We start from the raw sequence: 54,339 nt of genomic DNA, 5'->3' as shown, positions 1-54,339 counted from the left end.
CACCGTGCTCGAGAACGTCGTGCTCGGGGCCGAGGAAGGCGCGATGCTGCGCCCGTCGCTCGCCAAGGCGCGGCGCCAGCTCAAGCAGCTGGCCGCCGAATACGAGCTCAACATCGATCCCGATGCGCGGATCGAGGATATCGGCGTCGGCATGCAGCAGCGGGTCGAGATCCTCAAGGCGCTGTACCGACAGGCCGACATCCTGATCCTCGACGAGCCCACGGGCGTGCTGACCCCGGCCGAGGCAGACCACCTGTTCCGCATCCTCAAGGGGCTGCGCGACCAGGGCAAGACGATCATCCTGATCACCCACAAGCTGCGCGAGATCATGGAGATCACCGACACGGTGAGCGTGATGCGGCGCGGCGAGATGACCGCCACCGTCCAGACCGCCGAGACCTCGCCGCCGGAGCTGGCCGAGCTGATGGTCGGCCGCAAGGTGCTGCTGCAGGTCGAGAAGGCCCCCGCCACGCCGGGCCGGACGATCCTCGAGGTCGAGAACCTGACGGTAATCGACAGCAAGGGGGTCGAGCGGCTGCGCGGCATCGGGCTCGAGATCCGCGCCGGCGAGATCCTCGGCCTCGCCGGCGTCGCCGGCAACGGCCAGTCCGAGCTGCTCGAGGTGCTGGGCGGCTACCGCAAGGCCGAGGGCCGGATCCGCCTCAACGGCGAGGAGATCGACCTCACCGGCCGCAAGTCGGACGCCCGCACCCGGCGCGCGCGGGGCATCGCCCACGTGCCGGAGGACCGGCATCACGAGGGGCTGATCCTCGACTTCACCGCGTGGGAGAACGTGGCCTTCGGCTATCACGACAAGCCCGAGTTCAACAAAGGCATCTTCATGGACAACGCGGCCATCAAGGCCGACGCCGCCGCGAAGATGGAGCGCTTCGACGTGCGCCCGCCGAACCCGAACCTCGCCGCCAAGAACTTCTCGGGCGGCAACCAGCAGAAGATCGTCGTGGCGCGCGAAATCGAGCGCAACCCCGACCTGCTTCTGATCGGCCAGCCGACCCGCGGCGTCGACATCGGCGCGATCGAGTTCATTCACGAGCAGATCGTGGCGCTGCGCGATATGGGCAAGGCCGTGCTTCTGGTGTCGGTCGAACTCGACGAGATCATGTCCCTGTCGGACCGCATCGCGGTGATGTTCGACGGCCAGATCATGGGCGAGCGCCTGCCGTCGGAGACCGACGAGCGCGAGCTGGGCCTGTTGATGGCGGGCATCACCGATACCGACAAACCGCATAGCGAGGCCGAGATCGAGGCCAACCTTGCCAAGAAGCGCGCCAGCGCCGCGAAGGAGGCCTGAGATGCAGAAGATGCCGCAATGGGCGGATGTCGTGCTGATCCCACTGATCAGCCTGATCCTTGCCGCCCTGCTCTCGGCCCTGGTGATCCTCGCCATCGGCGAGAACCCCTGGGCCGCGCTGAAGCTGATGGTCGAGGGCTCGCTCGGCTCGACCTATGCCTGGGGCTACACGCTCTACTACACCACCAATTTCATCTTCACCGGCCTCGCCGTGGCGATCGCCATCCATGCGCGCCTGTTCAACATCGGCGGCGAGGGACAGGCGATGCTGGGCGGCCTCGGCGTGGCGCTGATCGCGCTCTTCATCCCGTGGCCGCACTGGAGCCTCGCACTCCTGGGCGGCGCGGTCGGCGCGGCGCTGTTCGGCGCGGCCTGGGCGCTGATTCCGGCCTGGCTGCAGGCCAAGCGCGGCAGCCATATCGTGATCACCACGATCATGTTCAACTTCATCGCCGCGGCGCTTCTGAACTACCTGCTGATCGGCGCACTCAAGCCCTCGGGCTCGATGGAGCCCGCCACGGGCCGCTTCCCCGAAGCCACGCATCTGCCGACCTTCCAGGACATGTTCTCGACCGCCGAGACGGCGCTGTTCCGTGGCGCGCCGGTCAACGTGTCGTTCTTCGTGGCGCTTCTGGCCTGCGTCGCGGTCTGGGCGCTGATCTGGCGCACCCGGCTCGGCTACGAGATCCGTGCCTTCGGCCAGTCTGAATCGGCCGCGAAATACGCGGGCATCTCGCCCACCCGGATCATTGTCGTGACCATGCTGATGTCCGGCGGACTGGCGGGCATGATGGCGATCAACAACGTCATGGGCGAGGCCGAGCGTCTGGTGCTCAACGCCGTCGAGGGCGCCGGTTTCATCGGAATCGCAGTGGCCCTGATGGGCCGCAGCCATCCCTTCGGCGTTCTGCTCGCCGCACTCCTGTTCGGATTTCTCTATCAGGGCGGCGCCGAGCTGGCGCTCTGGACCTCGATCCCGCGCGAACTGATCGTGGTGATCCAAGCGCTCGTGATCCTCTTCACCGGCGCGCTCGACAACATGGTGCGGATGCCGCTCGAGGCGATGTTCCTGAGGCTGAGGCCGGCGCCGAAGCCCGCCCGCAAGACCGAACCGGCGGAGTGAGCCCATGGATTTCCTGACCCTTCTGCAGGTGCTCGACACCACCATCCGGCTTGCCACGCCGCTGCTGCTGGCCTGCCTCGCCGGGCTGTTCTCCGAGCGCGCGGGCATCTTCGACATCGGCCTCGAAGGCAAGATGCTGGCCTCGGCCTTCCTCACCGCCGCGGTCGCCGCCGTCACCGGCTCGGTGCTGATCGGCACCGCGGCGGGCATCGGCGCGGCCCTGATGCTCTCGGGCATCCACGGCCTTGCCTCGATCACCTTCCGTGGCAATCAGCTGATCTCCGGCGTCGCGATCAACTTCCTCGCCGCCGGCCTCACCGTGGTGATCGCCCAAAGCTGGTTCGGCCAAGGCGGCCGCACGCCGCAGCTTTCGGGCAGCGCCCGCTTCGAGACGATCGACCTGCCGCTTGCCGGCGAGATGCGCGGCGACATTCCGTTCATCGGCCCGATCTATGCCGAGTTGATCTCCGGACATTCGCTGCTGGTCTATATCGGCCTGCTGGCGGTGCCGGTGACCTGGTGGGTGCTGTTCCGGACCCGCTTCGGACTGCGGCTGCGCGCGGTGGGCGAGAACCCCGCCGCGGTCGATACCGCCGGCATCTCGGTGGTGGGGCTGCGCTTTGCCGCCGTGGCGATCTGCGGCCTGCTCACCGGCCTCGCCGGTGCCTATCTCTCGACCGGCCTGCAGGCTGGCTTCGTCAAGGACATGACGGCCGGGCGCGGCTATATCGCGCTCGCCGCCCTGATCTTCGCCAAGTGGCGGCCGTGGTACGCGCTCGGCGCCTGCCTGCTGTTCGGCTTCCTGCAGGCGCTGGCGCTGCGCCCGGACGTGATCGAGAGCACGCTCGGCTTCGAAGTGGGCGTACAGCTTCTCGACGCCCTTCCCTACATTCTCACGGTGGTGATCCTTGCAGGCTTCGTCGGCCGCGCGATCCCGCCCCGCGCCGGAGGCGAACCCTATGTCAAAGAGCGTTGAACTCGCGGGCCTGATCCGGGCCCAGGCCGGGCAGGAACCGGTCAAATACGGGCTGATCCTCGGCTCTGGCCTCGGCCATATCGCCGGTGCCGTCGACGGCGTCACCATCCCCTATGACAAGCTCGCGGGCTTTCCGCATGCGGGCGTGTCGGGCCACAACCCGGTGCTCGCCGTAGGCGACCTCGAGGGGCAGCGCGTCGCGGTGTTCGGGGGTCGGGCGCATTATTACGAGAACGGCAATCCCAACGAGATGCGGCTGCCGCTCGAGGTGCTCAAGGCGCTTGGCGCCGAGGCGGTGATCCTGACCAACGCCGCCGGAAGCCTGCGCGCCGACATGCCCACCGGCTCGATCATGGCGCTGTCGGATCATGTCAACTTCTCGGGGCTGAACCCGCTGATCGGCGAAAAGACCGATGCCCGTTTCGTGCCGATGGGCGATGCCCACGACCCAGAGCTGCGCGCGAAGCTGCGCGCGGCGGCCGAGGCCGAGGGGGTAGAGCTGCACGAGGGCGTCTATGCCTGGTATTCCGGACCCTCTTTCGAGACTCCGGCCGAGATCCGCGCGATGCGCACGCTGGGCGTCGACGCGACCGGCATGTCGACCGTGCCGGAGGTGATCCTCGCCCGCTTCCTCGGGCTCAAGACGATGGCCGTTTCAGCGATCACCAACATGGCCGCCGGCATGTCCGACGAGGCGATCGGCCACGAGCATACCAAGGCGATGGCGCCGCTGGGCGCCGCCAAGCTCGAGCAGGTTCTCCGACGGATGCTGCGCGACGCGGGCTGAGCGAAGCGCCGCCGCCGCATCGCGGCATTCTTCCCTGCCGGGGCTTGGAAAACCCGGCGGGGGCTGCCTTAATCGACCTACCGCAAGGGGTCGATCATGCAGCTCTACCTCCCCATCGCCGAGGTTTCGGTCAATATCTTCCTGATCCTCGGCCTCGGTGGGCTGGTGGGCGTGCTGTCGGGCATGTTCGGTGTCGGTGGCGGTTTCCTGATCACGCCGCTGCTGTTTTTCGCGGGCATCCCCCCGGCGGTCGCGGTCGCCACCTCCCCCAACCAGATCGTCGCCTCCTCCTTCTCGGCGTTGCTGGGGCATCTGCGACGGCGCACCGTCGACATCACGATGGGCTCGGTGCTGCTCGTGGGCGGACTCGCCGGGTCGGCACTGGGCATGGTAGTGTTCAACTGGCTGCGGGCGCGCGGTCAAGTCGACCTGCTGGTCGAGCTGAGTTACGTGATCTTCCTCGGCACCGTCGGTGCGATGATGTTCGTCGAGAGCGTGAACGCGCTGGTGAAGTCGCGCCGTCCCGGCGCCCGGCCCAAGCGGCGCCGGCACAACTGGGTCCACGCCTTGCCGCTGAAGATGAAGTTCCGCGTCTCGGGGCTCTATATTTCGATGATCCCACCGCTGCTGGTGGGGCTCGCGGTCGGGGTACTGGCGGCGATCATGGGCGTGGGTGGCGGCTTTGTCATGGTGCCGGCGATGATCTACCTGCTCGGCATGCCGACCAAGGTGGTGATCGGCACCTCGCTGTTCCAGATCATCTTCGTCACCGCCTTCACCACCATGCTGCATGCCATCACCAACCAGACGGTGGATATCGCCTTGGCGCTGCTGCTGATCGCGGGCGGCGTGGTCGGCGCGCAGCTCGGTAGCCGCATCGGCGCACGGATGCGCGCCGAACAGCTGCGCATCCTGCTGGCGCTTCTGGTGCTCGCGGTCTGCGGCCAGCTGGCGCTTGGCCTCGTGTTGCGGCCCGCCGAGCTCTACGAGATCGAGCTGGTGGACGCCGCATGATCCGGCTGGTCCTCCTGCTCGTCGCGCTTGCCCTGCCCGCCGCCCAGCCCGCTCGCGCCGAGGAAATCGTGCTCGGGCTGAGCCGCGACGAGGTGGCGATCACCGCCACCTTCGACGGCTCGGAGATCCTGATCTTCGGCGCGGTGCGGCGCGAGGCGCCGCCGCCCCCGAACGCGGCGCCGCTGCAGGTGATCGTGACGGTCTCCGGCCCGCTCGCCCCGGCCATGGTACGGCGCAAGGAACGCCGCGCCGGGATCTGGACCAACACCGAGGCCTTCGAGGTGGATGCCGCACCCTCCTTTTACGCGGTGGCCACCACCGCGCCGCTGGCGCAGGTGCTGACCGCCACCGAGGATCTGCGGCACGCGGTCTCGATCCCGCGCGCGATCCGCGCCGTGGGCAACCGCATCGCCGGTGCCGGGGATTACGTCTCGGCGCTGGTGCGGATCCGCGAGGACGCCGATGTCTACCGGCTGCAGGAGGGCGCCGTCGATCTCGAGGAGGAGACCCTGTTCCGCACCTCGCTGGCGCTCCCCGCGAACCTTGTCGAGGGCAACTACACCACGCGGATCTTCCTGACGCGCGAGGGCGCGGTGGTCGACAGCTACGAAACGGTGATCGGCGTGCAGAAGGTCGGCATCGAACGCTGGCTCTACAATTTCGCCCAGGAGCGGGCGGCGCTTTACGGGCTGATGTCGCTGGCCTTGGCAATCATGGCGGGTTGGGCGGCCTCGGCCGCCTTCGCCGGCTGGCGGCGCTGAGACCCGTTAAAATCCCGGCTATTCGGCGGCTCCCCGGTGACCGCATCCTCATGCTAGCTTGGCATTTGGGGGAATTGCACACAGGCCAAGAGGAGCACCGATGTCTCATCGCTGGATGTTCGAGGTATTGAGCGATCTTGAAACCTATGCCCGCTGCAACGGGCTGCCCCAACTCGCCAATAGGTTGTCACTCGCCGCGGGTCAGGCCGCGCATGAGCTGGCCGCCGCGCAGCGAACGGAGCGCGGCGAGCCGCCCCTGTCGCTGTCGCGGCGCGCCGAATAGGCGCAGCCCCACCTCTGGCCCCCGCCGCGGCGCGGGGATAGGGTCGCGCCATGACACTTCCCGCCGTGACGTTCTCCTCCGACCAGGCCGAAGCCTGGGATGCCGTGACGCAGCTTCTGCGTCTCACCGGCATCGATCTCGACGACGAACTGCTGAGCGCCCCCGCCTCGGAGGCGCGCCGCGCCATCGCCGTCATCGGCAAGGCCGGCTCGGGCAAGACGCTTCTGCTCGCCGAGCTGACCGCCGCGCTCAAGAAGGCGGGCGTCGACATCGTCTCGGGCGATTGGGAGGGCCGCAAGAAGAAGGACCGCCGCACGCTGGCGATCCTCGCGCCGACCAACAAGGCCGCGAGCGTGCTGCGCAATCGCGGCGTGCCCGCGACGACGATCCACCGCATCCTCTACACCCCGGTCTATGATCCGGAATACGAGAAGATCGCCGAATGGCTCGGCGGCGACGGAGAGAAGCCCAACATCGAGGGCCTCACCGAGGAGGCGCTGGCCCGCGCCGCCAGCGCCTTCGCCACGCATGGCTCGGTGCCCGCCGCGCTGGCCGCGGCCGGGCTCAGGGGCTCGGACTTCATCACCGGCTGGAAGCGCCGCGAGGAGCCGCTCGACATCGGCTTCATCGACGAAAGCTCGATGCTCGACGAGAAGCAGGTCGAGGATCTCAAGGAAATCTTCCCGACGCTGGTGCTGTTCGGCGATCCGGCGCAGCTGCCCCCCGTCCAGTCCTCGGGCGGCATGGTGTTCGACGCGATGCCCGACAAGGACAAGCACGTCCTGCACCGGATTCACCGGCAGGACGCCGACAACCCGATCCTCGATCTCGCCCACGCGCTGGCCGATCCGCAGGTCGATTTCTACGCCTTCGAGCGGCTGGTGCAGGAGGCCGCGGCGCGCGACGAGCGGGTGGTGATGGCGCGCCGGGTCGAGGCCGAACTGATGGCGCGCTCGCCGGTGCTCGTGTGGCGCAACGCCACGCGGATCCGGCTGATCCACGCCTTCCGCGCCGCCTATGGCGCGCCCGAGGGCGACCTGCTGCCTGGCGAGCCGCTGATCTGCGACGGCATCGAGCTGCCGCTCAAGCACCGCAAGAAGCGGCTCGATCTGGAGGCGCGCGGCCTGATCAAGGGGGCGCAGGTGGTCTATATGGGTCCCGGTCGCAAGCCGGGCTTCTCGCGACTGCACGTGATGGGCGCGCCAGAGCCGCAGCTCTCGGCCGCCTCGATCGTGCGGATCGAGCAGGAGGGCGATGCGGAGCCCTTCATCCCCTATGCTGCGCGGATGGGCGCCACCTTCCTGCACGGCGCGGCGGTGACGATCCACAAGGCCCAAGGGTCCCAGTGGGACACGGTGCAGGTCTTTGCCCCCGACATCGAGATCGCCTCGCGCATGGGCCGGGTCGAGGCCGGGCAGCCGCTATGGAAGCGGCTGGCCTACGTCGCGATCACCCGCGCCGAGCGCGAGCTGCGCTGGGTGGTGCGCTCGATGCTGGCCAAACCGAGCGACAGCCTGAACACCGACGACCTCGTGGCCCCAGCCGCGCCCTTCGAGCTCAGCGCGCAGGCGGCAGGGGAATAGCGGCCGACACCGGTGCCGCAAGCCGCGCGGGCGCGAAGTGATGTGCCACCGAATCCGCGTAGAAGCGCAGCAGCGGCTCGGCCCCCGGCGCCGGGCGCAGCCCATCGCCCCCCTCGCGCAGCAGCCCCCGCTTTCGCAGGATCTCCAGCGCATCGGCGGTGATCCGCGTGGCGTCGCGGCGCGGCAGGGCCACGCCGCGCGCATGCAGCATGCCGAGCCGCGCCGCGACCCGGATCTCGATCCGTTCGGGGGGCAGCGGCGAGACGTCGAGCAGGATGCCCGCGACCAGCGGCACCGGCAGCACCGGCATCACCTCCTCGATCCGCGTCTTCATCTCGTGCGCGAGCCGCGCCGTGTCCTGCGGCCCGGGCGTCGCGCCGCCCAGGAACTCGGCCAGCGAAAGCGGACGGCCGAAGCCCACCGAGGCGGTGCCGAAGCTCTTGAACTGGCCGGAAATACGTTGCCCCAGATGCGCCAGCACCGCGCTCGCGAGCCGCGAGGGCGGCACGCGGAAGCGCCGGTTTCCGGCCGCCGCCGCGCCGATCAGCACCCGGTCCTCGAGCACCCGGTCGTAGTTGAGCGCCACGGGCACGAAGATCACGTCGCGCCCGTGATTGTCGAAATCCTCGACGATATGCCCCAGAAGACCGGTCTTTGGCGTGGCCATGCGGCCGGTCAGGCTCAGCCCGCCTTCGGGAAAGATCGCCTGCGTGACGCCCCCGGCGGTCGCCATCTGCACGTAGCGCTGCAGCACCCGGCGATAAAGCGCGCCGCGGTCGCGCCGCCGGATGAAATAGGCCCCCATCGCCCGGATCACCGGCGATAGCGGCCAGACCCGCGCCCATTCTCCCACCGCGTAGGAGAGCGCCGAGGTGCGCGCGGCCAGCCAGGTGACGAGGACGTAATCCATGTTGGAGCGGTGGTTCATGACGAAGACCACCGCCGCGCCCGGATCGATCGCGTCGAGCGCATCGCGATCGAAAGCCCCCAGCCGGATCCGGTAGAGTGCACGGCTGAGCCACTTCGCCAGCCGCGTGCCGAAGGTGAAATAGGCGGTGGCGGAAAAGGAGGGCACGATCTCGCGGGCGTAATCGCCGGCCAGCTCGAAGGCTACGTTCTCGGGCACGCCGTGGCTTTGCGCATGTTCGACCACCGCCTGCGCCACGGCGGGATCGTAGATCAGCCGCTGGATCATGTCGTGGCGCCGCGCGAGCTTGAACGGTTCGATCGGGCGCGCGAGCCGCGTGTTGAGCCGCGCCACCGCCCGCTCCATCCGCTTGCGAAAGAACCAGCGCACCGAGGGGAACAGGAAATGCGAGGCAAAGGTGACCGTGGCGAAAAGCACGATCAGCACCAGCAGCCAGAGCGGGATCTCGACGGATCTGAACATGGGGCGACCCTGCCGCAATCCGGCGCGGAACGGTAGCGTCCAGGATCGCGCCTGGGGGGCGGGCACACCTTCGGACGGGGGAGCGATGCGTTTCGATCACGCCTGGGCGCCGCACTCGCCATCGCCCCGCATACCACCGAAACCGTGGCCGGATGGCCCGTTCGGGGCGTTTCCTTTGGGCCGGTCTGGACGCCTCCTTGCGGAAAGCCCATCATGAGGCTCCGCAGAATGCGGGCCAATTTCAGTGGTGGGGTACCGGCGGAAGCGTCGGTTTCCCGGGCATGGCATGTCTGGCCCCACCCCCGCGAACCGGACGATTGCCATGACCGATCACCGCCGCCAGCCGCCCCGGCCATCCGATGCCGCCGTCCTGACGCTGCGGCCCGATTTGCCGAGCCGTGCGGGTTTCGATTCCGATCACCCGCTGGCGAAAGGGATGGCAGCGGTCGATGGCCCCGCCCTCTCGCATCTGGGTGACCTCGCGGCGCTCTTGCCGAATGGCGATGCAGGACCGGTCGAGATCATGTCCGACGCGACCGGGCCGTGGATGCTGGCGATGCTGGTGGCATTGACAGAGATCCGGGGCGTGGCACGCGAGACGCTGCGCGGCGCGCTGTGCAACGACGTTATCGCCGACGCGCAGTCCCCGGCGGCCCCGCGCTGGTCGACCGCCGCTGCCTTGGACCTTGGGGCGGACACCCTGTCATGGACCCGCCGGGTTCTTCCTGATCTGCGGGGCGCGCGGCTGCACGTGTCGTCGCAGGGCGATCCGGTCACCGCGATGGCCATGGCCCTGCGATCGGGTCTGGCGCTGCTCGCAGCATCGTCGCGGCGCGAGAAACCGGAGCATCTGCGTGCCGCCGCCCAAGGCGTCGAGTTCGTGATGCCCGGCGACAGCGCGCAGCATCGGGCCGCCGGCGCGATCCTCGCCGCGCTGTGGCACGATCTGCTGGTCGAGCGGCACGGGCCGGATTTCGCCCGCCGGGATGATCTCGTTCTTTATCGAAGCGATGCCGTGGCCCCCGCTCGGATCGAGAATGCGATTAGCGCGGCCGAGCTGCGTGAGGCACTCGAACGGGTCGAGCGCGAGGCGATCTGCCATTCCCTCGCGGACACCCCTCCCCCTCCCGCGGCGGTGCCGGAGGACCGGACAGAGGCGCTGGCGCGGTGGCGGCGAGAGCGTGACGGCAACGCGGTGCAGAAATCGCTCCTGGCCCTGCGCGAGGCGGCCAAGCGCGGCATCAACATCATGGGTCCCTCGGTGGCCTGCGCCAAGGCGGGGGTGACGACGGGCGAATGGGCCCGCGTGCTCGCCGACGCCCTGCCCGCGGCCGAACCGCTGCTCGTTCACGAGATCCCCGCCGTCACGAACCTTGGCGATCTGGACGATGCCTGCGCGTCGATTGAGCAGGCCGCCCGTGGCCTAGCCCGTCCGGTTACCGTTCTCGTGGTTCGCCCCGGCCTCGATGCGCGGCCACCCGCCGGGCTGCCGCTGCTGCGCGCGGCACAGGATTGCGGCGTCGAATTGCGCGATCCCGGTCCGCGCCGTTTGCCCGCCGATATCGCCGCAGCGGTGTCGCGGGACCGGCCGCATGTGCTGATCTTCGCCATCCATTCGTCGCAATCGGTCGAAATGGCGATCGAAAGCATCGATGCATTGAGACAAGCCGGTTTCGGCATGATCCCGACGCTCTGCCTCTTGGGTTTCGATTGCAAATACGCAACGCAAGGTGAATTTCAGACGGAGGTTCACCTCAGAGCGGCCGGCGAAATATCGGCGCAGACCTTTCTGAATGACCTGGCCGAGCTCGTGACGTTGCGAAATTCCGGTACATACTGATACAAAATATTGCTTCGCCTGAACTTTTAGCCATCTCGCAGCTTTCCAATATTCATTACAATGAGCGGTGATGAAAACATCACTCAAATACGGAAAGAGAGACCATGGCGCATAACCTGCACGAAATGTCCCGCAAAGAACTCGAGAAGCTTCGGAAGGATATCGACGAAGCTTTGTCGACCGTTTCCCAGCGGGAGCGTAAAGCCGCCCTCGAGGCTGCCGAGCGGGCCGCGGCCGAGCATGGGTTTTCGCTGGCCGAGCTGGCCGATGCCGCCGGCAAGGGCCGGAAATCCAAGACGAAGAATCCTGCGAAGTACCGCAACCCCGAAGATCCGACCCAGACCTGGTCGGGCCGTGGCCGCAAGCCGCGCTGGATCAACGAGGCAGAAGCGGCCGGTCGGCCCCTGTCGGATTTCGAGATCTGATTTATCGATACCGGGTCGCGGGACCCGGCCTGACCCATCGTAATGAGCGAGGCGCATATGAGCACGCATATCGGAGCGGAACCGGGGGACATCGCATCGACGGTGTTGATGCCGGGCGATCCGCTGCGCGCCAAATGGGCCGCGGAGCGCTTTCTCGATGCGCCGCGCTGCATCAACGAGGTTCGCGGCATGCTCGGATTCACCGGGAAATGGCGCGGAAACGAGGTCACGATTCAAGGGTCGGGCATGGGAATGCCCTCCCTGTCAATCTATGCGAACGAGTTGATCCGGGAATACGACGCCCGGACGCTCATTCGCATCGGCTCTTGCGGCGCGATGCAGGCGGATATTGCGGTTCGCGACGTAGTGCTCGCGATGACCGCCTCCAGCGTGGGAAATCCGTCGCGCGCTATGTTGCGCGAAATACATTACGCGCCGCATGCCGATTATGCGCTGCTGCGCGCGGCGCATGACGCGGCCGCGCGTCGCGGCACGCCGGTGCATGTGGGCGGGATCTATTCCTCGGACACCTTCTATGACGAGCGCCCCGACCTGCACGAGCAGATGGTGCGGCACGGCATCCTCGCGGTCGAGATGGAGGCGGCGGAGCTTTACACCCTCGCCGCGCGCCACGGGCGTCGCGCGCTCGCCGTGCTGACCGTCTCGGACCATCTCGTCACCGGCGAGGACCTGCCGGCGATCGAGCGCGAACAGAGCTTCGGCGACATGGTCGAGATCGCGTTGGAAGCGGCTTTCGCCTAGGCCCCGTGCCCGCCCGCATAGCCGTTGCGCGGCGGGCTCTCCCATCCCTTCAGCACGCCCGGCTCCAGCTGTAGCACGGTCATGGAGAGCGGGTAGCAGGCTGCGCGGTCGCTCGAATGCCCGACCCCGCAATCGCCGCCCGGGCAAGCGCTCATCACCGCCAACAGATCGATCTCGGCGAAAAGGTCGAGATGATCCCCTGCCCTAACCGGGCTCGCCTTCATGAAATAGCGCCCGGTATCGCGGGTGAAGCCGGTACACATGAAGACGTTCAGCACGTCATGCACATGGCGCTCGGCTTCGGCCAGCGACAGCCCAGCATGCGTCGCCAAGGCGCGGGTCAGGTTGGAATGGCAGCAGCGGTCGTAATCCTCGCCTGAGAGCAGGTGATGCGTATAGGGGTCGCAGCGCGTGCCGATCACGTCATGTACCGAGGCGCCATCGGCGTCGATGCCGTACCAATCGAGGCTGTCGGCGATGATCGTAGCTATCGGGCGCAGATACGGGAAGCACGACCAGAGCCGGTCGCCGGTACTCACATGGGTGCCGTGCAGGGCGCGGGTCTTGCCGGAGAAGAACCGCTCGGAGAGGTCGTCGCGGGCAAAGAGGTTCAGATCCCCCACCTGGGGTCCCTCCGGGCAGCCCAGCCGCAGGATCGAACCCGCCGGAACCTCGATTGCGGCCGCGTCGCGCGGTGGCACGATCACCTCCGACACCGGCTGCGCCGTCGCGGCGGCGCGGGCGTAGAGGCCCATCGGCGGCGGGCTCAGGCTCCCGTCCGGATAGACGAGAACCGGGGGCGCCGCCCGGCGCGCATCGGCGTCGGGCGGCGGCTGCGTCATACGGCGCGCTCGACCATCATGTGCTTGATCGACTGGATCGCCTTGGCCGGGTTCAGCCCCTTGGGGCAGGTCTTGGCGCAGTTCATGATGGTGTGGCAGCGGTAGAGCTTGAACTCGTCCTCGAGATCGTCGAGCCGCTCGCCAGTGGCCTCGTCGCGGCTGTCGACGATCCAGCGATAGGCATGCAGCAGCGCGGCCGGCCCGAGATAGCGATCGCCGTTCCACCAGTAGGAGGGGCATGCCGTCGAGCAGGACGCGCACATGATGCATTCATAGAGGCCGTCGAGCTTCTTGCGGTCCTCGATCGACTGGCGCCACTCCTTGGCTGGGGTGTTGGTCTCGGTCTCCAGCCACGGCTTGATGCTCGCATGCTGGGCGTAGAAATGGGTCAGGTCGGGGATCAGGTCCTTGACCACCGGCATATGCGGCAGCGGATAGATCTTGATGTCCCCCTTCACCTCGTCGAGGCCATAGGTGCAGGCCAGCGTGTTGATGCCGTCGATGTTCATTGCGCAGGAGCCGCAGATCCCCTCGCGGCAGGAGCGGCGGAAGGTCAGGGTCGGGTCGATCTCGCTCTTGATCTTGATCAGAGCGTCGAGAATCATCGGCCCGCAGCTGTCGACATCGACGAAATAGGTATCGACGCGCGGGTTCTTCCCGTCATCGGGGTTCCAGCGATAGATCTGCACCTTGCGCAAGTTGGTCGCGCCCTCGGGCTTGGGCCAGGTCTTGCCATGGGTGATGCGGCTGTTCTTCGGAAGGGTGAGCTGGACCATGGTCAGGTCTCCTTGGGGAAAGCGCCGGGGGTCGTGCCCCCGGTCGTCGTCGCATGGATCTGGATCATCTGAGGCGCGGTGGCCGTACCGGCGCCTGACCGCTGCGGGCCACGACGCAGTCCTCGTAGACCTCGTAGGGGTCACGACCGCGCAGGTAGTCGTCGGTCACCCCGATCGAGATACCCGAGGACAGGCCGCTGCGCGAGCTGGCGCCGACGCTGACGCTGCCGGTGGGGCCCTGCGCGGCGCGCGCGCGCTCCTCGCAGACCCGCGCCGCGTCGAGCGGCGAGAGCGGGGCCTGCATACAGGCCCCTGCCAGCAGCGGCAGCGCCAGCGCCAGGAACAGCGCCGGGCGCATCAGTAGACCCGCGCCTTGGGCGCGATCTTCTTGAGATCGATGCCGCCCTCTTCCGCCTTGGTCAGCGGGTCGAGATGCACCGGGCGATAGTCGAGCCGCGCGGTGTTGCCCTCGATCCAGGCGAGGGAATGCTTGCGCCAGTTCTCGTCGTCCCGATCAGGATAATCCTCGTGCGCATGAGCGCCGCGGCTTTCCTTGCGCGCCTCCGCGGCGGTGATGGTAGCCAGCGCGTTGGGCATCAGGTTGGCGAGTTCCAGCGTCTCCATCAGGTCCGAGTTCCACACGAGGCTGCGGTCGGTGACATGGATGTCGTCCATCTTCGCCGCCGTGGCCTGCATCTTCTGCATGCCTTCCGCGAGGGTCTTGTCGGTGCGGAACACCGCCGCATCGGCCTGCATGTTGCGCTGCATCTCGAGTCGCAGCTCGGCGGTCGGCACATCGCCCTTGGCATGGCGCAGACCGTCGAAACGATCGAAGGCCTTCTCGATCGACGCCTTGGCCGGAGCCTTCACAGAGGTCGCCGGATCGACCACCTCGCGTGCCCGGATCGCCGCGGCACGGCCGAACACCACGAGGTCGATCAGCGAGTTGGAGCCGAGACGGTTGGCGCCGTGAACGCTGGCGCAGCCCGCCTCGCCCACCGCCATCAGGCCCGGCGTCACCGCGTCGGGGTTCTCGGCCGTCGGATTGAGCACCTCGCCCCAGTAGTTCGTGGGGATGCCGCCCATGTTGTAATGCACGGTCGGCAGCACCGGGATCGGCTCTTTCGTCAGGTCGACGCCCGCGAAGATGCGCGCCGATTCCGAGATGCCGGGCAGGCGCTCGGCCAGGGTCTCGGGCGGCAGATGGTTGAGGTGCAGGTGGATGTGGTCGCCATCCTTGCCGACGCCGCGGCCCTCGCGGATCTCCATGGTCATGCAGCGCGAGACCACGTCGCGCGAGGCGAGATCCTTGTAGGTCGGCGCGTAGCGCTCCATGAAGCGCTCGCCCTCGGAGTTGGTGAGATAGCCGCCTTCGCCGCGCGCGCCTTCGGTGATCAGGCAGCCCGCGCCATAGATGCCGGTCGGGTGGAACTGCACGAACTCCATGTCCTGCAGCGGCAGTCCGGCCCGCGCCACCATGCCGCCGCCGTCACCGGTGCAGGTATGGGCCGAGGTTGCGGAGAAGTAGGCCCGTCCGTAGCCGCCGGTCGCCAGAACCACGGTCTTGGCGGCGAAGACGTGCATCGTGCCGTCGTCGAGTTTCCACGCCAGAACGCCGCGGCAGGTGCCGTCATCGTCCATCAGCAGGTCGATGGCGAAATACTCGATGTAGAACTCGGCCTTCTGCTTGAGCGACTGGCCATAGAGCGTGTGCAGAATCGCGTGGCCGGTGCGGTCGGCGGCGGCGCAGGTGCGCTGCACCGGCGGGCCCTCGCCGTACTCGGTGGTGTGGCCACCGAAGGGGCGCTGGTAGATCCGGCCCTCCTCGGTGCGCGAGAAGGGCACTCCGTAATGCTCCAACTCGTAGACCGCCTTGGGGGCCTCGCGAGCGAGATATTCCATGGCATCGGTATCGCCGAGCCAGTCGGAGCCCTTCACCGTGTCGTACATGTGCCACTGCCAGCTGTCGGGGCCCATGTTTCCAAGCGAGGCGGCGATGCCGCCCTGCGCCGCGACGGTATGCGAGCGGGTCGGGAAGACCTTGGAGATGCAGGCGGTGCGCAGGCCCTGCTCGGCCATGCCGAGCGTGGCGCGCAGGCCCGCGCCACCGGCGCCGACCACCACCACGTCGTATTCGTGGGTCTCGTATTCGTAGGCTGCCATCAGGGGTCTCCGATCAGAGGGCGAGGCGGATCAGGGCGAGAACGCCGATCGCGGCCAGAGCATAGGAAAGACAGGTCACGCCGATAATCAGCGCCTTGCGGGTCAGGCCCTGCGCGTAATCCTCGATCATGATCTGGGCGCCGGCCCGGAAGTGCCAGAAGCCGACGAGGAAGGTCAGGACGGCGATGGCCGCCGGGATCGGCCGCTGGTAGTAGATCACCACCTCTTCATAGGTGCCGCCCAGCACGGCGCCGAAGGTAAAGACGAAGAGCGGGATCAGCAGCGCCAGTGCCACCGAGGACATGCTCATGCGCCAGTGCTGCCGGGTTCCGGAATGCGACGCCCCGAGGCCGTGCGCGCGCTTGCGATCGGTCAGAAAAGCCATTGGGTGCCCCTTCAGAGAACGACGACGGTGAAGATGGTCAGCAGGACCGAGACGATCAGGATGATCTGGCCAAGCAACTCGGCCTTGTCGATCTCGAGCATCTTCACCTCGTCCCAGATCAGATGCCGGATGCCCGCGAGCGTGTGGTACCACAGGCCCAGAACCGAGAAGAACAGCACCAGATCGCCGAACCAGCTGCGCAGGAAACCGTCGGCGGTGGCAAAGCTTTCGGGCCCGGCGGCGGCGGCGGCGAACCACCAGACGATCAAGGCGGCGGCGACGATCATCGCGTTGCCGGTGATCCGCGTCAGGATCGAGGTGATCGAGGTGAGCTGCGGTCGGTAGATCGTGATATGGGGCGAAAGCGGGCGGTTGCCCCGGTTCACATCGGCCATGGCGTCGTCCTTATCTGGCGTGCGGGCCGGCCCTCGGGCGGCCCCGGCTGGCTTATCCCTAGCGATTTTGGACCGTCTGTCACCCATGCCTTCGCTGAAAGCCGTGGGAAATTCGCCAAATCAGGCGGGAAAATGCCGGGCGTGATCACAGTCCTCAAGACTGTGATCACGGGAGCTTCCATGCGGGCTGCGCTGCGAGTGACCGACATGCGCCTCATATAGAGGCGGCGATTCCCCGGCCCAGCCGCTGCGGCGATCCGCCTCGTCCCGAGGTGGTCTCGAAGCCGGCTCAGAGCTGGCCGAGCTTGAGATCCGCGGAATAGTCGACATCCGCCTCCTTGGTGACGGCCTGGCCGCAGCGCATCACGCCATTGGCGGCGTCATAGGCGTAGCTAGGCTCGCCATAAAGCTCCCAGCCCTTCGACAGGGCCTCGGTCACCTTGTGGCAGAATGCCGAGGTGTCGTCCCCGGTGAGAAAGCGGTAGATCTTCATGACATGGCTCCGAATGGGTTGGGTCCGATCCAGCCATGCACCAGCCCGATCAGGATGAAAACCACCACCCCGCCGATCACGGCCCGTACTTCGCGCGCCCTGGTAGAGGGCGCGAAGTGCGGAACGGGGGCGCGGACGTCGAGCAGCGCCATCTCGATCACGGCCCAGAGCCCGAGCCCTCCGAATAGCACGAAGGAGGCCCAGTCGCCATTGGCCAGCAGATGCGCCCCTGCCCAGAGCGTCACCGCGAAAAGCTGTGGATGGCGCAGCGCGGCGGCGACGCGGGTCTTCAGCCCCGAGGCGGCGAAGAGATAGACGGCGACCAGCATCATCAGGTTGTTGAGGTGGCGCGTCCACGGGGCGGGCACGTGATGTTGGGCCGCGTCCCAAGCGCCGTAGCCGAAGATCATCAACAGCAGCCCGAGCAGCACCAGCCCCGCCACGACCCCGCGCGCGGAGCTGCCCAGCCGGGCATGCAGCCTGGGCGCGAGGCGCGGCATCAGATGCGCCGCGCTCCACAACGCCAGCCCGAGGACAAGCGCCGTCATGCGTCCACTTCCGCTGCGATCCGCTCGGCGAGGGCCAAGGTCTTGCGGGCGGTCTCCACGTGCAGCGCCTCGACGATCTCGCCATCGACCACCGCCACCCCCTGCCCCGCCGCCTGCGCGGCCTCGAAGCCGGCGATGCGGCGCCGCGCCAGGTCGATCTCGTCGGCGCTCGGTGCGAAGGCCGCGTTGGCGGCGGCGATCTGGGCCGGGTGGATCAGGCTCTTGCCATCGAAGCCCATGTCGCGCCCCTGCACGCATTCGGCGGCAAAGCGCTCGGGCTCATCGAGCGCGTTGCACACGCCGTCGATCGCCGGCACCCCGGCGGCACGCGCCGCGAGCAGCACGCCTTGTAGCGCGGTCCAGAGCGGCATCCGGTCGGCGCGCGGTCTCGCGCCCAGTTCGCGCGCGAGATCGTTGGTCCCCATGATCACCCCGGCGAGGCGGGGATGCCCGCAGATCGCGGGCGCCGACAGCACGCCGCGCGCCGTCTCGATCATCGCCCAGAGCGGCAGATCGCAGCGCGCGGCCACCGCATCGAGATCGGCCGGTCCGGACACCTTGGGCACCGCAACCCCGTCACAACCGAGACCGCCCAGCGCGACGAGATCGTCTTGGCCCCAGGGGCTCGACAGCGCGTTGATCCGCACCAGCCGCAGCCGGTTACGGCCCGCGCCCCCCTCCAGGGCGGCGGGCAGCGCCGCGCGAGCGGCCGCCTTTGCCTGCGGCGCGACCGCATCCTCGAGATCGATGATCACGCCGTCGCATGACAGGGAGCGAGATTTTTCCAGCGCGCGGGCATTCGAGGCGGGCACGTAGAGAAGGGAGCGGATCGGCAAGGCAGGCCTCCTGGAATGGACCACTCGGAGAGTGCAGCGCCGCGACCTCGGGCGCAACGGTGGCACCGTTAACCGCATCTTCGCCGGAAAGCGGCAGGCTGTCCGATGACTGAAAGGCTGCCCGATACCGAGGAGACACCCATGGACCCGATCCGGACGATGCTGTTCTCGCTGCCGCTCTGTGCGCTCGCCCTGCCCGCGGCCGCGATGCCACGCTGCGGCGCGCATGACGCGATCGTCGCGCAGTTGGCGGAACGCTACGGAGAAAGCCGGAAGGCCATCGCGCTCGACGGCGCGAATCAGGTCGTCGAGGTCTTCGCCTCGGACGACACGGGAAGCTGGACGCTGCTGGTCACCCGCGCCGACGGACAAAGCTGCCTCCTGGCGGCAGGGCAGGCATACGAGCCGCTCGACGAGCGCCTCGCCCCGACGGATCCGAATGCCTGAGTGGCTGAAAACAGCTTGTTTTGCCCTCGGGGTTGCGCCGGTTTCAGCTACCCGCGCCCAGAGTGAAAAAAATTCGTTCCTGCCATGCAACCCGTGCCCACACCACGTGTTCAACTTTCGTAACGGGTAGCGCATCCGAACCGGATCGGCGCGGAACCCGGAAGGACGAAAGGTTCTGGAACGATGAAAATTCTTCTGACCACTGCGGCGACCGCGCTCGTCATGGGGACGACCGCCTACGCCGAATCGCATGCGATGGGCATGGGGAGCTACGAAGTCTCGGCAGACGACTTCTACGCCTCCAACCTGATGGGAATGCGCGTCTACTCCTCCGAGCAGGAGCTTGGCGAGAATGGCGACCCGATCAACTTCACTGAACAGCAGTGGGACGACATCGGCGAGATCAACGACCTGGTCATCTCCGAGGATGGCTCGGTGCAGGCGGTGATCGTCGGTGTGGGCGGTTTCCTCGGGATCGGCGAGAAGGACGTCGCCCTCACCATGGATCAGGTCCGCACCTATGATGACGAGAACGGCGAGCGGTTCCTCGTGATCAACTCCAGCCAAGAGGCCCTCGAGGCCGCCCCGGCCTTCGAGCGCGCGACCGCCGAAGACACCGCGATGACCGAGGGCGAGGCCGCCGAGCCGGGCATGGTCGAGCAGACCGATGCCGCCGCCGCGACGGCGGCCGCCACGGCCACCATGGCCGAGGGCGAAGCCGAGATGGAAACCGAAGCCGAAGCCGAGACCGAGATGGTCGAGGGTGAGGCCGAGATGGAGACCATGGAAGCCGAGGTCGAGACCGAGATGGCCGAGGGCGAAGCCGAGATGGAGGCCATGGAGGCCGAAGTCGAGACCGAGATGGCCGAAGGCGAAGCCGAGATGGAGGCCATGGAGGCCGAGGTCGAGACCGAGATGGCCGAGGGCGAAGCCGAGATGGAGGCCGTGGAGGCCGAGGTCGAGACCGAGATGGCCGAAGGCGAAGCCGAGATGACCGAGACCGCCCCGGTGACCGGCGCCACCGGCATGGTCGAGCGTGAAGGCTACACCACCGCGGCCGTCAGCGATCTCAGCACCGACGAGCTGACCGGTGCCACCGTTTATGGCGCTGATGACGACAATATTGGCGAGATCGAAGACCTCGTGGCTTCCGATAGCGGCGAGATCACCGAGGCCGTGATCGGCGTCGGCGGCTTCCTCGGCATCGGCGAGAAGAAGGTCGCCGTGAACTTCGAGGATCTGCAGATCCTGACCAACGAAGACGGCTCGGACATCCGTGTCTATATCAGCGCCACCGAGGACGAGCTGAAGGCGCTGCCGGCCTACGAGGCGCCCGAAGAGGCGGCGATGGATGCTGGCATGGAGACCGAAGCCGAGACGGAAATGGAGACCGAAACCGCGCCCGCCGCGCAGTAAGGTTTACTCTTGCCTGACGAGATGGCCGCCCTCCGGGGCGGCCATTTGCGTTTGCGCAAACATCCGGCGCCTTGGCCCCCGCCGGGCCCGTCAGCCTTGCAAGAGCGTTCCGCGCGGCTTAGGCAAAGCCTCGCAAACACATTCTCGACAGGAGCCATTCATGGCCAGACCCAAGATCGCCCTCATCGGCGCCGGTCAGATCGGCGGCACGCTCGCCCATCTCGCCGCGATCAAGGAACTCGGCGATGTCGTGCTGTTCGACATCGCGGAAGGCACCCCCCAGGGCAAGGCGCTGGACATCGCCGAATCCGGTCCGGCCGAGGGCTTCGACGCCGTCCTCAAGGGCACCAACGACTATGCCGACATCGCCGGCGCCGATGTGTGCATCGTCACCGCCGGCGTGCCGCGCAAGCCCGGCATGAGCCGCGACGACCTGCTCGGCATCAACCTCAAGGTCATGAAATCGGTGGGCGAGGGCATCGCCAAGCACGCCCCCGACGCCTTCGTCATCTGCATCACCAACCCGCTCGATGCGATGGTCTGGGCGCTGCGCGAATTCTCGGGCCTGCCGCACGAGAAAGTCTGCGGCATGGCTGGCGTGCTCGACAGCGCCCGCTTCCGCCATTTCCTGAGCCTCGAGTTCAACGTCTCGATGCGCGACGTCACTGCCTTCGTGCTGGGTGGCCATGGCGACACGATGGTGCCGCTGGCGCGCTATTCCACCGTCGGCGGCATCCCCCTGCCCGACCTGGTGCAGATGGGCTGGACCACGCAGGAAAAGCTCGACGCGATCATCCAGCGCACCCGCGACGGCGGTGCCGAGATCGTCGGCCTGCTGAAGACCGGCTCGGCCTTCTACGCGCCGGCGACCAGCGCGATCGAGATGGCCGAGGCCTACCTCAAGGACCAGAAGCGCGTGCTGCCCTGCGCCGCCTATGTCGATGGCGCGCTGGGCCTGAACGGCATGTATGTCGGCGTGCCGACGGTGATCGGCGCCGGCGGTGTCGAGCGGATCATCGACATCAAGATGAACCGCGACGAGCAGGCGATGTTCGACAAATCGGTCGATGCGGTGAAGGGCCTCGTCGACGCCTGCAAGGGCATTGATCAGAGCCTCGCCTGATCGTAGGCCTCCGGGGCGGGCCATACCGGGCCCGCCCCAGCAAGGACCCCGGCGCAGATGACGGATCAAGACCTCGACCGCGGTTTCGTTTTCGCGGTGACCGGCAAGGACTATGTCACCCTCGCCCGGCGCGCGGCGCGCAACCTCAGGGGGGTCATGCCCTCGGTGAAGATCGACCTCTTCACCGACGCGCCCCTCGAAGACGAGGTCTTCGACCGGGTTCACCTTCTCGAACAGGTGTCCCGCCGACCCAAGATGGAATCCCTGCAGCGTTCGAGATTCGCGCGGACCATCTATCTCGATGCCGACATCGTCACGCTGGCGCCGCTCGACGACGTATTCGACATTCTCGACCGCTTCGATATCGCCGTGACGGCGAGCCAGCGGCGCAACGACTACCGAAATCGCGAGCAGTATCCGGGCCATCCGGTGCCGCCGGCCTTTCCGCAGATGAATGGCGGCGTGATGGCGATCCGGCGCAACGCCGCGACCGACCGCTTTCTGGAGGACTGGCATGCCATGGTGCATGACGGCACCCAGAAGTTCGACCAGCCGGCGCTGCGGGTGCTGCTCTACGAGGGCGATCTTCGGCTGCATGTGCTGCCGGTGGAATACAATGTCATGTTCTTCCGCCCCTTCATGCTGAACGGCAATGGCTATACCGCGCCTCGCCTGCTTCATGAGCCCAAGCTGCACCAGAAGCCCGCGGGCGACCCGCTCCGCCCCTTCTCGCCGGATGAGGTTCTGGCCCCGCCGCAGGTCGCCAAGCTGGCCGAGTTCCTCGACAACGATCAGACCCTGACCCACTACGCCCCGGTCACCGGCGGCGCGCCGGTCGCGCCGACGCCGCACCGAACGGGATGGCGCAGCTTTCTGGGCAATCTCAAGCGCCGGGTCATCTGAGCGGTCCGGTTCGGGGACCGCCGGAAATCCTTCGAAGCGAGAGCAGGCGTAGCCTGCATCGGCAGGGGCCCCGAATCTTCGGCGGTTGAAGGGGGCAAAATGACCTCCCAGCTCGGTTCTTTCCAGATGTTGCGCAGGCGGGTTTTTGCCAGCGCGGAGGTGCGCCCTGAATAAAACGATCATGATCGATCCAAACGTGATCACATGATTTTTTCTTGTGATCACGTTGGTCGCATTTCTGGGCCGCGTTCCGACAAACCGGTTCTTTTGTAGGTTTCGATATGGTTCAAGGGGCCAAATCACGGCAACCGAGGACCGGTCCATGAACATCCACGAATATCAGGCCAAGGCCCTTCTGCGCAGCTACGGCGCGCCCGTCTCGGACGGGCGGCCCGTCATGCGCGCCGAAGAGGCGAAAACCGCGGCTGGCGAACTCGACGGCCCGCTTTGGGTGGTGAAGGCGCAGATCCACGCCGGCGGCCGCGGCAAGGGCAGCTTCAAGGAAGCCGATGCCGGCGAGAAGGGCGGCGTCCGCCTGGCCCGCTCCGTCGAGGAGGCGGCCGAGGAAGCCAAGAAGATGCTCGGCCGCACGCTGGTCACGCACCAGACCGGTCCGGCGGGCAAGCAGGTCAACCGGATCTACATCGAGGACGGCTCGGAGATCGAGACCGAGCTCTACCTCGCGCTGCTGGTCGACCGCGCCACCTCGCGCATCTCCTTCGTCTGCTCGACCGAGGGCGGCATGGACATCGAGGAGGTCGCCGAGAAGACGCCCGAGAAGATCCTGAGCTTCTCGGTCGATCCGGCCACCGGCTACCAGCCCTATCACGGCCGCCGCATCGCCTTTGCCCTCGGCCTCAAGGGCCAGCAGGTCAAGCAGTGCGTCAAGCTGATGGACACGCTCTACCGTCTCTTCGTCGAGAAGGACATGGAGATGCTGGAGATCAACCCGCTGATCGTCACCGACAAGGGTGATCTGAAATGCCTCGACGCCAAGATGGGCTTCGACGGCAACGCGATCTACCGCCATGACGACATCGCCGCCCTGCGCGACGAAACCGAGGAGGACAGCAAGGAGCTGGCCGCCTCGAAATACGACCTGAACTACATCGCGCTCGATGGCGAGATCGGCTGCATGGTGAACGGCGCGGGCCTCGCCATGGCGACGATGGACATCATCAAGCTCAAGGGCGCGGAACCGGCCAACTTCCTCGACGTGGGCGGCGGCGCGACCAAGGAGAAGGTCACCGAGGCCTTCAAGATCATCACCTCCGACCAGAACGTCAAAGGCATCCTGGTCAATATCTTCGGCGGCATCATGCGCTGCGACGTCATCGCCGAGGGCGTGATCGCGGCCGTCAAGGAAGTCGGTCTGCAAGTGCCACTGGTCGTGCGTCTCGAAGGGACGAATGTCGATCAGGGCAAGGAGATCATCAACAATTCCGGTCTCGACGTGATCGCGGCGGACAACCTGTCCGACGCCGCCGAGAAGATCGTCAAAGCGGTGAAGGGGTAACAGCAATGGCGATTCTCGTCGACGAAAACACCAAGGTCATCTGTCAGGGCCTGACCGGCTCGCAGGGCACGTTCCATACCGAGCAGGCGATCGCCTACGGCACCAAGATGGTCGGCGGCGTCACCCCGGGCAAGGGCGGCCAGACCCATCTCGACCTGCCCGTGTTCGACAGCGTGCACGAGGCCAAGGCTAAGACCGAAGCCAACGCGTCGGTCATCTACGTGCCGCCGCCCTTCGCGGCCGACAGCATCATGGAGGCGATCGACGCCGAGATGGAGCTGGTGATCTGCATCACCGAGGGCATCCCGGTGCTCGACATGATGAAGGTCAAGCGGGCGCTTCTGAACTCCAAGACCCGGCTGATCGGGCCGAACTGCCCCGGTGTCATCACCCCCGACGCCTGCAAGATCGGCATCATGCCCGGCCACATCCACAAGCGCGGCTCGGTGGGCGTCGTGTCCCGCTCGGGCACGCTGACCTACGAGGCGGTCAAGCAGACCTCGGATTCGGGCCTTGGCCAGTCGACGGCCGTGGGCATCGGCGGCGACCCGATCAAGGGTTCGGAGCATATCGACATCCTCGAGATGTTCCTCGCCGATGACGAGACCCAGTCGATCATCATGATCGGCGAGATCGGCGGCACCGCCGAGGAAGAGGCGGCGCAGTTCCTGGCCGACGAGAAGAAGCGCGGCCGCTGGAAGCCGACCGCCGGTTTCATCGCCGGGCGCACCGCCCCTCCGGGCCGCCGCATGGGCCACGCGGGCGCGATCGTCTCGGGCGGTCAGGGTGACGCGGAGAGCAAGATCGAGGCGATGAAATCCGCCGGGATCGTGGTCGCCGACAGCCCCGCCTCGCTCGGCGAAGCCGTGCTCAAGGCGATCGGCTGAACCCCTCGCGAAGGGGGCCGTGCCGCCCCCTTCGCATGACATCCGCGCCGCGCGCCCTATCTGGGCCCGGCGCATCCCCAGTTTTTGCCCCGAGGATCAAGGATCCTGCCATGACCGAGCAAAGCCCCAACGACGTGTTCCACGCCTCTTCCTTCCTGCAGGGCACGAACGCCGACTACATCGAACAGCTTCACGCGCGCTATGCCGAGAACCCGTCGAGCGTCGACGAGGCCTGGCAGGAGTTCTTCCGCAGCCTCGGCGACAGCGGCTCGGATGCCCGTGCCGAGGCCGCCGGCCCCTCCTGGGCCCGCGCCGATTGGCCGATGCAGCCCAATGACGACCTGACGGCCGCGCTCGACGGGCAGTGGGCCGCGCCTGCCGAAGCCAAGGGCGCGCGCGACAAGATTGCCGCCAAGGCCGCCGAGAAGGGCGTGGGCCTGTCCGAGCAGCAGCTGCGCGCCGCCGTGCTCGACAGCATCCGCGCGCTGATGATCATCCGCGCCTACCGGATCCGCGGCCATCTCGCCGCCGATCTCGATCCGCTGGGCCTGCGCGAGCAGACGCCGCATCCCGAGCTCGACCCTGCGAATTACGGCTTCACCAAGGCCGACATGGACCGGCCGATCTTCATCGACAACGTGCTCGGCCTCGAGATCGCGACGATGAACGAGATCCTGGCGCTGGTGAAGCGCACCTATTGCGGCACCTTCGCGCTGCAATACATGCACATCTCCGACCCCGAGCAGTCGGCTTGGCTGAAGGAGCGGATCGAGGGCTACGGCAAGGAGATCCAGTTCACCAAGGAAGGCCGCAAGGCGATCCTCAACAAGCTGGTCGAGGCCGAGGGCTTCGAAAAATTCCTTCACGTCAAGTACATGGGCACCAAGCGCTTCGGCCTCGACGGCGGCGAGGCGCTGATCCCGGCGATGGAGCAGATCATCAAGCGCGGCGGCAGCCTCGGCGTGAAGGACATCGTGATCGGCATGCCGCATCGCGGCCGCCTCTCGGTGCTCGCCAACGTCATGCAAAAGCCCTACCGGGCGATCTTCCACGAATTCCAGGGCGGCAGCTTCAAGCCCGAGGAAGTCGATGGATCGGGCGATGTGAAGTACCACCTCGGCGCCTCCTCGGACCGCGAGTTCGACGGCAACAAGGTGCACCTGTCGCTGACCGCGAACCCCTCTCACCTCGAGGCGGTGAACCCGGTCGTGCTCGGCAAGGCGCGCGCCAAGCAGAGCCAGCTCGGCGACACCGAGCGCACCCAGGTGATCCCGGTGCTGCTGCATGGCGATGCGGCCTTCGCGGGCCAAGGCGTCGTGGCCGAGGGCTTCGGCCTGTCGGGCCTCGTCGGCCACCGCACCGGCGGCACGATCCACATCGTGGTGAACAACCAGATCGGCTTCACCACCGCGCCGCATTTCTCGCGCTCCTCGCCCTACCCGACCGACATCGCACTGATGGTCGAGGCGCCGATCTTCCACGTCAACGGCGACGACCCGGAGGCGGTGGTGCACGCCGCCAAGGTGGCGACCGAGTTCCGGCAGAAGTTCCACAAGGACGTGGTGATCGACATCTTCTGCTACCGACGCTTCGGTCACAACGAGGGCGACGAGCCCATGTTCACCAACCCGGTGATGTACAAGAAGATCAAGAGCCAGAAGACCACGCTTACCCTCTATACCGAGCGGCTGGTCCGCGACGGGCTGATCCCCGAGGGCGAGATCGAGGACATGAAGGCGCAGTTCCAGTCGCTGCTCAACGAGGAGTTCGAGGCCGGCAAGGCCTATCGCCCGAACAAGGCCGACTGGCTCGACGGACGCTGGAGCCATCTCGACCGGCGCGACCACGAGAGCTACCAGCGCGGCCAGACCGCGATCGACGAAAAGACGATGACCGAGATCGGCCGCGCGCTCACCCGTGCGCCCGAGGGTTTCCCGCTGCACCGCACCGTCTCGCGCCTGCTCGAGGCGAAGGGGCAGATGTTCGAGACCGGCAAGGGCTTCGACTGGGCCACCGCCGAGGCGCTGGCCTTCGGCTCGCTCCTGACCGAGGGCTACCCGGTCCGGCTCTCGGGCCAGGACAGCACCCGCGGCACCTTCTCGCAGCGCCACTCGGCCTTCATCAACCAGGAGAACGAGGAGCGCTACTACCCGCTCAACAACATCCGCGAAGGCCAGGCCCGCTACGAGGTCATCGACTCGATGCTCTCCGAATACGCGGTGCTGGGTTTCGAATACGGCTACACGCTGGCCGAACCCAACGCGCTGGTGATGTGGGAAGCGCAGTTCGGCGATTTCGCCAACGGCGCGCAGATCATGTTCGACCAGTTCATCTCCTCGGGTGAATCGAAGTGGCTGCGCATGTCGGGCCTCGTGATGCTGCTGCCGCATGGCTACGAGGGCCAGGGCCCCGAGCACTCCTCGGCGCGGCTGGAGCGGTTCCTGCAGATGTGCGGCCAGGACAACTGGATCGTCGCCAACTGCTCGACCCCGGCGAACTACTTCCACATCCTGCGCCGGCAGCTGCACCGGACCTTCCGCAAGCCGCTGGTGCTGATGACGCCGAAATCGCTGCTGCGCCACAAGATGGCGATCTCGGACGCCGAGGACTTCACCACCGGCTCGTCCTTCCACCGTGTGCTGTGGGACGACGCCGAGAAGGGCCACAGCGATACCCAGCTCAAGCCCGACAGCGAGATCAAGCGCGTCGTGATGTGCTCGGGCAAGGTCTATTACGACCTGCTCGAGGAGCGCGACGCGCGCGGGCTGGACGATGTCTACCTGATGCGGATTGAGCAGTTCTATCCCTTCCCGGCGCTGAGCCTCGTGAAGGAGCTGGAGCGGTTCAAGGGCGCCGAGATGGTCTGGTGCCAGGAGGAGCCCAAGAACCAGGGTGCCTGGAACTTCATCGAGCCCAACATCGAATGGGTGCTGAGCCGGATCGACGCCGCGCATAAGCGCCCCACCTATGTCGGCCGCCATGCGAGCGCCTCGCCCGCGACCGGCCTCGCCAGCCAGCACAAGACCCAACAGCAAGCGCTGGTGAACGAAGCGCTGAGCATCGAAGGAAACTGAGAATGAGCACCGAAGTCCGCGTCCCCACCCTGGGCGAAAGCGTCACCGAGGCGACCGTCGCCACCTGGTTCAAGAAGCCGGGCGACGCCGTCGCGGTGGACGAGATGCTGTGCGAGCTGGAAACCGACAAGGTCACGGTCGAGGTGCCCTCGCCCGTCGCCGGCACGCTGTCGGAGATCGTCGCAGCCGAAGGCGACACCGTCGGTGTCGACGCGCTGCTCGCCCAGGTGAGCGAGGGCGACGCGCCCGCCAAGTCCGAGCCCGAGGCGCCGGCCGAGGACGGCCCCAAGGAGCAGCAGGCGGCGACCAACGTCTCGGGCGATCCCAAGGGCGAACCCGCCGAAAAGGGCGAAGCCAAGGGCGACACCGAGGATGCGCCCTCGGCCAAGAAGCTGATGGCCGAGAACAACCTCAAGGAAGGCGATGTCAAGGGCACCGGCAAGGATGGCCGGGTGATGAAGGAAGACGTGCTGAAGGCGCTCAACGCGCCCAAGGCCGCCGAAACCTCCAAGCCCGCCGCGCGCGGCCCGGTGTCGTCGGACGACGCCGACCGCGAGGAGCGGGTCAAGATGACCCGTCTGCGCCAGACCATCGCCCGCCGCCTCAAGGAGGCGCAGAACACCGCCGCGATGCTGACCACCTATAACGAGGTGGACATGACCGCGGTGATGGAGCTGCGCAACGAGTACAAGGCGCTGTTCGAGAAGAAGCACGGCGTGAAGCTCGGCTTCATGTCCTTCTTCACCAAGGCCTGCGTGCACGCGCTCAAGGAGGTCCCGGACGTCAACGCCGAGATCGACGGCGATCACGTGGTCTACAAGAACTACGTCCACATGGGCATCGCGGTGGGCACCCCCACCGGCCTCGTGGTGCCGGTGATCCGCAACGCCGACAGCATGGGCTTTGCCGAAATCGAGAAGTCGATCGCCGAGATGGGCGTGAAGGCGCGCGACGGCAAGCTCAGCATGGCCGACATGCAGGGCGGCTCCTTCACCATCTCCAACGGCGGCGTCTACGGCTCGCTGATGTCCTCGCCGATCCTGAACCCGCCGCAGTCGGGCATCCTCGGCATGCACAAGATCCAGGACCGTCCGATGGCGATCAACGGCAAGGTCGAGATCCGGCCGATGATGTATCTGGCGCTGAGCTACGATCACCGCATCGTCGACGGCAAGGGCGCGGTGACCTTCCTCGTGCGCGTCAAGGAAGCGCTCGAGGATCCGCGCCGGCTGCTGATGGATCTGTGAACATGTGAGGGGGCCGGGCGTTGAGCCCGGCCCCATTCCACAACGAAGGCCCGTGCCATGCAGATGCTCTGTCAGATCGACACCCCCGATTTCGCCTCTTGGAAGGCCGCCTTCGACGATGATTACGAAGAGCGGATGCAAGCCGGCCTGAGCCAGCTGCAGATCTGGCGCGACGCCGATCACGGCTCCACCGTGCTGGTGCTGTTCAAGGTCAATGACCGCAAGCGCGCCGAGGCCTGGATCGCCAAGGAGCAGGGCTTTGGCGGCGCGATGACCTGCACCTTTCTCGAGACCGCCTGACATGGCCCCTGCCCCTTCCAAACACTTGCTGCGCGTGATCGTGCTACACTCACCGCGTGCAGATCGGTTGTGGGAGGGGTTTCATGTCCAGCGAACTCAATATCTTGGCGATCTACGGGCTGCTGGTGCTCGTGCTGATCTTGGTGCAGGTTATCTACGCCATATCGCAGGTCGGCCTGCCGATGCTGGCGCGGCCGCGCGACGACATGCCCCGGCTGACTGGCGTGGCGGGGCGGATGGAGCGCTGCGTTGCCAACTCGGTTACCGCCATGGCGCTCTTCGCGCCCGCCGTGCTAATCTTGGCCGTGCGCGAGGGCTTCGGCGGCGGCACGCTGCTGGCGGCGCAGGTCTTCCTGATCGCGCGGCTGGCCTATGCGCTGCTCTACCCGGCCGGCATTCCCTGGGCCCGCACCGCCGTCTGGGGTCTGGGCTTCTTCGCGACGCTCTATCTCTACGCCGCCGCCCTCTAGCGTCGCCGGGGCCGCGATGACGGCCCCCGAGCTCCAGGTTCTGGCCTTGGCCGGGCTGCTGCAGGCCGGGCAATATGTCTGGCTGTCAGTGCGCGCCAACCGCGAGCTGGGCTTCGGCCGCACGCTCGGGCCGCGCGATCCGCAGCGGCTCGGCGCACCGCTAGAGGCGCTGGCCAGCCCGCGCACCGGGCGGCTCTACCGGGCGCTGAACAACCATTTCGAGGGGTTGATCCTGTTCACCCTCGCCGTCGTCGTGCTGATCCTTGGCGACAAGACCACCGGTCTTTCGGGCCTGCTGGCCTGGACCTATCTCGCGGCGCGGGTGCTCTACGTCCCCGCCTATTATTTCGGGCTCCGGCCCTGGCGGTCGCTGATCTGGCTGGTGGGGTTCTGCGCCACCATCGCGATGATCGGCCTCGCCCTCGTCTGACACCCCACAGGAGTTTTCCATGGCATCCTACGATCTCATCGTCATCGGCGCCGGCCCCGGCGGCTATGTCTGCGCCATCAAGGCGGCCCAGCTCGGCCTCAAGACCGCGGTGGTCGAAGGGCGCGAGACGCTGGGCGGCACCTGCCTCAACGTGGGCTGCATCCCTTCCAAGGCACTGCTGCACGCCACCCACGCGCTGCACGAGGCCGAGCACAACTTCGCCAAGATGGGTCTGAAGGCCGAGACGCCGACGGTCGATTGGGAGCAGATGCTCTCCTACAAGAACGACAGCATCGGTCAGAACACCGGCGGCATCGAGTTCCTGTTCAAGAAGAACAAGATCGACTGGCTCAAGGGCTGGGGCTCGATCCCCGAGGCGGGCAAGGTCAAGGTCGGCGACGAGACCCACGAGGCCAAGCACATCGTCATCGCCTCCGGCTCCGTCCCCTCCTCGATCCCCAATGTCGAGATCGACGAGAAGATCGTCGTGACCTCGACCGGCGCGCTGGAGCTGGGCCGCATCCCCGAGAAGATGGTGGTGATCGGCGCCGGCGTGATCGGGCTCGAGCTGGGCTCGGTCTATCGCCGTCTCGGCACCGAGGTCACCGTGGTCGAGTATCTCGACGCGATCACGCCGGGCATGGATGCCGAGATCGCCCGCAACTTCCAGAAGATCCTGACCAAGCAGGGCCTGAAATTCGTGCTGGGCTCGGCGGTGCAGGGCGTGACGGTCGAAGGCGATCAGGCCACCGTGACCTGGAAGAGCCGCAAGGACGACAGCGAGGAAAGCCTGACTGCCGATTGCGTGCTCGTGGCGACCGGTCGCAAGCCCTATGTCGAAGGGCTGGGTCTCGAAGAGCTGGGCGTCGAGATGACCGATCGCGGCCAGATCAAGATCGACGATCATTTCAAGACCAGCGTCGACGGCGTCTATGCCATCGGCGACGCGGTGCCGGGCCTGATGCTCGCGCACAAGGCCGAGGACGAGGGCGTGGCGATCGCCGAGATCCTCGCCGGCCAGAAGGGCCACGTGAATTACGAGGTGATCCCCGGCGTCGTCTACACCCACCCCGAGGTAGCGACCGTCGGCAAGACCGAGGAGCAGCTCAAGGAGGAGGGCCGCGCCTACAAGGTCGGCAAGTTCCCGTTCATGGGCAACGCGCGGGCCAAGGCCAACTTCTCGGCCGAGGGTTTCGTGAAGATCCTCGCCGACAAGGAGACCGACCGGATCCTCGGCGCACATATCATCGGCCCGATGGCCGGCGACCTGATCCACGAGGTCTGCGTGGCGATGGAGTTCGGAGCAGCGGCCGAGGACCTGGCCCGCACCTGCCACGCCCACCCCACCTATAGCGAGGGTGTGCGCGAGGCGGCCCTGGCACTGGGCGACGGCGCGATCCACGCCTGATCGCCTCGGCTGCCACAAGACAAGAGACGGCCGCCCGAAGGCGGCCGTCGAAGCTCTCCGATCTGAGCGCAGCCTCGGTCAGGCGAGCCAGTCCTCGGCGCTCAGCGTGGTGAGGGTGAAAACCTCCCAATCGCCAGTGTCCTGCCCGTCGGAGGCCCGCACCTCGAGTTCTGTCTCGCCGAGACGGCGATTGACCCGGAGTCGGATCATGTCGAGATCATCGGCGGCGATCCGAACCCCGTCATCGGCATCGATCCGGCCCTGGCCCTTGAAGATGAAGTTGTCGCGCCCCGCGGTGTCGCGCAGTTCGAACCACTTGATCGCGTCGCCATCGGAGTCGGCGACCTCGAGATGCTTGTCGAGACGGGTCCGATAGCCGCCCTTCGCCTTGGCGAGCGTCACATCGTCCACGGTAACGACCGGTGCGGTGTCCTGCGCGACCGGCGTGTTCTGGGACACCGAGGTTTCCGACGGGGTCGCCGAAGTGCCCTTATCCAGATCAACCTGTCCGCCGGTGCGGGCAAAGTTCTGGGTGACCATGACACCATCCCAACCCTTGAAATCGCCGCGCTCGATCCCGATGCCGACATATTCGAAGTTGGGGTTCAGGATGTTGGCGCGGTGGCCCGGGCTGTTCATCAACGATTCGTGCAGATCGACGACGTCATCGGAGAGCCCGGAGGCGCCGCGCTCGGACTGCCAGGCGAGATTCTCGCCCGAGGCCCAGCTTCCGGAGAAATCGAAATCGGCGGCGCGCATGCGGTCGGTCGCGTTCGAGCCGCCTTGGCCGGTATGGGAGAAGGTATCGCTCTGCAGCATCCAATTGCTGTGGTCCTCGCTCGAGTCGTTCAGATTGAGTTCGAGCTTGAGGGGGCTGAGACCGAGCGTAGTCCGCTCTTCGTTGATCAGCGACAGCATCTGCCGTTCGAGGTCGTTCGCGATAGACATGTGTAGTGGTGATCCTTGATCGGTACCGGTTTGCGCCGGTTGCCCTATGCAGGATCATTCGAATTGCGAAGCCGGTGGGGCGGTACCAGGGAGAAAAGGCGGTTTCGCGCCGCGAAACGATGTTCGACCTAGCCGAACTTTGCCGAACAAGTACCACTTAGCAGCCATGCCCTCCGGCTGCGAAAACATGCCTGATGGTTGTAAAAGCGCAACGGGACGACCTGCGCATGGGGTGGCAGATCCTGACCACGCGGCAACAGGCTTGCTGCAGACCGGGGCAGACGAACGCGGCACGGAACGTGTGAATATCCTGCCGAAGCCGCCACTAAGAAGCGAAGAGTGGCCATTCGCACATCCAAGGGGCCCGTCAGGACCGCTCAGGACAAATGAGGCATGTTCGGACCACGACCGATCCACATGGCCAATACAAAATGCATCTGGAGGATGATGGTGGAGCCTAGGGGGATCGAACCCCTGACCTCTTGCATGCCATGCAAGCGCTCTCCCAGCTGAGCTAAGGCCCCATCATGTCCGGCGTTTCCGCCGTGTCGGTCAGCGTCGCTGCCCGTGTGCCGCTCTCTAAGGGTGGGGCCGGGCGGGTGCAAGCGGAAAACACGCGCCCGGGCCGAAAAATCTTACTCGTCGTCCTCGGCCGGAACATCGGCCAGCTCGTCGAGCGACACGTCGTCGCTGTCGTCGTCATCGTCGAGCACGTCATCGCCCAGATCGACGTCGTCATCGTCGCTGTCGTCGTCGTCGAGCAGCAGCTCCTCGTCATCCTCCGAGGATTTCTTCATCTTCTTGGTCTGCGCGTCCTCGGCATCCGCCACCATGGTGCGGTGCTTGCCGGTGTCGAGCGTGACCACCTGCCCGGTATAGGGGCTGATGATCGGGTTAGCGTTCAGGTCATAGAAGCGCTTGCCCGTGGTCGGGCAGATGCGCTTGGTTCCCCATTCTTCCTTCGGCATGGGCTGTCCTTCCAGTTCCGTGCGACGATGATCGGCGGGCGCGCCGGCCCGGGCGCGAAACGCGCCTCGGCCTTGCGGCGGATCGCGCTCCCCTGCCATAAGCGCGGCAGGCTGTCAAAGCCTTTGGGCGGAGGGAGGCAAGCGGGATATGGGTGAACACGTGCTGCCAGGCAACCCGCCCCTGACGGTGGCGCTGCGCCGCTCCGATCGGGCGGGGCGAATCACGCTGCGGGTCTCGCATCGCGACGGGCGGGTGACGCTGACCCTGCCGCGCCGCACGCCCGAGCGTGAAGCGCTGGCCTTCCTGCGCGAACGCGAGGCCTGGGTGCGCGGTCACCTCGAACGGGTGGCGCCGCCGCGCGCGGTGCGGCTGGGCGGCTCGCTGCCCTATCTGGGCGAGGAAATCGCGCTGCGTCCCGCCGCCCTGCACAGCCCGCGGCTCGAGGGCCGGGTGCTGCTCCTGCCCGATGACGCAGCGCGCGCGCCGGCGCGCGCGATGGCCTTCCTCAAGGCCCGCGCCCGCGATCGCCTCTCGGCTGCCGTGGACCGCCACGCCGCCGCGCTGGGCCGCCGCACCGGGCGGCTGAGCTTTCGCGACACCCGCTCGCGCTGGGGATCGTGCAGTTCGAAGGGCGACATCATGCTGTCCTGGCGGCTGGTCATGGCGCCGCCCGAGATCGGCGATTACGTCGCCGCCCACGAGGTCGCGCATCTGGCCGAGATGAACCATTCGCCCGCCTTCTGGGCGGTGTGCGAGCAACTGTTCCCGCAGCACCGCGCCGCGCGCGACTGGCTGCGGCTGCATGGTGACGCGCTGCAGCGGATCGATTTCACGGCCCCCGCCGGAGCCACCACGTGATCCCGCCCGCCGTCGCTACTCCCCGCGCCCCCGACCCCACCGGGGCCGCGCATGACCGGGTGTACCGGTCGCTCAGGACCCGCATCATGCATGGCGAGATCGCGCCCGGTGAATCGTTGACGCTGCGCGGCATCGGCAAGCTGTTCGAGGTGTCGATGACCCCCGCCCGCGAAGCGGTGCGACGGCTGGTGGCCGAGGGCGCACTGTCGCTCTCCTCCTCGGGCCGTGTCGCGACGCCGGCGCTCACCAACGAACGGATCGAGGAACTGGCGGCGCTGCGCGCCATGCTCGAGCCGGAACTGGCGTCGCGGGCGCTGCCACGGGCGCATTTCGCGCTGATCGACCGGCTCGAAGCGATCAATGCAGGGGTCAGCCAGATGGTCGCCCGGCACGACGCCACCGGCTATATCCGCATGAATCTCGAATTTCATCGCACGCTCTACCTGCGGGCCCAGTCGCCTGCGATCCTTGCCATGACCGAAACCGTCTGGCTGCAGCTCGGCCCCACCATGCGGGCGCTCTACGGGCGGCTGCGGCGCACCGAGCCGCCCTATCATCACAAGCTGATCCTCGCGGCGCTCCGGGCTGGAGACGAGCCGGGGCTGCGGCTGGCGGTGCGAACCGACGTCACCCAGGGACTACGGCTGCTCAAGGGGTGATTGACATACCCGACATTTATAGTCAGGTATAAATCAGCCACGACGGACCACCCGTCGCAAGCCGGACGCGTTCAGGACCATCGAGGCCCGCCATGCCCCGCGACTTTACCCAGGATTTTCCTTCCGACGATTCCCGTCCCCGCAGTCCCATCGGCGGTGCGCCGGTAGGGCGTCTCGACGATCTCGGCGCGATCGAGGCGCGCGCCGTGCGGCTGCTCAGGCTGTGGTGCGATGCCGGCTTCGAGGCCGTGGCCGCCCGGCTCGCCCCGGATCTCGACCCCGGCCCGGCCAGTGCGGCGGCGCGCGCGCTCGACGCGCTGGCGCGGCTCTGCGCCACGACGGGTCGTCGGCCGCTGATGCGCCACGCCGCCGACTGCGCCTGTCTCGGCGCCGACGAGGCCTGGTTCGCGCGGCTGATCGGCCATGGCTCCGAAGCCGCAGGGGAGGAGGCGATGATGCTCGCCATGGCGTTCCTGCGCCCGGAGGCTGCGGCGGAGGCCGCCTATCTGGCCGAGGCGCTGGGCCTCGGCCTGCGCCGCGCCGGGATCAGCCGGCGACGGCTGCACTGAGCGCCGGCACCCGCTCGATCCGGGTGCCGGTCTCGATGTCGAACAGGCATAGCCCCTCTCGCGCCACCGCGAGATCGACATGGTCGGTTGCGTCCTCGGGGATGCGGCCCGGCAGCCGCGCGGTGATGGTTTCGCCGCCGAGCACGAAATTGACATAGGCTTCGGCGCCGGTGTTCTCGATCATCTTCGGCGCGACCACGAGGTCGGGGGTGCCGGTGGCACGGCTCAGATGCTCGGGCCGGATGCCGAGCGTTACCCGCGCAGGCAGGTCCGCCGCGCGCCAGCCGGGCCCCATGGCAAGCGCAATGCCGTCGATGTCGAGCCCGGCCTCGGTGACGCGGGCAGGCACGAGGTTCATCGGCGGCGAGCCCATGAAATCCGCGACGAAGGTATTGGCGGGCGTGTCGTAGATCTCCTGCGGCGTGCCGATCTGCTGCACCACCCCTCCCTTGAGCACGACGATCCTACTGGCCAGCGTCATCGCCTCGATCTGATCGTGGGTGACGTAGACAATCGAGGCATGGGTGGTCTTGTGGATGCGCTTGATCTCGGCGCGCATCTCGACGCGCAGCTTGGCATCGAGGTTCGACAGCGGCTCGTCGAACAAGAACAGCTTGGGATCGCGCACCAGCGCCCGGCCCATCGCGACGCGCTGGCGCTGGCCGCCCGAGAGCTGGGAAGGCTTGCGGTCGAGCAGGTGGTCGATCTGCAGGAGCTTCGCCACCTCCGCGATCTTTGCCTGTGCCTGCGCCTTGGGGACCTTGCGCACCTTCATGCCGAAGCCGATGTTCTCGGCCACGTTCATCGTCGGATAGAGCGCGTAGGACTGGAACACCATGGCGATGTCGCGGTCCTTGGGCGGCTCGTGCGTCACGTCGCGCCCCCCGATCTCCAGCGCACCGCCCGAGATCTCCTCGAGCCCGGCGATGCAGTTGAGCAGCGTGGACTTGCCGCAGCCGGACGGGCCGACGAGGACGAGGAATTCGCCCGGCTTCATGTCGATATCGATCGAATGCAGCACCTCGACGCCGCCATAGCTCTTCTTGAGCCGGTCGGCTCGCAACGCGCTGGTCACGGGTTCTGCCATGGTCTTTCCTCTCCCTTCGGGACGGGGCCGGTCGAGGCCCGGACGATCAGCCCGGCCCGGTTCACGGTTTGCAGGCGCGCGGGCAGCGCGCCGTTCAAATGATCGACGAGCATCTGCGCCAGCGGTGCGCAGGCGTCGCGCAGCGGCGCGTGGGTCACGGTCAGGGCCGGGTTGAAATGCGCAGGCCGGATGCCGGGCAGCGCGTCGTCATGCGCGACGACCGAGAGGTCGCCCGGTACCGAAAGCCCGAGATCGCGCGCCGCGCGCAGCACGCCCTGCGCCACGGGGGTGGTGGCGCAAAGAATCGCGGTGGGCCGCGGCCCGACCCGGCCCGACAGCCAGGCCAGCGCCTGCGTGTAGCCGGTGCTCTCGGTCGGCGCGCCGCCCGCGACGAAACCATCAGGCACCGCCAGCCCCTCCGCCACCATGGCAGCACGAAAGCCCTGCTCGCGATCCTCGGCAAAGGCGAAGCGCGCCTCGCCGTTGATCAGCGCAATACGGGCATGGCCAAGGCTGGCAAGCAGCCCCACCGCGTCGACGCAGACGGCGCGATTGTCGATGCCGAAGAAGGCGTAATCCGGCGCGGCATGGGCCTGGCCGTGCATCACGAAGGGCACGCCGCGCGCGCGGAGAAAGCCCGGCCGCGGATCGCTCGGCACCGGCGCGTTCAGCACGAAACCGTCGAGCAGGTCGCGCTCCAGCATCCGCTCGTAGGGCGCGACCGGGTCGCTGCCCTGATCGACCGAAAGCACGAGGTCGAGATCGCGCGCCGCCAGTTCGGCGGTCAGCGTGGTCAGCACGTCGAAGAAGGTCTGGTCGGCCGACATGTCGGCGCGCAGCTTGACGATCATGCCGACCACGCCCGAGCGGCCGGTGGCCAGCCGCTGCGCCGATCGGTTGGGCCGGTAGCCGAGCCGCGACGCCGCCTCCTGCACCCGCGCCCGGGTCCGGGCGCCGACCTCGGGAAAGCCGTTGAGCGCCCGACTCACCGTGGCGACCGAGAGACCGAGTTCGGCGGAGATGTCCTTGAGAGTCGCCATGCCGCGACCCCTCCCCCGGCCGTTCAAAGCGCTTGCAGCGGCAATCTATGCCTCACACCTCCGCAATTGCAACGAAAAGCTCGGTGTCCCGCCGTCAGCCTCAAAGCGGTTTGAGAAAACTGGCCGCTTTGCTATCGTGCCGCGAATCGCGCCGTGGGGAGGACCCGGCGGCGGGACGATCTGGGAGGATGACATGACCAAGACCAAGACCCTCGGCGCCGTGGCGCTGTTGATGCTGTCGGCCGCGCCGGCGCTGGCCTTCGAGGATGGCAAGCTGCTGATCTGGACCGGCGACAACCGCGGCCCCGATGCGCTGCGCGAGATCGGCAAGACCTTCGAGGAAGAGTTCGGCGTGCCGGTCGAGGTGGCCGTGGTCGAGCCGCTGCCCGAGAAGTTCCAGCAGGCCGCCGCGACCGGCGACGGCCCGGACATCGTGATGCACGCGCATGACCGCCTCGGCGAATGGGCCACGGGCGGCATCATCGCCCCCGTGACCCCCGGCGCCGATTTCACCGACGGCATCCTGCCCGCCGCCATGGAGGCGGTGACTTTCGACGGCTCCACCTGGGGCTACCCGGTCGCGGTCGAGGCGGCGCACCTGATCTACAACAAGGAATTCGTCGACACGCCGCCGGCCGATTTCTCCGAGATCGCGGCCATGGAGTTGCCCGAGGGCGTGGCGCCGATCCTTTGGGACTACAACAACACCTATTTCACCTTCCCGATGCTCGCGGCCAATGGCGGCTTCGCCTTCCAGAAGGTGGGCGGCTCCTATGACGGTGCGACCTCGGGCGTGAACACCGAGGGCGCGGTCGAGGGCGCCGAGGTGCTGGCCTCGCTGATCGAGGACGGCGTTATGCCAAAGGGCGTCGATTACGGCGTGATGGAAGGGGCGATGAACAATGGCGAGGTCGCCATGGTTATCAACGGGCCCTGGGCCTGGGCCAACCTCGCGAGCTCGGGCATCGATTTCGGCGTGGCGCCGCTGCCCAAGGTGGATGGCGAGCTGGCCCCGCCCTTCCTCGGCGTGCAGGCGCTGGCGCTCAACGCCGCCTCGCCGAATCTCGACCTCGCGCAGGAGTTTATCGAGAGCTACCTGCTCACCGATGAGGGTCTCGCTACCTGGAACGGCACCGGGGCACTGGGCGCGCTGGCCGACCAGTCGGCCGCCGAAGCGCAGGACGACGAGAAGGTGAGCGCCATGCTCGACGTCGCCAAGGACGGCATCCCGATGCCCTCGAACCCCGAGATGGGCGCATTCTGGGCCGCGATGCAGCCGGCGCTGACCAACATCACCAACGGCGCGCAGGAGCCTCAGGCGGCGCTCGACGACGCCGCCGCGCGCATCAAGGGCGAGTGAGCGACGCGCCGGGGCGGTCCGCCGCCCCGGCCACGCGACCGAAACGGCCCCGCCCCCGCCGCCGCCGGGGGAGCCTCGGGACGGGCGACGCGGCACCGGGGAGACCACCGACATGACCATCGCCGATGCGGGGCCCGCTCCGCTTGAGAGCCCAGGCGCGCGCAGGCCTTGGGCGCGCCTCGCCGTGGTGGCCGTGATCGGCCTCGCCATGCTCTATGGCGCCTTCTTCCTCTACCAGATCGCCCAGCCGCTTTTCGGGGCGATCCTGCTGGCGGTCGCCACCGGTTTCGTGGTGATCTTCGGCGCCAACCGCTTCTACGGCGCGCGCTTCATCTTCCCGGGCGTCGCGGCGGTGCTGGTCTTCATCGCCTTTCCGGTCGCCTACACGATCTGGCTGGGCTTCACGAACTACTCCTCGTTCAACCTGCTCTCCTACGAGCGCACGATCGAGGTCCTGACCTCGCGCGGCACCGTCGACCCCGCCACCGAACAGCCCTTCGCAGTGGCGCCCGACGGCGATGGCTACCGCATCTGGCTGCCCGAGAGCGAATTGCTGTCGGAGCCGGTGACACTGGCCGCCGATGAGGAAGCGGTCACGCTGGCGCCGGGCACAGCGCCGCTCAAATTGCTGAGCCCGCGCGACGCGATCAAGCTGCGCGCAGGGCTGCAGAGCCTGACGCTGACCACCCCGGACGAGGTCGCCTTGCGCAATGCGGGGCTGCGGACATTCGCCAGCGTCACGCCCGACTATGTCCGTACCGGCGAGAACGAGCTGACCCGCAGTGCGGACGGGCTCAAGCTCACCGCCAACCACGAGACCGGCTTCTTCGAGACGCCAGAAGGCGAGGCAGTGCCGCCGGGCTGGCGCGTCGCAGTGGGCTTCGACAATTTCGAGCGCATCCTCGAATCCAAGGGCGTACGCGGCCCGATGCTGTCGATCTTTGCCTGGACCTTCGCCTTCGCCGCGCTGTCGGTGGCGGGCGTCTTCGCCGTTGGGCTGTTGCTGGCGGTGATCCTCCAATGGGAGCATCTGCGCCTCAAGACGCTGTACCGGATCCTGCTGATCCTGCCCTACGCGGTGCCGGGCTTCATCTCGATCCTCGTGTTTCGCGGGCTGTTCAACCAGAACTTCGGCGAGATCAACCTGATCCTCGAGGCGCTGTTCGGGCTGCGCCCCGACTGGTTCACCGACGGCAATCTCGCCCGGGCGATGATCCTCTTCGTCAATATCTGGCTGGGCTATCCCTACATGATGCTGCTGGCGATGGGCTTTCTCCAGGCCGTGCCGCAGGACCACAAGAAAGCCGCGGCGCTGGAAGGCGCTTCCAGCCTACGGGTGTTCTTCACCATCACCCTGCCGCAGATCATCCCGCCCTTCCTGCCGCTGCTGATCGCGGCCTTCGCCTTCAACTTCAACAACCTCGTGCTGATCCTGCTGCTGACGCGCGGCGGGCCCGACATCCCCGGCACGGTGATTCCGGCTGGCGAGACCGATATCCTCGCCTCCTTCACCTACCGCCTCGCCTTTCAGGATTCGGGCCAGCAATTCGGCCTCGCGGGGGCGATCACGCTGCTGATCTTCCTCGTCGTGGCCGCCATTTCCTATGCCAACTTCGTGGCCATGCGCCGCGCCGCAGCCAAGAGGTCCGGCCGATGATCGTCGAACGCCCGCGCGACTTGGCGCTCAAGAAGATCGCCGCGCATGGCTTCATGCTGATCTTTCTGGCGCTGATCCTGTTCCCGTTCTTCATGATCGTCTCGATCAGCTTCCGGGAGGGCAACTTCGCCACCGGATCGCTTTGGCCCGAGAACCCGACGCTGGAGCATTGGTACCTCGCCTTCGGGCTCGACTACACCCGCGCCGACGGCACCGTGGTCGCGCCGCCCTACCCTGTGCTCTTGTGGATGTGGAACTCGATCAAGATCGGGTTGATCGCCTCCGCGGGCGTGCTCGCGCTCTCGACCATCTCGGCCTATGCCTTCAGCCGGATACGCATTCGGGGCAAGCAGGGCCTGCTCGACGGGCTGTTCCTGATCCAGATGTTCCCGACGACGCTGGCGCTGGTGGCGATCTTCGCGATCTTCGACGCGCTGGGCGAGGTGACGCCCGCGCTCGGGATCAACAGTCACCTCGCGCTGATCCTCGTCTATCTGAGCCAGATCACCCTGCATATCTGGACCATCAAGGGCTATTTCGACAGCGTCGACACCGCGCTCGACAAGGCGGCCGAGATCGACGGCGCGAGCCCATGGCAGACCTTCCGCTACATCTTCCTGCCGCTGGCGGTGCCGATCATGGCGGTGGTCTTCGTGCTGAGCTTCATCGGCGTGATCAATGACTATCCCATCGCCAGCGTGCTGATCCGCTCCGAGGACCAGATGACTCTGGCGGTCGGCTCGCGGCTCTACCTCAACGAGTTCAAGTATCTCTGGGGCGATTTCGCCGCCGCCGCGATCCTCTCGGGCCTGCCGATCACCATCGTGTTCCTGATCGCCCAGCGCTACCTCGTCTCGGGGCTCTCAGAGGGGGCGGTCAAGGGCTGAGACCTTCGCCGAACTTCGAAGAAAAGGGCCCGCAGCGGCCCCTTTCTTTTGTCTTCCGAGCGGCCTAGCGTCTCCCCATGGCAGCGGCGCATTCCTCATATGACGTGGTGATCATCGGCGGCGCGATGATCGGCAGCGCCGTGGCATGGTGGCTGGCGCGCGATCCGGGTTTCGGCGGCCGCATCCTCGTGGTCGAGCGCGATCCCTCCTTCGAGTTCGCCTCGACCAGCCACACCAATTCCTGCATCCGCATGCAGTTCGGTACCGAGGTGAACGTCGCGATCAGCCGCTTCGGGCTGGAGTTCATTCGCGCCTTTCGGGATTACGCGGGCGAGGACGCGCCCGAGATTCACCTAGACGATTTCGGCTATCTCTATCTCGCCGCCGACCAGGTATCGGCCGACAGGTTGCGTGCGGCGCAGGCGCTGCAGGCGCGGATGGGCGCGGGCACGCGGCTGCTGACACCGGCGCAGCTTCGCACGGCCTTTCCCTTCATGGCATGGGACGACATCCTGCTCGGCAGTCACAATCCCGGCGAGGAAGGCTGTTTCGACGGCGGCACCATGTTCTCGGAGTTCCGCCGCCGGGCGCGGCGCATGGGCGTCGAGGAAATCCGCGCCGAGGCCACCGGGTTGCGGATGGAGGGCGATCGCGTCACCCATGTCGAGCTGTCCGACGGCAGCGCCGTCGCCTGCGGCCATGTCGTGAACGCCGCCGGGCCCCGCGCGGCACGGGTGGCGGCGATGGCCGGCATCGCCATCCCGGTCGAGCCGCGCAAGCGCTATACCTTCATCTTCGAGGCAGAGGACAGACTGCCGCGCAAGCTGCCGCTGACCGTCGATCCCTGCGGCATCCACTATCGTTCGGACGGCGCGCTCTACATGGCGGGCTGCCCGCCCGAGACGGACGGCGCCTGCGACGCCGACGATTTCGCCATGGACCATGCGATCTGGGAGGACCGCGTCTGGCCGGCGCTGGCTGCCCGCATCCCCGCCTTCGAGCGGGTGAAGCTGCGCAATTCATGGGTCGGTCACTACGCCTACAACACGCTCGACCAGAACGCGCTGCTGGGTCCGCATCCGGCGGTCGCGAACCTGCTCTTCGCCAACGGCTTTTCCGGTCACGGGCTGCAGCAGGCCCCGGCGGTGGGGCGTGGCATCGCCGAGCACATCATCCACGGAGGCTGGCGCAGCCTCGACCTTGCACCGCTCTCGGTGGCGCGCCTCGTCGAGGGCCGGGCGCTCACCGAAGCGGCGGTGATCTGACCCGACGACCAAGGAGACTCCCATGAAGAAGATCGTCCTCACCGGCGCCTGCGGCGCTCTCGGCTCGAAGCTGCGCGAACCGCTCTCGAAGCTCGCGGACGAGCTGCTCTCGACCGACATCGCCGAGGCTCCGGCCGAGCTCCTGCCGAACGAGCGCTTCGTGCAGGCCGATCTCGTCGACCTCACCGCAATCGAGACGCTGATGCAGGACGCCGAAATGGTCGTGCATTTCGGCGCGATCCCCGACGAGCGGCCCTTCGAGGAGTTGCTCGGCCCGAACTACATCGGCGCCTACACGGTCTGGGAGGCGGCGCATCGCGCCGGTGCGCGGCGTGTGGTCTATGCCTCCTCGGTGCATGCGGTGGGGCTTCAGGAGACGATGGCCGGCCACGATACCGACGTGCCGCACAAGCCCGACAGCTTCTACGGCCTGTCGAAATGCTTCGCCGAGGATATGGGCCGGATGTTCTGGGAAAAGCGCGGTCTCGAGGCGGTCTGCCTGCGCATCTTTTCCTGCACGCCCGAGCCGCAGAACGCCCGGGCGCTGCACACCTGGCTGAGCCATGGCGACCTGGTGCGACTGGTCGAGGCCTCCGTGACGACGCCGGTTACCGGCTTCACCGTGGCTTGGGGCGTTTCGGCCAACAGCCGCGCGCCGGTATCGAACCACAAGGTCTCGTTCCTCGGCTACCACCCGCAGGACAACGCCGAGGACTGGGCCGACCGGCTGCTGCCACCCGCGAAGACGCCGGACCCGTCCGACCGGGCGCAGCGCTGCCTCGGCGGGCCCTTCGCGGTGGTGCCGCTGGGAGAAAGCGGGGTCGAGGCAATCCGACGGATGAGCGCGGGCGACTGAGGCCACACGCCCCCGCCTCCGTGCCAGAGGAAATGAGGATATCCGCGTATTTGGAGGAAAGACGGAGGGGATGGCGCGACCGTCCCCTTCATCTTTCGTCAAATACGCATGGCGCTCCGCCTCAGCCCTGCGCCGCGGCGCGAATCGCGGCGATGTTTTCACCATAGACCGAAGCCGTCTCGACCGAGCCGCCCCGGAACACCGCCGAGCCCGCGACCAGCGCGTCGGCGCCTGCCTGCGCCACCAGCGGCGCCGTGGCGGTGTCGACGCCGCCATCGACCTCGAGATGGATCTCGCGGTTGCCGATCATGGCGCGCAGGGCGGCGATCTTGTCGAGCATCGGATGCAGGAATTTCTGCCCGCCGAATCCCGGGTTGACGGTCATCGCCAACACCAGGTCAACGTCGTCGAGGAGCGGCGCCACCGCCTCGGCCGGCGTGCCCGGGTTGAGCGCCACGCCGGCCTTCATCCCGGCGCCACGGATCGCCTGAAGCGTGCGGTGGATATGCGGTCCCGCCTCGACATGGGCGGTGAGGATGTCGGCACCCGCATCGGCGAAGGCGTCGATATAGGGATCGACCGGCGCGATCATCAGATGCACGTCCATCACCGTCGTCACATGCGGCCGGATCGCCCGCACCAGCTGCGGCCCGAAGGTGATGTTGGGCACGAAATGCCCGTCCATCACGTCGACATGGACCCAGTCGGCGCCCTGCGCCTCGATGGCGCGCACCTCGGCCCCGAACGCCGCGAAATCGGCGGAGAGGATCGAGGGGGCGATCTTGAGATTGCGGTCGAAGGCGGTCATCGGCGGGGCTCCCTGTGCAGTCGCGCCATGCCCTAGCGCGAAATCGCGCGCGCGTCACGCGCGGTGCGCAACCGGCCTTTCGCATCCGCAGAAACTCCTGCTAACGTGGCGTCATGCAACCCGCTCCGCTGATCCTGTCGCATGAGGACATCCTGCCGCCCGGCGCCTGCGCGGCGCTGACCCGCGCCATGCTCGGCACGGGACGGCCGGTGCTGCACGGGCACGACTTCTTCGAACTGGCCTGGGTGCAGAACGGGCGGGTGCGCCACCATTTGCCCGAGGGGCGCGAGGATCTGGTCGAGGGCGACGTGATCTTCGTGGCGCCGGGTCATTCGCACGGGCTGCAGGGTCGCGGCGCTGACGCGCTGCTGGTCTCGGTAACGCTGCATCCCGAGTTGATCGCAGATCTCGGAGAGCGGCATCCCGACCTTGCCGGGCGGCTGTTCTGGGCCGGCGCCACGGCGCCGCTGCGGCTGTCGCGCGACAGCCGCCAGATGGCCGAGCTGAACCGCGCCGCGCTGCGGCTCGAGCGGGGCCGGCGCAACCGGCTCGGCGCCGAGGCCTTCCTGCTGCCTCTGCTGTGCGGGCTGGCCGAGGAGGCCGCGCCGTTGCCCGGCGGCGCCCCCGACTGGTTGGCGCGCGCCTGCGCCGCCTCGCGCGCGCCGGAGGTGTTTCAGGACGGGGCCTCGGGCTTTGCCCGCGTCGCGGGCAAGGCGCATCCGCATGTCAGCCGCTCCATGCGGCGCTTTCTCGACATGTCGCCCTCGGACTGGATCAACGCGCAGCGCATGGATTACGCGGCGCGGCGGCTCCTAGGGAGCGCCGACAGCCTCGCCGAGATTGCCGCCGAATGCGGCGTGCCGAACCTGTCGCATTTCCACAAGCTGTTCCGCCAGGCGCATGGCGAAACGCCGCAGCGCTTTCGCCGCGCCCGCCAGCGCGACGTGGTGCAACCCGGCTAGCTGTCGTCGCGGCGTCCGGCGCGGGCATCGCGGCGGCGGCGAATCGCATCGGTCCAGATCGCGACACGCCTGTCGCCCCGGTCGAGCCATGGCGAGACATGGCGGCGCGACCAGCGCCGCAGCCGCACGCCGACGGCCCAGACCACGGCGAGCAGCACCGTCAGGAAGACGATGTTGAACCAGGGGATCAGCCGGGTATCGGGCCCCTCGACCGGCCGGACCGACAGCGCGTTCGGGTAGACCGAGAGCAATGGCAGCCGCCAGCCGTAATAACGGACCGCGACCCATTGCGGATCGCTGGCGGTGGAGACGAGGTTGCGCGCTTCGGCCTGCAAGTTGGCGCTGTCGAACTTGAAATAGGGCGGCCAGCCGCCGCCCGTGTCCTCGTTGCGAAACACCATGACACCGCCATCGGCGCGTACCGTGTCGATGAAGCGCACGTCGCGCTCCACGAGTCCGGTGGCGGTGGCGGCGTTCTCGGAGGCGGCCCAGAACACCGAGTTCGGGTCGATCCGCTCGAGCTTGATCTCGACGCCGGTGATGCGGACGATCTCGCGACGCGGCAGATTGTAGTGCAGCAGCGCGGCGACGAGCGCCAGCACCACCCCCCAGAAGATCCAGCCGACCCAGCGCATCGCGTTCATCCCTTTCCTGTGGGGCCCCGGCGCATTCGGCCGCACGCCCCGTGACCTACCATGTCGCGCGTCGCCAGCGCCGTGGCAAGCTCGCGATCGTCAGCACCTGCACCGGTCCCCAGATCAGCGCCGCCCCTATGCCGAGCCGAAGCAGGTGCAGCGCCAGCGCACCGGGTCCGGGCCGCGCCAGCGTGGCCAGCGGCACGCCCTGCGCCATGTAGAGGCCAAGAAACAGCGCCATCGACAGGGCCAGCATCAAGACCGTCGCCGTCAGCCCGAGCCAGATCAGAGGACCCACCCCCTCGGGCCAGACCCGTGCCAGCAGCAAAGGCACCGCCCAGCCGGCCAGGCCGAGGCCCAGCGCCGGCAGGACGAGGCCCCACCACATCTCAGTAGCCGAAGCTCTCGACGTTCGGGGCGGTGCCGAACTGCGGCGGGCCGCTCTCGGCGGCGGCCGTGTAGAGTTCCTCGGGCGGCACGTAGGTCGGCGGCAGCTCGCTACCCCGGTTCGCCACGGCAGCCCCCTCGATCGCGACCGAATCCTCGTAGTCGCGGATCACCACCTTGGTGCCGAGCGGCACCTTGGGGAACAGGAAGATCACGTCGTGATTGAACATGCGGATACAGCCGGCCGAGCCCGAATTGCCGATCGAGGCGAGGTCGTTGGTGCCATGGATCCGGTAATAGGTGTCGCGGTTGCCCTGGTAGAGGTAGAGCGCGCGCGCCCCCAGCGGGTTGGCGAGACCGCCCGGAACCCCGCCCGCGTATTCGCCGTAGATCTCCGGCTCGCGGCGCAGCATGTTCTGGGTCGGGGTCCAGCTCGGCCACTGCTCCTTGCGCTTGATCGTGGTGTCGTAGCTCATCGACAGGCCCTGCCGGCCGACGCCGACGGGAAAGCGCCAGGCCATGCCGCCCGGCTCGATCCAGTAGAGCAGCTTGGCGTGCAGGTCGGCCTCGATCGTGCCGGCGGGCTCATAGCCCCGATAGGGCACATAGGCGCGGCGATTCATACCCTGCAGGTATTTCGGCGGCACCGGCGGCAGGCGGTAGCCCGCATCCTCGATCAGCCCGTAGCCATCGACGATCTGGCTCAACGGCACGCCACCGATTTCCTGCTCGGAGCTGGTGGCGATGGAGGAGGACGGGACCTGCGCGGCGCAGGCAGGAAGCACGGTCAGCGCGGCCGCACCGGTCAGCAGACGGCGGCGCGTCAGCGCGGAAGAATGGGACATCATCAATGGCAGCCTTTGACGCAAGGTTTCGCGGCAACCTATCATCACGGGCCGGAACCGCAATGAGGCCGGCTCGCGCACCGCCTAGGGTAAGGCAATCAGGACGAGGGTGAGGAATATGTCAATTTCGGCAGGGCCTTGGACACGCGACAGGTCCGATGGCACGAACGGCCTTGCCGCAAAGCAGAGTAAATTCTGCTTGAGCGCGGCGCGATGAGGCCGGGTCCGCGCAATGCCATCACCGATGTTAGCGGTCTTCTGGTCGGTCAGGCGCAGGATGCGGCGCTGCGCTCGGGCGTCACGGTGCTGACGGGCGCTGCGCCCTTCACCGCCTCGGTCGATGTAATGGGCGGCGCGCCGGGCACACGGGAAACCGATCTGCTCGCGCCGGACCGGCTGGTGCAGGCGGTCGATGCGCTGGTGCTCTCAGGCGGCTCGGCCTTCGGTCTCGACGCGGCCTCGGGCGTGGCCGATGCGCTGCGCGCCGCCGGGCGCGGCTTCGAGGCGGCGGGGCAGCGCGTGCCGATCGTCCCTGCCGCGATCCTGTTCGACCTCGGCAATGGCGGCGACAAGGGCTGGAGCACCAACCCCTATGCCGCGCTGGGCCGCGCAGCGTTCGAAGCGGCGGGCACGGAAGTGGCGCTGGGCAGCCACGGCGCGGGATACGGCGCCACCACCGCAACGCTGCGCGGTGGCATCGGCACGGCCTCGCTGATGCTGGAGAGCGGCCACATGGTCGGCGCGCTGGTGGCGGTGAACGCGGTCGGGTCGGCCACGATCGGCGACGGTGCGGAGTTCTGGGCCGCGCCCTGGGAGATCGGCGCCGAGTTCGGCGGGCGCGGTCTCGCGATGCCGCCCGGCGGGCAGCCGCCCACCAAGCTGGCCCGCGCGGGAGAGAGCACCACCATCGCCATCGTCGCCACCAATGCCGCGCTCGACAAACCCGGTTGCCGCCGCATGGCGGTGGCGGCGCAGGATGGGATCGCCCGGGCGCTTCTGCCTTCGCACACGCCGCTCGACGGCGATCTGGTCTTTGCCGCCGCGACGGGGGCCCGCCCGCTCACGGAACCGGTCGGCGACGCGCTCTGGATCGGTCATGCCGCGGCGACCTGCCTTGCCCGCGCCATCGCGCGCGCCGTGTTCCACGCCGCCCCGGGCGGCCCACAACCCTGCTGGCAGGAGCGGTTCGGGCCCTGACCCCTTTCATCTTTCTTCAAATACGCAGATCCCGGCTCCGATGCGGGGCGCACGGTGGCGGGTGGAGCGATGCGTATTTTCGGAAAGATGAACTAGGAGACGCGCCTAGCGCAGCAGCCTGTCCACCAGCGGAGCCGCCGGGTCGGCCAGTTCCTCGATCACGTCGAAATGGTGCCGGTCCGGTGCCTCGACCAAGTCGCAGTCGCGCCGCTCGGCGAGCCAGCGTGCTTGATCGATGAAGGCAGGGCGTTCGGCCGCGCCGACCCAGACCGTCATAGGCAGATCGACCTGATCCAGCAACGCCGGGCTCTCGGCCACGGCCTCCTCTTCGTCGAGCCGCAGATCCTCGTTCATCGTGGCCCCCATGAGCGGGCGCAGATCCGACAGGGGCGAGATCGGTACGATCCGCGTCACCCGGCCGCGCCAGCCGGGGGTGAGATCGGCGCAGGCCATCCGCGCCACCAGATGCCCGCCCGCCGAATGCCCGGTGAGCCTGAGCGGTCCCGGCACGGCATCGGCCACCGCGCCGATGGCAGCCTCGATCTCGCGCGTCATCGCGCCGATCCGTGCCTCGGGCGCCAGCGTGTATGAGGGCATCGCCACGGCCCAGCCCCGCGCCAATGCGCCCGCCGCCAGATGCGACCAAGCGCTCTTGTCGAACGCCCTCCAGAAACCGCCATGCACGAAGACCACCGCGCCCTGCGCCTCGCCTTCGGGCCGAAACAGGTCGAGCCGTTGCCGCGCCCCATCGCCATAGGCGATCTCCTGCGGCGGGTGGTTTTCGCGGAACGCGGCGGCGGCGGCGGCCCAGCGCGCGGGGTATTCCATGCCGCCGGGGATGTGGCTGGCATTGGCATAGGCTTCATCGATTTCGGCACGGCTCTGCCCATGCGCCCCGGTGCGGTTCTCGGTCATTTCGTTCCTCCCTGTCAGGGGGCTGGACCCGCCCTACCCTCGCGGTGAAGGATGCGCCCGAACTCCTGGAGGAAAAGTCATGCTCGACGACCGCACCGACATCAAGTCACTGCTCCGCCGCCCCGATCTCGTTCGCGACCGCGCCTTTCTCGGCGGCAAGTGGGTCGCCGCCAAGGACGGCAAGACCTTCGACGTCACCAACCCGGCGCGCGGCGACGTTCTCGCCTCGGTCGCCGATCTGAGCCGGGCCGAGATCGCGCAGGCCATCGACATCGCCCACGAGGCGCAAAAACCCTGGGCCGCCAGGACCGGCAAGGACCGCGCCAAGATCCTGCGCCGCTGGTACGACCTGATGATGGAGCATCAGGAGGATCTGGCGATCCTGATGACCGCAGAGCAGGGCAAACCCTTGGCCGAGAGCCGGGGCGAGGTGGCCTATGGCGCCAGCTTCGTCGAATGGTTCGGCGAGGAGGCCAAGCGGGTTTATGGCGAAACCATCCCCGGCCACATGCCCGACAAGCGGATCACCGTGATCCGCCAGCCGATCGGCGTCGCCGCCGGGATCACGCCGTGGAACTTCCCCAACGCGATGATCGCGCGCAAGGTGGCCCCGGCGCTGGCCGCGGGCTGCTCTTTCGTGATCCGCCCCGCCTCGCTCACCCCGCTCTCGGCGCTCGCCATGGCGGTGCTGGCCGAGGAGGCCGGCGTGCCCGAGGGCGTGTTCTCGGTGGCCACCTCCTCCGCTGCCTCGGAAGTGGGCAAGGAGTTCTGCGAGAACCCCAAGGTCCGCAAGCTGACCTTCACCGGCTCCACCGAGGTCGGCCGCATCCTGCTGCGCCAAGCCGCCGACCAAGTGATGAAGTGCTCGATGGAGTTGGGCGGCAACGCGCCCTTCATCGTGTTCGACGACGCCGATCTCGACGCGGCGGTCGAGGGCGCGATCCAGTGTAAGTTCCGCAACAACGGCCAGACCTGCGTCTGCGCCAACCGGATCTACGTCCAGAAGGGCGTCTATGACGAGTTCGCCAAGCGCCTGAAGGTCGCGGTCGAGAAGCTGCGCGTAGGCGACGGGCTGTCCGAAGGCACCGATCTCGGACCGCTGATCGAGCCCTCGGCCATCGACAAGGTGCGCGATCACCTGAAGGACGCGCTCGATCACGGCGCGACGCTGCTCACCGGCGGCGAGGCGCATGATCTCGGCGGCCAGTTCTTCCAGCCCACCGTCGTCACCGGCGCGAAACAAGGCATGAAGGTCGCCCATGAGGAAACCTTCGGTCCCTTTGCGCCGCTATTCGCCTTCGAGGATGAGGCAGAGGTGATCGAGATGGCGAACGACACGATCTTCGGCCTCGCCTCGTATTTCTACGCCAAGGATCTGAGCCGCGTGACCAAGGTGGCCGAGGCGCTGGAATACGGCATCGTCGGGGTGAACACCGGCATCATCTCGACCGAGGTCGCGCCCTTTGGCGGGGTCAAGCAGTCGGGGCTGGGCCGCGAGGGCTCGCGGCATGGAATCGACGACTATCTGGAGATGAAATACATCTGCAGCTCGATCTGATCCGTCCGAGAAGGCGGCATCGCGATGCAGATGCCGCCTGCTTGCCGGGCATCCGTGCCACTTCCTCGCGCGGATGCCCGAACTTTAGCGAAGGGGCCCGCCTGCCACACATTGCCGTCGCGTCAATGTCGTAGTTCTTCGGCACCATACGAGATGACGCCCGATGCGGCCCCGTGGCGTCGTCTTGACGAGTGACCTTGGTAACGCGTGGCGCGGAAGCCCGGTCTTCGGGCTTCCGCGTGCCATCACGTCAGGGAAGTTCCGCCGCCGGGATGATCGGAAAGAACATGCCGTTCGACCGCACGCCGAACCAGTCCTCGCCCTCATGCGGCGCGGTTTCGCCCAGTTCCACCAGCCGGTAGAAGCTCTTGCGGTCGATCAGCGCCTCCAGCCCCGACCGGATCTCGATATAGGGCGCGGGCTCCCCCGTTTCCGGGTCGCGGGCCACCCGGATCGGATGCTCAGGCCCCGCCACCGCCGTCTCGTCGAGATTGGTGGTGAAGCGCAGCCCCTCTCCCTCCCGCGCGACATCGACCGCGACGAAGGGCGCGTCGTCGACGGTGATGCCCACCTTTTCGACCGGGGTGACGAGGTAGTGCCTGTCGCCCTCGCGCTTGAGGATCGAGGCGAAAAGCTTGACCATGCGTTCGCGGCCGATCGGAGTGCCCTCGTGAAACCAGGTGCCGTCGCGCGCGATCCGCATGTCGAGATCGCCGCAATAGGGCGGATCCCACAAATGTACCGGCGCCGGGCCGCGCGCGCCGGCGCGGCTTGCCGCCGATGCGAGGTTTTCCGCCGAAGGCGCTTCGGTCGTCTCACTGTTCTTTGTGTTTGCCATCGCGACCCGCCACGGTATCTGCTGGGACTGCAATGCTAGACCAGGACGGGAGTGCTGTCATGCCAGAGCAGGTGAGCGACGCCGATCTTCTCGCCGAAATCGAGCGCCTCGGCGACCGTCTCGCGCAGGCCCGCGACAGCGTGGCGCGGCGCTTCGTCGGGCAGGAACGCGTGGTCGGGCTGACGCTTTCGGCGCTATTGTGCGGCGGCCACGCGCTGCTTGTCGGCCTGCCTGGCTTGGGCAAGACCCGGCTTGTCGACGCGCTCTCGACGGTAATGGGGCTCGCGGAAAGCCGAATCCAGTTCACCCCCGACCTGATGCCCGCCGACATCCTCGGCTCCGAGGTTCTTGAGACCGGCGCCGACGGCAGCCGCGCCTTCCGCTTCATCGAGGGTCCGGTGTTCTGCCAACTGCTGATGGCCGATGAGATCAACCGTGCCTCGCCCCGCACCCAGTCGGCGCTCCTTCAGGCGATGCAGGAGCGCGAGGTGACGATCGCCGGGCAGCACCGGCCGCTGGGCCGCCCGTTCCACGTTCTGGCCACGCAGAACCCGCTGGAGCAGGAGGGCACCTACCCGCTGCCCGAGGCGCAGCTCGACCGGTTCCTGTTCCAGATCGACGTGCCCTACCCGACCCGCGACACGGAGCGCGCGATCCTTCTGGCCACCACCGGCATCGAGGAGGCCGAGGCCGAGCCGGTCTTCACCGCGCAGGAATTGCTGGAGGCGCAGCGCCTGCTGCGCCGCATGCCGGTGGGCGAAGGCGTGATGGAGCTGATCCTCGACCTGGTGCGCGCCTGCCGTCCAGACGAGCCCGAGGCGCTGCCGGAGTTGCGGCAATCGGTGAGCTGGGGGCCGGGGCCGCGCGCGGCGCAGGCCCTGATGCTCGCGGTGCGCGCCGAAGCACTGCTCGACGGCCGCCTGGCGCCGGGACCGCAGGACGTGGCGCGGCTGGCGGTGCCGGTGCTGGAGCACCGCATGGCGCTGGGCTTCGCCGCCCGGGCGCGGGGCGAAAACCTGCCCGCATTGATCGAGAGCGTGGCGGAGAGGGTGACGCGGGCCGAGGCGGCCGCGTGAGCGCCAGCCCCGCCACGACCACGGCCCCTCTCGGCCTGCGCGGCCGGGCGGAGGACCTCGCGAGCCCGCTGCCGCCGCTCCTGGCCGAGGCCGAACAGCTGGCCCAGACCGTGCTGATGGGCGAGCATGGCCGCAGGCGGGCCGGCGCGGGCAGCAATTTCTGGCAATACCGCGCGGCGCAGCCGTACGACACCGCGCGCGCCATCGACTGGCGTCGCTCGGGCCGGGCCGATCAGGCCTTCGTACAGGAGAAGGAATGGCAGATCGCGCAGAGCGTCGCGCTCTGGGTCGATGACGGGGCCTCGATGGGCTTTGCCTCGACGCCGAAGCTGCCCCCCAAAAGCGACCGCGCCCGGCTCATCGCGCTGGCCATCGCGGTAGTGCTGACCCGCGGCGGCGAGCGGGTGGGCCTCGCCGATGCGCGGCTGCCGCCGCGCCGTGGCCGCGGACAGCTGTCGCGGCTGGCGCAACTCCTGTCGCAGGACACGGCCGAGGATCACGGTGCCCCCGAGGCGAAAGGCCTCGCGCCGCAAAGCCGGGCGGTGCTGGTCTCGGATTTTCTCGGGCCGGTCGAGCCGGTCGAGACGATGCTTACCGCCGCGGCCGATCGCGGCGTGCGCGGCGCGCTCCTTCAGGTGCTCGACCCCGCCGAAGAGGCGTTTCCCTATGATGGCCGTACCATCTTCGAAAGCATGTCGGGCGCGCTGCGCCACGAGACCCTGAAGGCTGGCGATCTGCGCGACCGCTATCTCCAGCGGCTGGCCGAGCGTCGTGACCGGCTGGCCGATCTGGCCCGCGCCACCGGCTGGCAATTCTCGACCCACCGCACATCCGATAGCGCCGCCTCGGCGCTGCTGTGGCTCTATGCCGCGCTGGAGCGGCGCTGATGTGGAGCCTCGGCCCGGTCGGCTTTCTCTCGCCCTGGCTGCTGGCAGGGCTGGTGCTGTTGCCGGTGCTGTGGCTGATCCTGCGCGCCGTGCCGCCCGCGCCGCTGCGCCGCCGTTTCCCGGGGGTCGCGCTGCTTCTGGGCCTCGACGACCGCGAGAGC

The 54,339-nt window shown here is 67.6% G+C and carries 57 protein-coding genes and 1 tRNA gene (2 of these 58 running past the window's edge); 37 read left to right on the top strand and 21 right to left on the bottom strand.

What is annotated here, in order from left to right; genetic code table 11:
* From LOS8367_RS12345 to LOS8367_RS12310, 8 genes are all read left to right on the top strand, one after another.
* A protein-coding gene (locus LOS8367_RS12345; RefSeq protein ID WP_085896829.1) for an ABC transporter ATP-binding protein crosses the window boundary here: on the top strand, positions 1-1,312 show its 3' portion. The gene continues 290 nt to the left of window position 1, outside the view; only the last 1,312 of its 1,602 coding nucleotides appear in the window; its start codon lies beyond the left edge, outside the window; its stop codon occupies positions 1,310-1,312.
* Between the two features lies 1 nt (position 1,313).
* Positions 1,314-2,435: an ABC transporter permease gene (locus LOS8367_RS12340; RefSeq protein WP_085896828.1), complete on the top strand. Its 1,122-nt coding sequence runs from the start codon at positions 1,314-1,316 to the stop codon at positions 2,433-2,435.
* 4 nt (positions 2,436-2,439) lie between these two features.
* The gene (locus LOS8367_RS12335) at positions 2,440-3,411 is read left to right on the top strand and encodes an ABC transporter permease (protein WP_085896827.1); all 972 of its coding nucleotides are present in this window, start codon (positions 2,440-2,442) and stop codon (positions 3,409-3,411) included.
* Positions 3,395-4,198 carry a purine-nucleoside phosphorylase gene (locus LOS8367_RS12330; RefSeq protein ID WP_085896826.1) on the top strand — a complete coding sequence of 268 codons (804 nt, stop codon included), beginning with the start codon at positions 3,395-3,397 and terminating at the stop codon, positions 4,196-4,198. The genes LOS8367_RS12335 and LOS8367_RS12330 overlap by 17 nt, the downstream gene beginning before the upstream one ends.
* Positions 4,199-4,294: 96 nt before the next feature.
* The gene (locus tag LOS8367_RS12325) at positions 4,295-5,212 is read left to right on the top strand and encodes a sulfite exporter TauE/SafE family protein (protein ID WP_085896825.1); all 918 of its coding nucleotides are present in this window, start codon (positions 4,295-4,297) and stop codon (positions 5,210-5,212) included.
* Positions 5,209-5,973 (top strand): TIGR02186 family protein, encoded by a 765-nt coding sequence (locus tag LOS8367_RS12320; protein WP_085896824.1) that lies wholly within the window; start codon positions 5,209-5,211, stop codon positions 5,971-5,973. Before LOS8367_RS12325 ends, LOS8367_RS12320 begins: the two co-directional genes overlap by 4 nt.
* Positions 5,974-6,073: 100 nt before the next feature.
* Positions 6,074-6,256 carry a hypothetical protein gene (locus LOS8367_RS12315; RefSeq protein ID WP_085896823.1) on the top strand — a complete coding sequence of 61 codons (183 nt, stop codon included), beginning with the start codon at positions 6,074-6,076 and terminating at the stop codon, positions 6,254-6,256.
* A gap of 50 nt (positions 6,257-6,306) precedes the next feature.
* Positions 6,307-7,839, top strand: a complete 1,533-nt coding sequence (locus LOS8367_RS12310) for an AAA family ATPase (RefSeq protein WP_085896822.1) — start codon at positions 6,307-6,309, stop codon at positions 7,837-7,839.
* Here the strand turns inward: LOS8367_RS12310 and LOS8367_RS12305 are convergent.
* A complete protein-coding gene (locus LOS8367_RS12305; protein WP_085896821.1) occupies positions 7,814-9,229 on the bottom strand; it encodes a 1-acyl-sn-glycerol-3-phosphate acyltransferase in 1,416 nt (471 codons plus the stop codon). The genes LOS8367_RS12310 and LOS8367_RS12305 overlap by 26 nt on opposite strands.
* A gap of 286 nt (positions 9,230-9,515) precedes the next feature.
* On the opposite strand from LOS8367_RS12305, the gene LOS8367_RS12300 reads away from it, so the two are divergent.
* The 3 genes from LOS8367_RS12300 to deoD all read left to right on the top strand — a co-directional run bounded on the left by LOS8367_RS12300 (position 9,516) and on the right by deoD (position 12,256).
* Positions 9,516-11,069 (top strand): methylmalonyl-CoA mutase family protein, encoded by a 1,554-nt coding sequence (locus tag LOS8367_RS12300; RefSeq protein WP_085896820.1) that lies wholly within the window; start codon positions 9,516-9,518, stop codon positions 11,067-11,069.
* Positions 11,070-11,173: 104 nt separating this feature from the next.
* On the top strand, positions 11,174-11,494 hold the full coding sequence (locus tag LOS8367_RS12295; RefSeq protein WP_085896819.1) for an H-NS histone family protein: 321 nt from the start codon (positions 11,174-11,176) through the stop codon (positions 11,492-11,494).
* Positions 11,495-11,551: 57 nt separating this feature from the next.
* Positions 11,552-12,256: a purine-nucleoside phosphorylase gene (gene deoD, locus LOS8367_RS12290; protein WP_085896901.1), complete on the top strand. Its 705-nt coding sequence runs from the start codon at positions 11,552-11,554 to the stop codon at positions 12,254-12,256.
* Here the strand turns inward: deoD and LOS8367_RS12285 are convergent.
* From LOS8367_RS12285 to LOS8367_RS12245, 9 genes are all read right to left on the bottom strand, one after another.
* Positions 12,253-13,098 (bottom strand): urea carboxylase-associated family protein, encoded by an 846-nt coding sequence (locus tag LOS8367_RS12285; RefSeq protein WP_085896818.1) that lies wholly within the window; start codon positions 13,096-13,098, stop codon positions 12,253-12,255. The two genes, deoD and LOS8367_RS12285, sit on opposite strands and share 4 nt — an antisense overlap.
* Positions 13,095-13,874 carry a succinate dehydrogenase iron-sulfur subunit gene (locus tag LOS8367_RS12280; protein WP_085896817.1) on the bottom strand — a complete coding sequence of 260 codons (780 nt, stop codon included), beginning with the start codon at positions 13,872-13,874 and terminating at the stop codon, positions 13,095-13,097. Before LOS8367_RS12280 ends, LOS8367_RS12285 begins: the two co-directional genes overlap by 4 nt.
* A gap of 64 nt (positions 13,875-13,938) precedes the next feature.
* Positions 13,939-14,232: a hypothetical protein gene (locus LOS8367_RS12275; RefSeq protein ID WP_085896816.1), complete on the bottom strand. Its 294-nt coding sequence runs from the start codon at positions 14,230-14,232 to the stop codon at positions 13,939-13,941.
* The gene (gene sdhA, locus LOS8367_RS12270; RefSeq protein ID WP_085896815.1) at positions 14,232-16,037 is read right to left on the bottom strand and encodes a succinate dehydrogenase flavoprotein subunit; all 1,806 of its coding nucleotides are present in this window, start codon (positions 16,035-16,037) and stop codon (positions 14,232-14,234) included. The genes LOS8367_RS12275 and sdhA overlap by 1 nt, the downstream gene beginning before the upstream one ends.
* Before the next feature lie 13 nt (positions 16,038-16,050).
* Positions 16,051-16,422: a succinate dehydrogenase, hydrophobic membrane anchor protein gene (gene sdhD, locus LOS8367_RS12265; protein ID WP_085896814.1), complete on the bottom strand. Its 372-nt coding sequence runs from the start codon at positions 16,420-16,422 to the stop codon at positions 16,051-16,053.
* Positions 16,423-16,433: 11 nt separating this feature from the next.
* Complete coding sequence (sdhC, locus tag LOS8367_RS12260) at positions 16,434-16,817, bottom strand: succinate dehydrogenase, cytochrome b556 subunit (RefSeq protein WP_085896813.1); 384 nt, start codon at positions 16,815-16,817, stop codon at positions 16,434-16,436.
* Positions 16,818-17,106: 289 nt separating this feature from the next.
* Positions 17,107-17,310, bottom strand: coding sequence for a DUF1737 domain-containing protein (locus LOS8367_RS12255; RefSeq protein ID WP_085896812.1), 204 nt, complete (start codon positions 17,308-17,310; stop codon positions 17,107-17,109).
* Entirely contained in the window at positions 17,307-17,858 is a 552-nt protein-coding gene (locus tag LOS8367_RS12250; RefSeq protein ID WP_085896811.1) for an NnrU family protein, read from the bottom strand. Before LOS8367_RS12250 ends, LOS8367_RS12255 begins: the two co-directional genes overlap by 4 nt.
* Entirely contained in the window at positions 17,855-18,694 is an 840-nt protein-coding gene (locus tag LOS8367_RS12245) for an HpcH/HpaI aldolase/citrate lyase family protein (RefSeq protein ID WP_242665578.1), read from the bottom strand. Before LOS8367_RS12245 ends, LOS8367_RS12250 begins: the two co-directional genes overlap by 4 nt.
* A gap of 141 nt (positions 18,695-18,835) precedes the next feature.
* Between LOS8367_RS12245 and LOS8367_RS12240 the strand changes: the two genes are divergently transcribed.
* The 12 genes from LOS8367_RS12240 to lpdA all read left to right on the top strand — a co-directional run bounded on the left by LOS8367_RS12240 (position 18,836) and on the right by lpdA (position 31,915).
* A complete protein-coding gene (locus LOS8367_RS12240; RefSeq protein WP_085896809.1) occupies positions 18,836-19,141 on the top strand; it encodes a hypothetical protein in 306 nt (101 codons plus the stop codon).
* A gap of 183 nt (positions 19,142-19,324) precedes the next feature.
* Positions 19,325-20,557, top strand: a complete 1,233-nt coding sequence (locus LOS8367_RS12235; RefSeq protein WP_085896808.1) for a PRC-barrel domain-containing protein — start codon at positions 19,325-19,327, stop codon at positions 20,555-20,557.
* Between the two features lie 160 nt (positions 20,558-20,717).
* Positions 20,718-21,680 carry a malate dehydrogenase gene (mdh, locus tag LOS8367_RS12230; RefSeq protein ID WP_085896807.1) on the top strand — a complete coding sequence of 321 codons (963 nt, stop codon included), beginning with the start codon at positions 20,718-20,720 and terminating at the stop codon, positions 21,678-21,680.
* 57 nt (positions 21,681-21,737) lie between these two features.
* On the top strand, positions 21,738-22,583 hold the full coding sequence (locus tag LOS8367_RS12225; RefSeq protein ID WP_085896806.1) for a putative nucleotide-diphospho-sugar transferase: 846 nt from the start codon (positions 21,738-21,740) through the stop codon (positions 22,581-22,583).
* Positions 22,584-22,905: 322 nt separating this feature from the next.
* Positions 22,906-24,099 carry an ADP-forming succinate--CoA ligase subunit beta gene (gene sucC / locus LOS8367_RS12220; RefSeq protein WP_085896805.1) on the top strand — a complete coding sequence of 398 codons (1,194 nt, stop codon included), beginning with the start codon at positions 22,906-22,908 and terminating at the stop codon, positions 24,097-24,099.
* Positions 24,100-24,104: 5 nt separating this feature from the next.
* The gene (gene sucD, locus LOS8367_RS12215) at positions 24,105-24,986 is read left to right on the top strand and encodes a succinate--CoA ligase subunit alpha (protein ID WP_085896804.1); all 882 of its coding nucleotides are present in this window, start codon (positions 24,105-24,107) and stop codon (positions 24,984-24,986) included.
* Between the two features lie 110 nt (positions 24,987-25,096).
* Positions 25,097-28,060, top strand: coding sequence for a 2-oxoglutarate dehydrogenase E1 component (locus LOS8367_RS12210; protein ID WP_085896803.1), 2,964 nt, complete (start codon positions 25,097-25,099; stop codon positions 28,058-28,060).
* A 2-nt stretch (positions 28,061-28,062) separates the two neighbouring features.
* The gene (gene odhB / locus LOS8367_RS12205) at positions 28,063-29,307 is read left to right on the top strand and encodes a 2-oxoglutarate dehydrogenase complex dihydrolipoyllysine-residue succinyltransferase (RefSeq protein ID WP_085896802.1); all 1,245 of its coding nucleotides are present in this window, start codon (positions 28,063-28,065) and stop codon (positions 29,305-29,307) included.
* Between the two features lie 57 nt (positions 29,308-29,364).
* The gene (locus tag LOS8367_RS12200) at positions 29,365-29,607 is read left to right on the top strand and encodes a hypothetical protein (RefSeq protein WP_085896801.1); all 243 of its coding nucleotides are present in this window, start codon (positions 29,365-29,367) and stop codon (positions 29,605-29,607) included.
* A gap of 83 nt (positions 29,608-29,690) precedes the next feature.
* Positions 29,691-30,077: an MAPEG family protein gene (locus LOS8367_RS12195; RefSeq protein WP_085896800.1), complete on the top strand. Its 387-nt coding sequence runs from the start codon at positions 29,691-29,693 to the stop codon at positions 30,075-30,077.
* Between the two features lie 16 nt (positions 30,078-30,093).
* Positions 30,094-30,507, top strand: coding sequence for an MAPEG family protein (locus LOS8367_RS12190; protein WP_085896799.1), 414 nt, complete (start codon positions 30,094-30,096; stop codon positions 30,505-30,507).
* A 19-nt stretch (positions 30,508-30,526) separates the two neighbouring features.
* The gene (lpdA, locus tag LOS8367_RS12185) at positions 30,527-31,915 is read left to right on the top strand and encodes a dihydrolipoyl dehydrogenase (RefSeq protein ID WP_085896798.1); all 1,389 of its coding nucleotides are present in this window, start codon (positions 30,527-30,529) and stop codon (positions 31,913-31,915) included.
* 78 nt (positions 31,916-31,993) lie between these two features.
* Here the strand turns inward: lpdA and LOS8367_RS12180 are convergent, their stop codons facing one another.
* From LOS8367_RS12180 to LOS8367_RS12170, 3 genes are all read right to left on the bottom strand, one after another.
* Positions 31,994-32,863, bottom strand: coding sequence for a CAP domain-containing protein (locus LOS8367_RS12180; RefSeq protein WP_085896797.1), 870 nt, complete (start codon positions 32,861-32,863; stop codon positions 31,994-31,996).
* Between the two features lie 448 nt (positions 32,864-33,311).
* Positions 33,312-33,387 (bottom strand) — tRNA-Ala (locus tag LOS8367_RS12175).
* A gap of 111 nt (positions 33,388-33,498) precedes the next feature.
* Positions 33,499-33,831, bottom strand: a complete 333-nt coding sequence (locus LOS8367_RS12170; RefSeq protein WP_085896796.1) for a TIGR02300 family protein — start codon at positions 33,829-33,831, stop codon at positions 33,499-33,501.
* 148 nt (positions 33,832-33,979) lie between these two features.
* On the opposite strand from LOS8367_RS12170, the gene LOS8367_RS12165 reads away from it, so the two are divergent.
* The 3 genes from LOS8367_RS12165 (at position 33,980) to LOS8367_RS12155 (ending at position 35,918) form a co-directional block, all read left to right on the top strand.
* On the top strand, positions 33,980-34,690 hold the full coding sequence (locus LOS8367_RS12165; protein WP_085896795.1) for a M48 family metallopeptidase: 711 nt from the start codon (positions 33,980-33,982) through the stop codon (positions 34,688-34,690).
* Positions 34,687-35,349 carry a GntR family transcriptional regulator gene (locus LOS8367_RS12160; protein ID WP_085896794.1) on the top strand — a complete coding sequence of 221 codons (663 nt, stop codon included), beginning with the start codon at positions 34,687-34,689 and terminating at the stop codon, positions 35,347-35,349. The genes LOS8367_RS12165 and LOS8367_RS12160 overlap by 4 nt, the downstream gene beginning before the upstream one ends.
* Positions 35,350-35,441: 92 nt before the next feature.
* On the top strand, positions 35,442-35,918 hold the full coding sequence (locus LOS8367_RS12155) for a hypothetical protein (RefSeq protein WP_085896793.1): 477 nt from the start codon (positions 35,442-35,444) through the stop codon (positions 35,916-35,918).
* On the opposite strand, the gene LOS8367_RS12150 is transcribed toward LOS8367_RS12155, so the two are convergent.
* On the bottom strand, positions 35,896-37,005 hold the full coding sequence (locus tag LOS8367_RS12150; RefSeq protein WP_085896792.1) for an ABC transporter ATP-binding protein: 1,110 nt from the start codon (positions 37,003-37,005) through the stop codon (positions 35,896-35,898). The genes LOS8367_RS12155 and LOS8367_RS12150 overlap by 23 nt on opposite strands.
* Complete coding sequence (locus LOS8367_RS12145; RefSeq protein ID WP_085896791.1) at positions 36,990-38,045, bottom strand: LacI family DNA-binding transcriptional regulator; 1,056 nt, start codon at positions 38,043-38,045, stop codon at positions 36,990-36,992. Before LOS8367_RS12145 ends, LOS8367_RS12150 begins: the two co-directional genes overlap by 16 nt.
* Before the next feature lie 193 nt (positions 38,046-38,238).
* On the opposite strand from LOS8367_RS12145, the gene malE reads away from it, so the two are divergent.
* From malE to LOS8367_RS12120, 5 genes are all read left to right on the top strand, one after another.
* The gene (gene malE, locus LOS8367_RS12140) at positions 38,239-39,405 is read left to right on the top strand and encodes a maltose/maltodextrin ABC transporter substrate-binding protein MalE (RefSeq protein WP_085896790.1); all 1,167 of its coding nucleotides are present in this window, start codon (positions 38,239-38,241) and stop codon (positions 39,403-39,405) included.
* Positions 39,406-39,517: 112 nt separating this feature from the next.
* On the top strand, positions 39,518-41,062 hold the full coding sequence (gene malF, locus LOS8367_RS12135; protein WP_085896789.1) for a maltose ABC transporter permease MalF: 1,545 nt from the start codon (positions 39,518-39,520) through the stop codon (positions 41,060-41,062).
* The gene (gene malG / locus LOS8367_RS12130) at positions 41,059-41,949 is read left to right on the top strand and encodes a maltose ABC transporter permease MalG (RefSeq protein ID WP_085896788.1); all 891 of its coding nucleotides are present in this window, start codon (positions 41,059-41,061) and stop codon (positions 41,947-41,949) included. The genes malF and malG overlap by 4 nt, the downstream gene beginning before the upstream one ends.
* 77 nt (positions 41,950-42,026) lie before the next feature.
* Positions 42,027-43,214 (top strand): NAD(P)/FAD-dependent oxidoreductase, encoded by a 1,188-nt coding sequence (locus LOS8367_RS12125; RefSeq protein ID WP_085896787.1) that lies wholly within the window; start codon positions 42,027-42,029, stop codon positions 43,212-43,214.
* Positions 43,215-43,236: 22 nt separating this feature from the next.
* Complete coding sequence (locus LOS8367_RS12120) at positions 43,237-44,070, top strand: NAD-dependent epimerase/dehydratase family protein (RefSeq protein WP_085896786.1); 834 nt, start codon at positions 43,237-43,239, stop codon at positions 44,068-44,070.
* Positions 44,071-44,191: 121 nt separating this feature from the next.
* On the opposite strand, the gene rpe is transcribed toward LOS8367_RS12120, so the two are convergent.
* A complete protein-coding gene (gene rpe, locus LOS8367_RS12115; protein ID WP_085896785.1) occupies positions 44,192-44,878 on the bottom strand; it encodes a ribulose-phosphate 3-epimerase in 687 nt (228 codons plus the stop codon).
* Between the two features lie 113 nt (positions 44,879-44,991).
* Here rpe and LOS8367_RS12110 point away from each other — a divergent pair, with 113 nt between their 5' ends.
* Positions 44,992-45,840 (top strand): AraC family transcriptional regulator, encoded by an 849-nt coding sequence (locus LOS8367_RS12110; RefSeq protein WP_085896784.1) that lies wholly within the window; start codon positions 44,992-44,994, stop codon positions 45,838-45,840.
* Here LOS8367_RS12110 and LOS8367_RS12105 read toward each other — a convergent pair.
* Genes LOS8367_RS12105 through LOS8367_RS12095 form a run of 3 tightly spaced genes read right to left on the bottom strand, consistent with a single transcriptional unit; the run spans position 45,837 to position 47,707 of the window.
* On the bottom strand, positions 45,837-46,484 hold the full coding sequence (locus LOS8367_RS12105) for a DUF1523 family protein (RefSeq protein WP_306456262.1): 648 nt from the start codon (positions 46,482-46,484) through the stop codon (positions 45,837-45,839). The genes LOS8367_RS12110 and LOS8367_RS12105 overlap by 4 nt on opposite strands.
* 46 nt (positions 46,485-46,530) lie before the next feature.
* Positions 46,531-46,863, bottom strand: a complete 333-nt coding sequence (locus LOS8367_RS12100) for a hypothetical protein (RefSeq protein ID WP_085896783.1) — start codon at positions 46,861-46,863, stop codon at positions 46,531-46,533.
* A gap of 1 nt (position 46,864) precedes the next feature.
* The gene (locus LOS8367_RS12095; protein ID WP_207569261.1) at positions 46,865-47,707 is read right to left on the bottom strand and encodes a L,D-transpeptidase; all 843 of its coding nucleotides are present in this window, start codon (positions 47,705-47,707) and stop codon (positions 46,865-46,867) included.
* A gap of 213 nt (positions 47,708-47,920) precedes the next feature.
* Here LOS8367_RS12095 and LOS8367_RS12090 point away from each other — a divergent pair, with 213 nt between their 5' ends.
* Entirely contained in the window at positions 47,921-48,904 is a 984-nt protein-coding gene (locus tag LOS8367_RS12090) for a P1 family peptidase (protein ID WP_085896781.1), read from the top strand.
* Between the two features lie 105 nt (positions 48,905-49,009).
* Here the strand turns inward: LOS8367_RS12090 and LOS8367_RS12085 are convergent, their stop codons facing one another.
* Positions 49,010-49,819 (bottom strand): hormone-sensitive lipase, encoded by an 810-nt coding sequence (locus LOS8367_RS12085; RefSeq protein WP_085896780.1) that lies wholly within the window; start codon positions 49,817-49,819, stop codon positions 49,010-49,012.
* Between the two features lie 79 nt (positions 49,820-49,898).
* On the opposite strand from LOS8367_RS12085, the gene LOS8367_RS12080 reads away from it, so the two are divergent.
* Complete coding sequence (locus LOS8367_RS12080) at positions 49,899-51,377, top strand: NAD-dependent succinate-semialdehyde dehydrogenase (protein ID WP_085896779.1); 1,479 nt, start codon at positions 49,899-49,901, stop codon at positions 51,375-51,377.
* A gap of 250 nt (positions 51,378-51,627) precedes the next feature.
* Here LOS8367_RS12080 and LOS8367_RS12075 read toward each other — a convergent pair whose 3' ends face one another.
* The gene (locus LOS8367_RS12075; protein WP_085896778.1) at positions 51,628-52,215 is read right to left on the bottom strand and encodes a DUF1285 domain-containing protein; all 588 of its coding nucleotides are present in this window, start codon (positions 52,213-52,215) and stop codon (positions 51,628-51,630) included.
* Between the two features lie 59 nt (positions 52,216-52,274).
* On the opposite strand from LOS8367_RS12075, the gene LOS8367_RS12070 reads away from it, so the two are divergent.
* The 3 genes in view from LOS8367_RS12070 to LOS8367_RS12060 are tightly spaced (each overlapping or abutting the next) and all read left to right on the top strand, a layout consistent with a single transcriptional unit that may run on beyond the window.
* The gene (locus tag LOS8367_RS12070) at positions 52,275-53,291 is read left to right on the top strand and encodes an AAA family ATPase (protein WP_085896777.1); all 1,017 of its coding nucleotides are present in this window, start codon (positions 52,275-52,277) and stop codon (positions 53,289-53,291) included.
* Positions 53,288-54,178, top strand: a complete 891-nt coding sequence (locus LOS8367_RS12065; protein ID WP_085896776.1) for a DUF58 domain-containing protein — start codon at positions 53,288-53,290, stop codon at positions 54,176-54,178. Before LOS8367_RS12070 ends, LOS8367_RS12065 begins: the two co-directional genes overlap by 4 nt.
* Positions 54,178-54,339, top strand: the 5' portion of a protein-coding gene (locus LOS8367_RS12060; protein WP_085896775.1) for a DUF4159 domain-containing protein. The gene runs 2,670 nt beyond the window's last position; only the first 162 of its 2,832 coding nucleotides appear in the window; it begins with the start codon at positions 54,178-54,180; the stop codon falls past the right edge of the window. Before LOS8367_RS12065 ends, LOS8367_RS12060 begins: the two co-directional genes overlap by 1 nt.

This window comes from Limimaricola soesokkakensis (assembly GCF_900172345.1).
Classification (GTDB): Bacteria; Pseudomonadota; Alphaproteobacteria; order Rhodobacterales; family Rhodobacteraceae; genus Limimaricola; species Limimaricola soesokkakensis.
Note: the sequence above shows the minus strand (reverse complement) of the source record. Positions and strands in the feature narration are given on the sequence as shown.

Bases quoted from the DNA above. Each gene is read 5' to 3' on its own strand.
- LOS8367_RS12125 (WP_085896787.1), top strand. From the start codon at position 42,027: ATGGCAGCGGCGCATTCCTCATATGACGTGGTGATCATCGGCGGCGCG.
- sdhC (WP_085896813.1), bottom strand. From the start codon at position 16,817: ATGGCCGATGTGAACCGGGGCAACCGCCCGCTTTCGCCCCATATCACG.
- LOS8367_RS12105 (WP_306456262.1), bottom strand. From the start codon at position 46,484: ATGAACGCGATGCGCTGGGTCGGCTGGATCTTCTGGGGGGTGGTGCTG.
- LOS8367_RS12085 (WP_085896780.1), bottom strand. From the start codon at position 49,819: ATGACCGAGAACCGCACCGGGGCGCATGGGCAGAGCCGTGCCGAAATC.
- LOS8367_RS12180 (WP_085896797.1), bottom strand. From the start codon at position 32,863: ATGTCTATCGCGAACGACCTCGAACGGCAGATGCTGTCGCTGATCAAC.
- LOS8367_RS12200 (WP_085896801.1), top strand. From the start codon at position 29,365: ATGCAGATGCTCTGTCAGATCGACACCCCCGATTTCGCCTCTTGGAAG.
- LOS8367_RS12275 (WP_085896816.1), bottom strand. From the start codon at position 14,232: ATGCGCCCGGCGCTGTTCCTGGCGCTGGCGCTGCCGCTGCTGGCAGGG.
- LOS8367_RS12155 (WP_085896793.1), top strand. From the start codon at position 35,442: ATGCCCCGCGACTTTACCCAGGATTTTCCTTCCGACGATTCCCGTCCC.
- LOS8367_RS12240 (WP_085896809.1), top strand. From the start codon at position 18,836: ATGGACCCGATCCGGACGATGCTGTTCTCGCTGCCGCTCTGTGCGCTC.
- sucC (WP_085896805.1), top strand. From the start codon at position 22,906: ATGAACATCCACGAATATCAGGCCAAGGCCCTTCTGCGCAGCTACGGC.
- sucD (WP_085896804.1), top strand. From the start codon at position 24,105: ATGGCGATTCTCGTCGACGAAAACACCAAGGTCATCTGTCAGGGCCTG.
- LOS8367_RS12080 (WP_085896779.1), top strand. From the start codon at position 49,899: ATGCTCGACGACCGCACCGACATCAAGTCACTGCTCCGCCGCCCCGAT.
- mdh (WP_085896807.1), top strand. From the start codon at position 20,718: ATGGCCAGACCCAAGATCGCCCTCATCGGCGCCGGTCAGATCGGCGGC.
- LOS8367_RS12335 (WP_085896827.1), top strand. From the start codon at position 2,440: ATGGATTTCCTGACCCTTCTGCAGGTGCTCGACACCACCATCCGGCTT.
- LOS8367_RS12280 (WP_085896817.1), bottom strand. From the start codon at position 13,874: ATGGTCCAGCTCACCCTTCCGAAGAACAGCCGCATCACCCATGGCAAG.
- LOS8367_RS12305 (WP_085896821.1), bottom strand. From the start codon at position 9,229: ATGTTCAGATCCGTCGAGATCCCGCTCTGGCTGCTGGTGCTGATCGTG.
- LOS8367_RS12250 (WP_085896811.1), bottom strand. From the start codon at position 17,858: ATGACGGCGCTTGTCCTCGGGCTGGCGTTGTGGAGCGCGGCGCATCTG.
- LOS8367_RS12320 (WP_085896824.1), top strand. From the start codon at position 5,209: ATGATCCGGCTGGTCCTCCTGCTCGTCGCGCTTGCCCTGCCCGCCGCC.
- LOS8367_RS12285 (WP_085896818.1), bottom strand. From the start codon at position 13,098: ATGACGCAGCCGCCGCCCGACGCCGATGCGCGCCGGGCGGCGCCCCCG.
- malG (WP_085896788.1), top strand. From the start codon at position 41,059: ATGATCGTCGAACGCCCGCGCGACTTGGCGCTCAAGAAGATCGCCGCG.
- deoD (WP_085896901.1), top strand. From the start codon at position 11,552: ATGAGCACGCATATCGGAGCGGAACCGGGGGACATCGCATCGACGGTG.
- sdhA (WP_085896815.1), bottom strand. From the start codon at position 16,037: ATGGCAGCCTACGAATACGAGACCCACGAATACGACGTGGTGGTGGTC.
- LOS8367_RS12195 (WP_085896800.1), top strand. From the start codon at position 29,691: ATGTCCAGCGAACTCAATATCTTGGCGATCTACGGGCTGCTGGTGCTC.
- LOS8367_RS12310 (WP_085896822.1), top strand. From the start codon at position 6,307: ATGACACTTCCCGCCGTGACGTTCTCCTCCGACCAGGCCGAAGCCTGG.
- malE (WP_085896790.1), top strand. From the start codon at position 38,239: ATGACCAAGACCAAGACCCTCGGCGCCGTGGCGCTGTTGATGCTGTCG.
- sdhD (WP_085896814.1), bottom strand. From the start codon at position 16,422: ATGGCTTTTCTGACCGATCGCAAGCGCGCGCACGGCCTCGGGGCGTCG.
- LOS8367_RS12315 (WP_085896823.1), top strand. From the start codon at position 6,074: ATGTCTCATCGCTGGATGTTCGAGGTATTGAGCGATCTTGAAACCTAT.
- LOS8367_RS12210 (WP_085896803.1), top strand. From the start codon at position 25,097: ATGACCGAGCAAAGCCCCAACGACGTGTTCCACGCCTCTTCCTTCCTG.
- LOS8367_RS12095 (WP_207569261.1), bottom strand. From the start codon at position 47,707: ATGTCCCATTCTTCCGCGCTGACGCGCCGCCGTCTGCTGACCGGTGCG.
- LOS8367_RS12190 (WP_085896799.1), top strand. From the start codon at position 30,094: ATGACGGCCCCCGAGCTCCAGGTTCTGGCCTTGGCCGGGCTGCTGCAG.
- LOS8367_RS12295 (WP_085896819.1), top strand. From the start codon at position 11,174: ATGGCGCATAACCTGCACGAAATGTCCCGCAAAGAACTCGAGAAGCTT.
- LOS8367_RS12225 (WP_085896806.1), top strand. From the start codon at position 21,738: ATGACGGATCAAGACCTCGACCGCGGTTTCGTTTTCGCGGTGACCGGC.
- LOS8367_RS12330 (WP_085896826.1), top strand. From the start codon at position 3,395: ATGTCAAAGAGCGTTGAACTCGCGGGCCTGATCCGGGCCCAGGCCGGG.
- LOS8367_RS12120 (WP_085896786.1), top strand. From the start codon at position 43,237: ATGAAGAAGATCGTCCTCACCGGCGCCTGCGGCGCTCTCGGCTCGAAG.
- LOS8367_RS12325 (WP_085896825.1), top strand. From the start codon at position 4,295: ATGCAGCTCTACCTCCCCATCGCCGAGGTTTCGGTCAATATCTTCCTG.
- LOS8367_RS12110 (WP_085896784.1), top strand. From the start codon at position 44,992: ATGCAACCCGCTCCGCTGATCCTGTCGCATGAGGACATCCTGCCGCCC.
- LOS8367_RS12235 (WP_085896808.1), top strand. From the start codon at position 19,325: ATGAAAATTCTTCTGACCACTGCGGCGACCGCGCTCGTCATGGGGACG.
- odhB (WP_085896802.1), top strand. From the start codon at position 28,063: ATGAGCACCGAAGTCCGCGTCCCCACCCTGGGCGAAAGCGTCACCGAG.
- LOS8367_RS12075 (WP_085896778.1), bottom strand. From the start codon at position 52,215: ATGGCAAACACAAAGAACAGTGAGACGACCGAAGCGCCTTCGGCGGAA.
- LOS8367_RS12145 (WP_085896791.1), bottom strand. From the start codon at position 38,045: ATGGCGACTCTCAAGGACATCTCCGCCGAACTCGGTCTCTCGGTCGCC.
- LOS8367_RS12090 (WP_085896781.1), top strand. From the start codon at position 47,921: ATGAGGCCGGGTCCGCGCAATGCCATCACCGATGTTAGCGGTCTTCTG.
- LOS8367_RS12255 (WP_085896812.1), bottom strand. From the start codon at position 17,310: ATGAAGATCTACCGCTTTCTCACCGGGGACGACACCTCGGCATTCTGC.
- LOS8367_RS12100 (WP_085896783.1), bottom strand. From the start codon at position 46,863: ATGTGGTGGGGCCTCGTCCTGCCGGCGCTGGGCCTCGGCCTGGCCGGC.
- LOS8367_RS12170 (WP_085896796.1), bottom strand. From the start codon at position 33,831: ATGCCGAAGGAAGAATGGGGAACCAAGCGCATCTGCCCGACCACGGGC.
- rpe (WP_085896785.1), bottom strand. From the start codon at position 44,878: ATGACCGCCTTCGACCGCAATCTCAAGATCGCCCCCTCGATCCTCTCC.
- LOS8367_RS12150 (WP_085896792.1), bottom strand. From the start codon at position 37,005: ATGGCAGAACCCGTGACCAGCGCGTTGCGAGCCGACCGGCTCAAGAAG.
- LOS8367_RS12300 (WP_085896820.1), top strand. From the start codon at position 9,516: ATGTCTGGCCCCACCCCCGCGAACCGGACGATTGCCATGACCGATCAC.
- LOS8367_RS12340 (WP_085896828.1), top strand. From the start codon at position 1,314: ATGCAGAAGATGCCGCAATGGGCGGATGTCGTGCTGATCCCACTGATC.
- LOS8367_RS12070 (WP_085896777.1), top strand. From the start codon at position 52,275: ATGCCAGAGCAGGTGAGCGACGCCGATCTTCTCGCCGAAATCGAGCGC.
- LOS8367_RS12165 (WP_085896795.1), top strand. From the start codon at position 33,980: ATGGGTGAACACGTGCTGCCAGGCAACCCGCCCCTGACGGTGGCGCTG.
- lpdA (WP_085896798.1), top strand. From the start codon at position 30,527: ATGGCATCCTACGATCTCATCGTCATCGGCGCCGGCCCCGGCGGCTAT.
- malF (WP_085896789.1), top strand. From the start codon at position 39,518: ATGACCATCGCCGATGCGGGGCCCGCTCCGCTTGAGAGCCCAGGCGCG.